Source organism: Herpetosiphon llansteffanensis (genome assembly GCF_003205875.1).
GTDB classification, from domain to species: Bacteria; Chloroflexota; Chloroflexia; order Chloroflexales; family Herpetosiphonaceae; genus Herpetosiphon; species Herpetosiphon llansteffanensis.
Genome location: NZ_PUBZ01000065.1, coordinates 57,672 through 115,342, shown reverse-complemented (window position 1 = coordinate 115,342; position 57,671 = coordinate 57,672). Strand labels below are relative to the sequence as shown.

Annotated in this window: 48 protein-coding genes and 1 tRNA gene (1 of these 49 only partly in view); 17 read left to right on the top strand and 32 right to left on the bottom strand. The window is 50.5% G+C overall.

The window, feature by feature from the left end; all coding sequences use genetic code 11:
* From C5S61_RS04390 to C5S61_RS04375, 4 genes are all read right to left on the bottom strand, one after another.
* Nucleotides 1-453 carry the 5' portion of an alpha/beta hydrolase gene (locus C5S61_RS04390; protein ID WP_110513879.1) on the bottom strand. Its footprint begins 357 nt before the window's first position, so only the first 453 of its 810 coding nucleotides appear in the window; its start codon is at nucleotides 451-453; its stop codon lies beyond the left edge, outside the window.
* A gap of 12 nt (nucleotides 454-465) precedes the next feature.
* On the bottom strand, nucleotides 466-1,410 hold the full coding sequence (locus tag C5S61_RS04385; protein WP_110513878.1) for a hypothetical protein: 945 nt from the start codon (nucleotides 1,408-1,410) through the stop codon (nucleotides 466-468).
* 412 nt (nucleotides 1,411-1,822) lie between these two features.
* Nucleotides 1,823-3,982 (bottom strand): peptidase domain-containing ABC transporter, encoded by a 2,160-nt coding sequence (locus C5S61_RS04380; RefSeq protein WP_110513877.1) that lies wholly within the window; start codon nucleotides 3,980-3,982, stop codon nucleotides 1,823-1,825.
* Between the two features lie 40 nt (nucleotides 3,983-4,022).
* On the bottom strand, nucleotides 4,023-4,223 hold the full coding sequence (locus C5S61_RS04375; protein WP_110513876.1) for a hypothetical protein: 201 nt from the start codon (nucleotides 4,221-4,223) through the stop codon (nucleotides 4,023-4,025).
* 193 nt (nucleotides 4,224-4,416) lie between these two features.
* Between C5S61_RS04375 and C5S61_RS04370 the strand changes: the two genes are divergently transcribed.
* From C5S61_RS04370 to C5S61_RS04330, 9 genes are all read left to right on the top strand, one after another.
* Nucleotides 4,417-4,647 (top strand): mersacidin/lichenicidin family type 2 lantibiotic, encoded by a 231-nt coding sequence (locus tag C5S61_RS04370; protein ID WP_110513875.1) that lies wholly within the window; start codon nucleotides 4,417-4,419, stop codon nucleotides 4,645-4,647.
* A gap of 67 nt (nucleotides 4,648-4,714) precedes the next feature.
* Nucleotides 4,715-7,447, top strand: a complete 2,733-nt coding sequence (locus tag C5S61_RS04365; protein ID WP_110513874.1) for a tetratricopeptide repeat protein — start codon at nucleotides 4,715-4,717, stop codon at nucleotides 7,445-7,447.
* Entirely contained in the window at nucleotides 7,444-9,276 is a 1,833-nt protein-coding gene (locus C5S61_RS04360) for a type 2 lanthipeptide synthetase LanM family protein (RefSeq protein ID WP_110513873.1), read from the top strand. The genes C5S61_RS04365 and C5S61_RS04360 overlap by 4 nt, the downstream gene beginning before the upstream one ends.
* A 107-nt stretch (nucleotides 9,277-9,383) precedes the next feature.
* Nucleotides 9,384-10,784, top strand: coding sequence for a DUF7133 domain-containing protein (locus tag C5S61_RS04355; RefSeq protein ID WP_110513872.1), 1,401 nt, complete (start codon nucleotides 9,384-9,386; stop codon nucleotides 10,782-10,784).
* A complete protein-coding gene (locus tag C5S61_RS04350; RefSeq protein ID WP_110513871.1) occupies nucleotides 10,784-11,194 on the top strand; it encodes a c-type cytochrome in 411 nt (136 codons plus the stop codon). Before C5S61_RS04355 ends, C5S61_RS04350 begins: the two co-directional genes overlap by 1 nt.
* Nucleotides 11,195-11,224: 30 nt before the next feature.
* Nucleotides 11,225-12,292, top strand: coding sequence for a glycosyltransferase family 4 protein (locus C5S61_RS04345; RefSeq protein ID WP_110513870.1), 1,068 nt, complete (start codon nucleotides 11,225-11,227; stop codon nucleotides 12,290-12,292).
* 96 nt (nucleotides 12,293-12,388) lie between these two features.
* Nucleotides 12,389-13,093 (top strand): hypothetical protein, encoded by a 705-nt coding sequence (locus C5S61_RS04340; protein ID WP_110513869.1) that lies wholly within the window; start codon nucleotides 12,389-12,391, stop codon nucleotides 13,091-13,093.
* 109 nt (nucleotides 13,094-13,202) lie between these two features.
* Nucleotides 13,203-14,231 (top strand): WD40 domain-containing protein, encoded by a 1,029-nt coding sequence (locus C5S61_RS04335; RefSeq protein ID WP_110513868.1) that lies wholly within the window; start codon nucleotides 13,203-13,205, stop codon nucleotides 14,229-14,231.
* Between the two features lie 21 nt (nucleotides 14,232-14,252).
* Nucleotides 14,253-14,783 (top strand): GNAT family N-acetyltransferase, encoded by a 531-nt coding sequence (locus tag C5S61_RS04330; protein WP_110513867.1) that lies wholly within the window; start codon nucleotides 14,253-14,255, stop codon nucleotides 14,781-14,783.
* Between the two features lie 343 nt (nucleotides 14,784-15,126).
* Here C5S61_RS04330 and C5S61_RS04325 read toward each other — a convergent pair whose 3' ends face one another.
* The 3 genes from C5S61_RS04325 to C5S61_RS04315 all read right to left on the bottom strand — a co-directional run bounded on the left by C5S61_RS04325 (nucleotide 15,127) and on the right by C5S61_RS04315 (nucleotide 17,931).
* The gene (locus C5S61_RS04325) at nucleotides 15,127-15,786 is read right to left on the bottom strand and encodes an MOSC domain-containing protein (protein WP_110513866.1); all 660 of its coding nucleotides are present in this window, start codon (nucleotides 15,784-15,786) and stop codon (nucleotides 15,127-15,129) included.
* A 9-nt stretch (nucleotides 15,787-15,795) separates the two neighbouring features.
* Complete coding sequence (locus tag C5S61_RS04320) at nucleotides 15,796-17,580, bottom strand: AMP-dependent synthetase/ligase (protein WP_110513865.1); 1,785 nt, start codon at nucleotides 17,578-17,580, stop codon at nucleotides 15,796-15,798.
* Between the two features lie 150 nt (nucleotides 17,581-17,730).
* Nucleotides 17,731-17,931 (bottom strand): hypothetical protein, encoded by a 201-nt coding sequence (locus C5S61_RS04315; RefSeq protein WP_110513864.1) that lies wholly within the window; start codon nucleotides 17,929-17,931, stop codon nucleotides 17,731-17,733.
* A 158-nt stretch (nucleotides 17,932-18,089) separates the two neighbouring features.
* Here C5S61_RS04315 and C5S61_RS04310 point away from each other — a divergent pair, with 158 nt between their 5' ends.
* Both C5S61_RS04310 and C5S61_RS04305 read left to right on the top strand, forming a co-directional pair.
* Nucleotides 18,090-18,605 carry a hypothetical protein gene (locus tag C5S61_RS04310; protein ID WP_110513863.1) on the top strand — a complete coding sequence of 172 codons (516 nt, stop codon included), beginning with the start codon at nucleotides 18,090-18,092 and terminating at the stop codon, nucleotides 18,603-18,605.
* Nucleotides 18,602-19,546, top strand: a complete 945-nt coding sequence (locus C5S61_RS04305; RefSeq protein ID WP_110513862.1) for a wax synthase family protein — start codon at nucleotides 18,602-18,604, stop codon at nucleotides 19,544-19,546. Before C5S61_RS04310 ends, C5S61_RS04305 begins: the two co-directional genes overlap by 4 nt.
* Here C5S61_RS04305 and C5S61_RS04300 read toward each other — a convergent pair.
* Nucleotides 19,543-20,427, bottom strand: coding sequence for a laccase domain-containing protein (locus C5S61_RS04300; protein ID WP_110513861.1), 885 nt, complete (start codon nucleotides 20,425-20,427; stop codon nucleotides 19,543-19,545). The genes C5S61_RS04305 and C5S61_RS04300 overlap by 4 nt on opposite strands.
* 217 nt (nucleotides 20,428-20,644) lie before the next feature.
* Here C5S61_RS04300 and C5S61_RS04295 point away from each other — a divergent pair, with 217 nt between their 5' ends.
* Nucleotides 20,645-21,013 (top strand): hypothetical protein, encoded by a 369-nt coding sequence (locus tag C5S61_RS04295; RefSeq protein ID WP_124033380.1) that lies wholly within the window; start codon nucleotides 20,645-20,647, stop codon nucleotides 21,011-21,013.
* 16 nt (nucleotides 21,014-21,029) lie between these two features.
* On the opposite strand, the gene C5S61_RS04290 is transcribed toward C5S61_RS04295, so the two are convergent.
* Nucleotides 21,030-21,818 (bottom strand): serine hydrolase, encoded by a 789-nt coding sequence (locus C5S61_RS04290; protein WP_110513859.1) that lies wholly within the window; start codon nucleotides 21,816-21,818, stop codon nucleotides 21,030-21,032.
* A 102-nt stretch (nucleotides 21,819-21,920) separates the two neighbouring features.
* Between C5S61_RS04290 and recF the strand changes: the two genes are divergently transcribed.
* Complete coding sequence (gene recF, locus C5S61_RS04285; protein WP_110513858.1) at nucleotides 21,921-23,078, top strand: DNA replication/repair protein RecF; 1,158 nt, start codon at nucleotides 21,921-21,923, stop codon at nucleotides 23,076-23,078.
* Between the two features lie 212 nt (nucleotides 23,079-23,290).
* A complete protein-coding gene (locus tag C5S61_RS04280) occupies nucleotides 23,291-23,662 on the top strand; it encodes a hypothetical protein (RefSeq protein WP_110513857.1) in 372 nt (123 codons plus the stop codon).
* A 114-nt stretch (nucleotides 23,663-23,776) separates the two neighbouring features.
* Here C5S61_RS04280 and C5S61_RS04275 read toward each other — a convergent pair whose 3' ends face one another.
* The 6 genes from C5S61_RS04275 to C5S61_RS04250 form a co-directional block, all read right to left on the bottom strand.
* A complete protein-coding gene (locus C5S61_RS04275) occupies nucleotides 23,777-25,687 on the bottom strand; it encodes a serine/threonine-protein kinase (protein WP_164689221.1) in 1,911 nt (636 codons plus the stop codon).
* Nucleotides 25,688-26,139: 452 nt separating this feature from the next.
* Complete coding sequence (locus C5S61_RS04270; RefSeq protein WP_110513855.1) at nucleotides 26,140-26,499, bottom strand: hypothetical protein; 360 nt, start codon at nucleotides 26,497-26,499, stop codon at nucleotides 26,140-26,142.
* A gap of 229 nt (nucleotides 26,500-26,728) precedes the next feature.
* Nucleotides 26,729-27,133 carry a hypothetical protein gene (locus C5S61_RS04265; RefSeq protein WP_110513854.1) on the bottom strand — a complete coding sequence of 135 codons (405 nt, stop codon included), beginning with the start codon at nucleotides 27,131-27,133 and terminating at the stop codon, nucleotides 26,729-26,731.
* A 29-nt stretch (nucleotides 27,134-27,162) separates the two neighbouring features.
* Nucleotides 27,163-27,588 carry a DUF8617 domain-containing protein gene (locus C5S61_RS04260; RefSeq protein WP_110513853.1) on the bottom strand — a complete coding sequence of 142 codons (426 nt, stop codon included), beginning with the start codon at nucleotides 27,586-27,588 and terminating at the stop codon, nucleotides 27,163-27,165.
* A gap of 142 nt (nucleotides 27,589-27,730) precedes the next feature.
* The gene (locus tag C5S61_RS04255; protein WP_110513852.1) at nucleotides 27,731-28,168 is read right to left on the bottom strand and encodes a hypothetical protein; all 438 of its coding nucleotides are present in this window, start codon (nucleotides 28,166-28,168) and stop codon (nucleotides 27,731-27,733) included.
* Between the two features lie 123 nt (nucleotides 28,169-28,291).
* A complete protein-coding gene (locus C5S61_RS04250; protein WP_124033379.1) occupies nucleotides 28,292-28,675 on the bottom strand; it encodes a DUF6086 family protein in 384 nt (127 codons plus the stop codon).
* Between the two features lie 375 nt (nucleotides 28,676-29,050).
* Here C5S61_RS04250 and C5S61_RS04245 point away from each other — a divergent pair, with 375 nt between their 5' ends.
* Nucleotides 29,051-30,490, top strand: coding sequence for a DUF8814 domain-containing protein (locus C5S61_RS04245; RefSeq protein ID WP_110513850.1), 1,440 nt, complete (start codon nucleotides 29,051-29,053; stop codon nucleotides 30,488-30,490).
* 71 nt (nucleotides 30,491-30,561) lie between these two features.
* On the opposite strand, the gene C5S61_RS04240 is transcribed toward C5S61_RS04245, so the two are convergent.
* From C5S61_RS04240 to C5S61_RS04210, 7 genes are all read right to left on the bottom strand, one after another.
* Nucleotides 30,562-32,955, bottom strand: a complete 2,394-nt coding sequence (locus tag C5S61_RS04240; protein WP_110513849.1) for a Kelch repeat-containing protein — start codon at nucleotides 32,953-32,955, stop codon at nucleotides 30,562-30,564.
* A gap of 85 nt (nucleotides 32,956-33,040) precedes the next feature.
* A complete protein-coding gene (locus tag C5S61_RS04235; protein WP_110513848.1) occupies nucleotides 33,041-35,551 on the bottom strand; it encodes a VWA domain-containing protein in 2,511 nt (836 codons plus the stop codon).
* Between the two features lie 53 nt (nucleotides 35,552-35,604).
* Nucleotides 35,605-36,147 carry a TadE/TadG family type IV pilus assembly protein gene (locus C5S61_RS04230; RefSeq protein WP_110513847.1) on the bottom strand — a complete coding sequence of 181 codons (543 nt, stop codon included), beginning with the start codon at nucleotides 36,145-36,147 and terminating at the stop codon, nucleotides 35,605-35,607.
* Between the two features lie 19 nt (nucleotides 36,148-36,166).
* Nucleotides 36,167-36,670 carry a TadE family protein gene (locus C5S61_RS04225; protein ID WP_110513846.1) on the bottom strand — a complete coding sequence of 168 codons (504 nt, stop codon included), beginning with the start codon at nucleotides 36,668-36,670 and terminating at the stop codon, nucleotides 36,167-36,169.
* 127 nt (nucleotides 36,671-36,797) lie between these two features.
* On the bottom strand, nucleotides 36,798-39,614 hold the full coding sequence (locus C5S61_RS04220; RefSeq protein WP_110513845.1) for a hypothetical protein: 2,817 nt from the start codon (nucleotides 39,612-39,614) through the stop codon (nucleotides 36,798-36,800).
* 123 nt (nucleotides 39,615-39,737) lie between these two features.
* Complete coding sequence (locus C5S61_RS27380) at nucleotides 39,738-41,549, bottom strand: protein kinase domain-containing protein (protein WP_164689220.1); 1,812 nt, start codon at nucleotides 41,547-41,549, stop codon at nucleotides 39,738-39,740.
* Nucleotides 41,550-41,647: 98 nt separating this feature from the next.
* The gene (locus C5S61_RS04210) at nucleotides 41,648-43,540 is read right to left on the bottom strand and encodes a serine/threonine protein kinase (protein WP_110513843.1); all 1,893 of its coding nucleotides are present in this window, start codon (nucleotides 43,538-43,540) and stop codon (nucleotides 41,648-41,650) included.
* Between the two features lie 157 nt (nucleotides 43,541-43,697).
* On the opposite strand from C5S61_RS04210, the gene C5S61_RS04205 reads away from it, so the two are divergent.
* A tRNA-Gly gene (locus C5S61_RS04205) sits at nucleotides 43,698-43,773 on the top strand.
* 791 nt (nucleotides 43,774-44,564) lie between these two features.
* Nucleotides 44,565-46,409, top strand: a complete 1,845-nt coding sequence (glmS, locus tag C5S61_RS04200; protein WP_110513842.1) for a glutamine--fructose-6-phosphate transaminase (isomerizing) — start codon at nucleotides 44,565-44,567, stop codon at nucleotides 46,407-46,409.
* Nucleotides 46,410-46,647: 238 nt separating this feature from the next.
* Here the strand turns inward: glmS and C5S61_RS27050 are convergent, their stop codons facing one another.
* The 10 genes from C5S61_RS27050 to C5S61_RS04145 form a co-directional block, all read right to left on the bottom strand.
* Nucleotides 46,648-47,271: a zinc ribbon domain-containing protein gene (locus tag C5S61_RS27050; protein ID WP_205701359.1), complete on the bottom strand. Its 624-nt coding sequence runs from the start codon at nucleotides 47,269-47,271 to the stop codon at nucleotides 46,648-46,650.
* Between the two features lie 328 nt (nucleotides 47,272-47,599).
* The gene (locus C5S61_RS04185) at nucleotides 47,600-48,223 is read right to left on the bottom strand and encodes an L-threonylcarbamoyladenylate synthase (RefSeq protein WP_110513839.1); all 624 of its coding nucleotides are present in this window, start codon (nucleotides 48,221-48,223) and stop codon (nucleotides 47,600-47,602) included.
* Nucleotides 48,220-49,077: a DUF5656 family protein gene (locus tag C5S61_RS04180; RefSeq protein WP_110513838.1), complete on the bottom strand. Its 858-nt coding sequence runs from the start codon at nucleotides 49,075-49,077 to the stop codon at nucleotides 48,220-48,222. The genes C5S61_RS04185 and C5S61_RS04180 overlap by 4 nt, the downstream gene beginning before the upstream one ends.
* A 58-nt stretch (nucleotides 49,078-49,135) precedes the next feature.
* Nucleotides 49,136-50,452 carry an LCP family protein gene (locus tag C5S61_RS04175; RefSeq protein WP_110513837.1) on the bottom strand — a complete coding sequence of 439 codons (1,317 nt, stop codon included), beginning with the start codon at nucleotides 50,450-50,452 and terminating at the stop codon, nucleotides 49,136-49,138.
* A 116-nt stretch (nucleotides 50,453-50,568) separates the two neighbouring features.
* Nucleotides 50,569-53,223 (bottom strand): GAF domain-containing protein, encoded by a 2,655-nt coding sequence (locus tag C5S61_RS04170; protein ID WP_110513836.1) that lies wholly within the window; start codon nucleotides 53,221-53,223, stop codon nucleotides 50,569-50,571.
* 33 nt (nucleotides 53,224-53,256) lie between these two features.
* The gene (locus C5S61_RS04165; protein WP_110513835.1) at nucleotides 53,257-53,838 is read right to left on the bottom strand and encodes a SpoIIE family protein phosphatase; all 582 of its coding nucleotides are present in this window, start codon (nucleotides 53,836-53,838) and stop codon (nucleotides 53,257-53,259) included.
* Nucleotides 53,835-54,266 carry an anti-sigma regulatory factor gene (locus tag C5S61_RS04160; protein ID WP_110513834.1) on the bottom strand — a complete coding sequence of 144 codons (432 nt, stop codon included), beginning with the start codon at nucleotides 54,264-54,266 and terminating at the stop codon, nucleotides 53,835-53,837. The genes C5S61_RS04165 and C5S61_RS04160 overlap by 4 nt, the downstream gene beginning before the upstream one ends.
* Before the next feature lie 114 nt (nucleotides 54,267-54,380).
* The gene (gene purM / locus C5S61_RS04155) at nucleotides 54,381-55,409 is read right to left on the bottom strand and encodes a phosphoribosylformylglycinamidine cyclo-ligase (protein WP_110513833.1); all 1,029 of its coding nucleotides are present in this window, start codon (nucleotides 55,407-55,409) and stop codon (nucleotides 54,381-54,383) included.
* 671 nt (nucleotides 55,410-56,080) lie between these two features.
* Entirely contained in the window at nucleotides 56,081-57,133 is a 1,053-nt protein-coding gene (locus C5S61_RS04150; protein WP_110513832.1) for a dipeptidase, read from the bottom strand.
* A gap of 6 nt (nucleotides 57,134-57,139) precedes the next feature.
* Nucleotides 57,140-57,625 carry a DinB family protein gene (locus C5S61_RS04145; protein ID WP_110513831.1) on the bottom strand — a complete coding sequence of 162 codons (486 nt, stop codon included), beginning with the start codon at nucleotides 57,623-57,625 and terminating at the stop codon, nucleotides 57,140-57,142.
* Nucleotides 57,626-57,671: the final 46 nt, after the last annotated feature.

The window sequence follows — 57,671 nt, the reverse complement described above, 5'->3', positions numbered from 1 at the left end:
CGCAACCACCGCTTGCACATTGCTTGGTTGGTCGGCGCTGCCATTGTTGCCCGCTAAATCGGCAACATGCCCCGTTACGCCCAACAAACTTGCCAAATGACCACCTGCATCGTGGCCCCAAATCCCAATTCTGGCTGGATCAATCCCGAATTTTTGAGCATTGGCCCGCAACCAACGCACGGCAGCTTTGGCATCGTGCAGCTGGGCCGGAAAAATCGCCTGATCACTGCGGCGATAATTAATGCTGGCGACAATGTAGCGGCCAGTTTGGGCCAAAAACGGATCGCTGCTCAAGGCTTTATCGCCACGTCGCCACATACCGCCATGCAGATACACAATCACCGGCAAAGGCTGCGCTGGCAGTGGCTCAGGTCGATACAGATCGAGAAACAGCAAATAGCCAGCTGCGTTGCCATAGGGCAAATCGGTTAATGTTTCTACCTCGTGGGTCATCGCATCCTCAGTTTATTTGGCAATCGGCTGCCGCACGATGCTTGGCCCAACCTCGGGCGGCGTGTAGATCAAGGCCATTGCGCCAGGAATATAGCGCTCAAAGGTTGGCAGCACATTCGCCAATTGCCCATTGCTGGTAATATGGCCGGGGCTAACCACACCCTGATTGTGCCATGCCACAAAGGTCATCCAATTGACGGTAACCCAATCGTGTTCGGCGCGATAGCTGGCAATCTCAAAGTTGGCCGCCAAATATTCGACCGCCAAAAATGGATCGCTAATTTCATTGGCAACTTCGGTTTCGCTTGGTTGCCAATCGCTATAACGCTGCATTTGAGCTTGGAGCTTGCTACCATAAATCGTCAGTGCAACTGGGCGGCTGGTTGGCTGATTGAGCGAATTTACATAGGGCAACTCGCCGTTGAGCAAACTTTTGCCAACCGAAGGCCGCAAATTGGCGGGCCAAACGCTAAAATTGCCCAAACCCAACGAATTGGCAACCCCCTGCGCCTCTTGATAGACCGGAGTTACTGCCCGCCCAAACGTACCGCGCGTCGCCAAAGCCCCGTTATATTCAAAGTAAAGTTGGGCCGCAATAATTACGGCAAATTGATCATCTGTAAGGTTGGTAATGGCTTGGCGATTATGGCGTTTGGCGCTGGCAATAATGCTTGAACGCAACCGTAACATGGTCAAATTAAAGCTTGGGTCGTAATAGGCCGCTGGAATATCCGTTGGGTAAGGCCGCCCTGCTGCATAAAATAACGCAGCTGCACTTGGCCAACCGACGATCGCTGGGGCATTTGGCACATAATAGCTGTGAGTTTGGGGCGGTGCATATTGGTCAAAAACCATTGGCGCTGCCGCAACAATCACTTGCCTACGCTGTAAACCATGAACTCCCAATACTGCTACTAAAAGCAGACAAAAAAATAATCGCACCTTACGACGCGACATACAGGCTCCTTTGCTTCGTCTACACACAGCCGCGGTATTCAAATCTTCAATGCCGCACTGCACGGTGCAGCATAGCATATGGCCTGGATTTTGGGAATACACCAAAGGGTTTATTTTGGGTTGGGTTTAACCGCTTTGGCGAGCAAGTTCTAGGCCAAAAGATTTAGTCTATAGACGTTGTTGGGAAGCAAAACGTTGCATTGATCAGCAGGGCAAAGGTGTTCCCTCACCCCCCAGCCCCCTCTCCCACTAGACGCGAGCGAGGGGGAGCAAAAGAATTGAAGTCCTATCATCCACTGGACGAGGGCGAGGGGGAGTCAATCATCGTTTAGCGATACATTTCGCCAAAACCATGGCGTTAAAGTCCCTCGCCCATCGGATGGGAGAGGGGTTGGGGTGAGGGAACTTACTGCTAGCTTGCTTGTTGATTGGCAACCATTTTGGCATACACGCCATCGGAGTTTAATAACTCGGCGTGCGTGCCTTGCTCGGCAATTTGGCCGCGATCAAGCACAATGATCAAATCGGCATTTTTGACCGTGCTCAGGCGATGGGCAATTACAATCCGCGTGCAATTTAATGTGTTGAGTTGCTGCTCAACAATTTGTTCAGTCAGCGTATCGAGCTGGCTAGTGGCTTCATCCAAAATTAAAATTGCTGGCTGGCGCAACAAGGCCCGTGCTAGGGCAATCCGTTGGCGTTGCCCACCTGAGATGCCGCCCGCCGCCTCTCCAACTCGCGTTTCGTAGCCCATTGGCATGCTCACAATATCGTTGTGCAAGCCTGCTCGTTGGCTGGCAGCAAGCAATTGAGCTGCTGGCAAAGTTGCACGCTGAAGGTTGATATTTTGGCGAATTGAGCCGCTAAATAAAAATGCATCTTGCAAAACAACCCCAAATTGTTGGCGCAACGCTTGGCGGTCGTAGTGTTCAATTGGTTGCTCATCGATCCAAATTTGGCCGCTGGTCGGTTGATACAGGCCCAACAATAATTTGGCCAAGGTGCTTTTGCCCGAGCCAGTGCGTCCAACCAAGGCCACTTTTTGGCCTGGTTGAATCTGCAACGAAATATCGCGCAAAATTGGTGCTGCATGCGGGTTGTAGCCAAAACTAACTTGGTCTAGCCGAATTGCGCCTTGTAAACGTTGGTCGGGCGCAAAGCTGCCATCTGGCTCAGGCTGCGCCATCAACACATCATTTAAACGTTCAAGGTAGCTGGTTAATAATTGTAGGCGTTGGCCTTGGCTAATTAATGTGACCAACGGCGCGAGTGCCAATGTGCCAATGGCGTTTAATGCCAGCATCGTGCTTAAATCCATGCTGCCTTGATGCACTTCGCGCAAGCCAACCCAGAGCAAAATCAGCGGCGTGGCAGTTTGCAACGTGCCCAAAAGACTATCGACGACCGCGCTCAGGCGTTGGCGGCGCAGGCTGGTGTTGCGCTGACGACGAGCCAGATTTTGCCAATAGCTAAAACTATACTGCTCAACACCCATGGCTTTGATCGTGGTAATGCCACTCAGCAACTCGATCAAATAGCTCTGGGCTTCGCCTTGCTCCAACAAATCGGTCTCGACAAGCGGGCGCAAACGGCCTTGGGTGAGCCAAATAATCGCCACTTGCAGCAGCGCAATAATGGTGACGGTTAGGCCAAAGCTGCCGCTTTGCCAAAATAGCAAGCCACCATAGATCAGCATCAACCCGCCATCGAGCACTACCGAAAGCACTTGGTTGGTAATTAATTCGCGAATTGTGCTATTGCTGGTCAGGCGCAGCAATAAATCGCCGCTACTGCGTTGTTCGAAAAATGCCAGCGGCAAGCGCAACAAGTGGCTCAGAAAATGCTCGCTCAGATCAGTATCAAAACGCAGTTGCAATTGAATCAACAACAGGCTGCGCATATATTGCATCAAAAAACGAATGCTAATAATCAAGCCCAAGCCAATCAGCACCCGCCCAAGCAGCACCTCAAAACTGGGCAGCGTTACTTGCTGCACCAAACTTTTCGTCAGCAATGGCAGCGCCAGCCCGACCAATTGCAACAAGCCAGAAGCCACAATAATCTGCATTAATAAACTCGGTTTGGCCAAGAGGGTTGTGCGAATTAAGCGCCATTGATCGGTGTTGGTGCGTTGGCGTTGCTCAAAATTCGGGCCAGGTTGGCAACTAAGCACAATCCCCGTGAAGCGTTGATCAAGCTCGCTTAACTGCACAAAGCGTCGGCCCAAAGCGGGATCGACGATCGTCGCGCCGCGTGGCGACCAGCGCTCAAGCACCACAAAATGATTAAAATTCCAATGCAAAATTGCCGGAAGTTGTAGTGAGCCAAAATCGAGGTTTTGCAGGGCAAACGCCCGCACAACGAGGCCATAGTGGCGGCCAGCAGCAGCAATCGTTTGGGCACTCAAGCCATCACGCGATGGCCGACAGACCTCGCGAGCTTCGGCAACGCTGGTTGCTCTGCCCCAATACGAGAGCAGCATGGCCAAACAGGCAGCACCACATTCAATTGCACTTAATTGGAGTAAAACCGGAACTTTACGCCGTTTGAGGCGGGCAAACCAACGTTTCAATCGCGCCAAACCTTGCTAGTTGCGCAAGGTTATCCGTGGGCTAAAGGCTGACGAGCGGCGCGCCAATCACAACTAAACTGACTGAAAGTAGCGCAACCAGCAACCACAAACTTCGCAGCAACAACGGCGAAATTCGCTCTTGGACAACCTGCTCTTGATGATGAGCAACATATGACGTTAGCGCAGCCGAGCGAAATAATGAGGTGTTTGGAATCAGAGCGGTTTGGCTGTGGTCATTCATTGGGTGTCCTCCTGAAAAGCTGGCCCCATTTAACCATACTTGGCGCTTGCCAACTAGCCAAAAACCGATATAAAAACCGATATAGCGCTATCGCTCAAACTACGCTTGCCAATAACCGTATTTTAACCGTATACTAGGGCATCTAACAACCTCCCAAAATTAAACCCACCCAAACAATCAAAGGAGACCCAGCATGTCGCATGAAGAAACGATCAACGCGTGGAATAATGCTGAAAATGATCCTGAGAGCGAACCCACGAAACCACGGCCTGCGCCAGCCAATCCCGCTGGAATGACCGAGTTGAGCGACGAAGAATTGCGCCAAATTCAAGGCGGTCTTTTGGATTGCAGCATCATTCCAACCATGACTTCAGTCACCAGTCTCGTTCCCTGCGTGGTCAATACCAACGACGATCAACAGTAAGTCGGCAACCAATTCACCCTAATGTCCTTGCTTAACTGACCCTCTCCACAGCACATTGGACAGCGTTATGACTAAGGTTGATGCCTCTTTTGGAATGTGGCTTAAACAACGCCGAAAAACCCTCGATCTCACCCAAGACGAGTTGGCTCATTTGGTTGGCTGTGCCACGGTTACCATTCGTAAAATTGAAGCGAATACGCTTAAGCCATCGAGTCAGATTGCTCAGCGCTTAGCCCAATGTTGTAATGTTCCCGAAGCTGAACATACTGCATTCGTGCATTTTGCTCGTTCGGAAACAACCACTGGGCCGATCTGGGCAGATCAAACCCCAGGCGCTGCGCGAGTCAATTTTGTGGTCGATCAAGCACCACATAATTTAGTTGATCTGCCAAATCCATTAATTGGCCGCGAGCTTGATGTTGCGGCGATCAACGAACGTTTAGCCAGTGAGCATGTGCGCTTGTTGACGCTCGTTGGCCCGCCTGGCGTTGGCAAAACCCGTTTATCGTTGCAGGTTGCGGCCCAGCAGCTTGAACGCTTTCGCCATGGCGTGTTTGTGGTGGCATTGGCTCCGGTTAGCAATCCCCAAGATGTACTTAGCACTATCGCCCAAACGCTTGGCATTAAAGAAACTGGCATGCGGCGCAGCTTTGAAGATTTGAAGCAGTTTTTGTATGACCGCGAAATCCTATTGGTGCTCGATAATTTTGAGCAAGTTTTGCCTGCCGCTAGCTCAATCGATCAGCTCATTCAAGCGTGTTATGGCTTAAAAGTTTTGGTCACCAGCCGCGAGGCCTTGCGCTTACGCCGTGAACGTCGTTTTGCGGTCGCACCTTTGGCATTGGCCACGCCTGCTGATGAGGCTACTCCGACCACCCACTCGCCAGCAGTAGCCTTGTTTATCGAGCGTGCCCAAGCGGTCAATCCCGATTTTGAGATTAATCAAACTACTCTTGGCGATATTAGCGCCGTCTGTCGTCAGCTCGATGGCTTGCCGTTGAGTATCGAGTTGATTGCTGCGCGCAGTATGTTGCTCTCACCCAAAGCGATGCTGCGTCATCTTGAGCATCAATTAACTGTCTTGACCAGCCGCTCAGCCGATCATCCGCAACGTCAACGCACGCTGCGCGAGGCAATTCGCTGGAGCGTCGATCTGCTTGAGCCAAGCGATCAGCAGCTATTTATGCATGTTGGGGTCTTTCCGCAAAGTTGTACCCTCGATGGCTTGGCCGCAGTTGGGGCCGAACTGCCTTGGGCGCTCGATTTACTTGACGGCCTCAATACCTTGGCCGATAAAAGTTTGCTCTACACCAAAGCCGAGCAACAGGATGAAACTCGTTTTGAGATGTTGAATGTCTTGCGCGAATATGCCCGTGAGATGTTGCAACAAGCTGGTTTGTTCATTCAAGCAGCGCAACGCCACGCCAATTATTATTTGCAATTGGCCCAAATATTGCAGGCTGATCTCAGCCAACACAACCATCATGTGGCCGCTGGCGATCGCTTTGAGCGCGATTTGTTCAATTTTCGCGCAGCCTTGGAGTTTTTCTTTGGCCAGAAGCAGGTCGAGCAACTGGTGCAAATGGCCACCAATTTGGCCGACCTCTGGTATTTGCGTGGCTATACTGGCGAAGGGCGGCGTTGGCTAGCCCAAGCCATCGATCAAGCCCAAACCAGCCAAACCACGCTTGAGCCAACCCTCTGGATCGAAACGCTCAACGCAGCGGGCTATTTGGCCTATCATCAAGGCGATTATGGCGCTGCGGCTCAAAGCTTCTCGCAAAGTCGCCAACTGATCGAAACCGCCAACGATCAAGTGGGCATGGCCCGCGTCTACAATAATTTGGGCTTAATTGCCCATTGGCAAGGCCAATATGCTCAATCGCAAGCCTTGCTCAACGATAGCCTCGAAATCTGGCGCACGCTCGATCTGCCAATGGCAATTAGCAGTCTCATTTGTAATTTAGGCGCATTGCAGCTTGATCGTGGTGAATTAAGCCAAGCTACCGAGTTGCTTGAGCAAAGCAAGGCACTCTGTCAGCAACATCAATACGAAAATCGCATTTCAATGGTCTTGCAACATCAAGGCAAATTGGCGCTTTATCGCGGCGATTACCCAACCGCTCAGCGCTGTTTTAGCGAAAGCTATAGCATTGCCGAGCAGATGAGCAACAAAACCGTGATTGGCTTTGCCCTGATGTACCAAGGCTATACGGCGCTGGCAGCAGGCGAATTGGAGCAAGCAAGCTGCTATCTCAGCAAAGCAGCCCAAATGAGCCAAGATCTTGGCAGCAAGCATATGTTGTGTATGGTGTTGGCGGTGCAAGCGCAATTGGCGGTTGAGCAGGCCCAATATCTGATTGCCCGCCAATTATTTACCCAAGCGCTCGAATTGGGCCGCAGCATGCAATTTGGCGTGGGCATTGCCAATGCTTTGCGTGGTTTGGCCTTGGTTGATTGCATTCAAGGCCATTATGCACCGGCGATCGAGCAAATCAACCAAGCAATTCATGGCTATCGCACAATTGGCAACCCAGAAGGCCTGACCCAAGCCCTCGAAAGCTTGGCTTTTTGCTTGGCAACCATGGGCTATGGCAGCGCAATCGGCCCAGTTGTGGAAACTGTCGAACAATTACGCCGCGAATATGGCCTGCGCCGTTGGCTCAACCAACAAGCTCGTTGGCAATTTGTGCAGCAAGCCCTCAAGCAAGCAGACCAACTGCCCGAGCAAACCGAGCCAATCGTCGAACAGCTGCTCGCCCAAATGCCAGCCCTACGATTGCACGAGCTACGCACATGAATTGGTTGGCAAGCCTGAATTTGCGCCAACGCCAACAACTTGGCTTGAGCGAAATCGGCCCGCGTGCAGCCCAACGCGCGCAACGTTGGCGCAAACAAGCTCCCTTCGAGCAAACGTTGTGGTGGCAGGCACGGCTGGCGCTTGATGGATTAAGCGAGCAGCAATTTCAAGCCCTGCTTGACCCCGCCATGCCACTTGCGCCCCCAGCTTGGGCGGCGATGCTCGCAACTTGGCGGGAATGGCAGGCCAATCCACATCCGCGCTGGCTCAATCAGCTCAATTTGGGCTATCCGCTTTGGCCGCTGGTCGATTATTGCCTTGTTCAGATTGAACAAGCTTTGAACAAAGCCCAAGTTAAGCACAATTGGCCAACATTACATGCGGCGATTGGCAAGGCCCTAGCCCAAAGGCTAGCCCAATTAACTGCCCAAACCATGGTTTTAGAGCTGAATGTGGCGCGTTTGCGCGGTGAGTTGCACGGCGCAACCAGCCAAGATCGCTTTGAATATTTCATTAAACGCTATAGCAACATCAACGATTTGCTCGATCTTTTAGCCAATTATCCCGTTTTGCTGCATAGTTTGGTTCACGAATGCCAAACGATTATTCATTTTGTCAGCCAAATTGCCCAGCATCTGGCCCACGATTGGCAGCAATTGCAACGCCATTTTGCGCTTGAATTAGGCGAATGGACGGGCTTGGAGAGCTTAGGCGATCGTCACGCAGGCCAAAGCGTTTGCCGCCTCGATTTTGCCAGCGGCACGCATTTGGCCTACAAACCACGCTCGCTCAGCACCGAAGCTGCCTTCAATCAGGTTTTGGCTTGGCACAACCAACAACCAGCCACAATTAAGCTGCGCGGCTTGCAGGTGCTCGATTGTGGCAGCTACGGCTGGACAGAATGGCTCCAAGCTGCGCCATGTGCCGATTCGGCAGCAGTGCAGCGTTTTTATCAACGCCACGGAGCCTTGTTGGCCTTGCTCTTGGTGTTGCAAGCTTGCGATTTACACTATGAAAATGTAATTGCCGTGGGTGAAGATCCCGTTTTGATTGACCTCGAAGGCTTGTGCCACCCGTTATTAAGCAATAGCAACGATTTAATTGAAGCAGAGCAAGTTGGCTTGTTGCCGCGCCTACACTTCGCCACCAACGAGCATCCAGGCGTTGATCTCAGTGGCATCGCTGGCAACGCCGAACAAACCTTGCCATTGCCCCAACCAGTTTGGGATGAGACGAATACTGATCACATGGCCTTGCGCTACGCCCCCATTCCCGTGCAGCCAGCCCACAATTTGCCAACCTGTAGCAAACTCAAGATCGATCCCTTGGCCTATGCAGCCGAGGTCGAGCAAGGCTTTCGCAGCACCTATGGCGCGTTACTTGGCGCAAAAGCCGAGTTATTAAGCGTTGGCTTGGCCGCCTGCGCCGATACCACGATTCGGGTGATTGTGCGACCATCGAATAGCTACGCCATTTTGCTGCGCCACGCCAGCCATCCCAATCGGCTACGCGATGCGCTCGATCGCGATTGTTTGTTTGATCATTTGTGGCTAAGCATTCCTGATCGCCCGCAGCTCAAGCATTTTTTGCAAAGCGAGCAAGCAGCGCTTTGGCAAGGCGATATTCCCTGGTTTGGCACAACTCCGCGTTCCCAAACAATTTGGGATGCTAAGCGCCAAGTTTTGCCCTTTGAACTTGCCCAAAGCAGTTGGCAACGGGTTGAACAAGCGGTCGCGGGCTTGAGCAACGAGCATTGCGAGCGCCAAATCGCCCAAATTCGCCACGCTTTTGGGACTAATGCTTCACCAAAACCGCCCCAGCAGCCATGATATACTGAGCCTAGTAGTGCGTGCTACGACTGAACAACTGAAACTACCTAGGTTGGCCTGCATTGCAGGTCAATGTTTTATGTAAACACACTCAAAGGATTATCATAATGCTGCTCAATATTGCGAGCTTAGTGCTGCTAGCCCTGTGGGTTGGGGCGATTGTCGGTGGATTAGTGCTGATGCGCCAAAAAGGCCGCTGGCGCTGGATTGGCCTCACCATCGCAATCCAAGGCTTGATTTTGCTGGTTTTTCAAGGCTTGCTCAGCACCTACCCAATTGGCATTGGTGACCCATTAATTCGGGTGAAATTTTGGGATTTGCTCAGCCAAGCGGCGGTGGTGCTGGGTGCACTGGCAATCGTTGCAGGCGGCTTATGGTCGCTGGCACGGCAGATTCGATATAGCATCGACCAGCAATTGCGCCGCCGTGGCTTAGCGCTCTTTTTGCTCTTGGCCATGCCCTTAATCGCCACACTAGCGTTTTATACGATGTGGCAAACCAGCATTCCTGAGCGCGAACGCCAACGCGACCCCAAACTGCGCGCAATCAATCTGCCCGAAGGCTTCGAGTGGAGCATCTACGCCAGTGGCACGATGGATAATCCGACCGCCATCGCCTTTGGCCCAGAAAACGAACTCTACATCGCCGATATTGCTGGCGATCTCTGGATTGGCCGCGACCAAAACAACGACCACCAGATCGATAGCTTGAGCAAATGGGCTGGCGATTTTGAATTATTGGTTGGCTTGGTCTGGCGCGATGGCGAATTGTATTGTGCCAGTTCGGGCAAAATCGAAGCTCTGCGCGATAGCGATGGCGATGGCGTGGCCGATAGCCGCCGAATTGTCGTTGATAATTTGCCCTCGATGGTGTTGCAGCCGCACTCCAATAATGGCTTGGCCTTTGGCCCCGATGGCCGCTTATATTTTGGGGTTGGCAGCACAACCGACGGCAAATTTGAGGACAATGAATTAGCCGCCAGCATTTTATCGGTCAACCCCGATGGCACCGATTTGCGCCCCTATGCCCGTGGCTTGGGCAACGTGTTTGATGTGGCCTTCAACGCCGATGGTGCCTTGTTTGGTGGCGATAATGGCCCTAGCTCGGTTGAAGGTGACGATCCACCAGATGAATTTAATTATCTGGTCGAAGGCCAGCACTATGGCTACCCCTATTATTTTGGCGATCCGCCCAGCGATGGCGGCACACGCGGCGCATTGATTAGCTTTCCTGCCCACTCGGTACCAACTGGCGTGACCTTCTATAGCGGCAACCAATACCCGCAAATTTACAGCGATAGCGCCTTTTTGACGCTCTGGCAGACAGGCGAGGTTGTACATATTGAGGTTGGCAAAACGAGCAACGGCGATTATCTAGCCAAATCCACCACCTTCGCCGATGGCATGCTTTACCCAATCGATGTAATTACCGGCCCCGATGGCAACATGTATATCGCCGATTTTGGCACAAGTGCAATCTACCGAATCACCTATAATGGAGCGCGTTAATGCGAACATTGTGCTATCTAGCGCTGGGTTTGGTGTTGCTCGGCTGTGGTGCTGCCAACGATAGCACCAGCGTCGGCAATGCAGAGCGTGGCAAACGCATTTTCCAAGGAGCCGAGGTGCTGACGCTCGATCAACTCGAAGCATGCATCGATTGCCATAGTGATGTTGCGGGCGAAGCGGGTCAGGGCATTGGCCAAAATCTCTCGAATATTGGCAATCGCACTGCCCAACGCCCAGATGGCACCAGCGCCATCGATTATCTGCGGCTCTCGCTGACCGAGCCAGATAAAGAATTGGTTGGCGGATTTCAAGAAGGCATTATGCCGCGCGATTATGCCCAAAAATTATCAACCCAAGATATTAATGATCTGATTGGTTATATGCTAACGCTGAAAAGTGGCATTGATTAAGCGCGTTGGCCTTGAATAGATGTAGGTGCTATGCAGCAATTGCGAATTGCATTCTTAGATTCGTGGTTACAAACGGTGGTTGATGGCAGTGGCACGGCGGCAGCAATCGGCGGATTAGCGCGTACGTTGCAAGCCCGTGGCCACATCGTTGATCGCATCGTGCCAACTGGCAATTGGCCGCGCAATTTGACCCTGCGCCGTTTATATTACAACTGGCAACTGCCCCGCCGCCTTGCCAACCATCAATACGATTTAGTGGTTGGCTTCGATATTGATGGCGTGCTGGTTGCCCAACGTTTAAATGTGCCCTATATCTGTAGCATCAAGGGCGTAATTGCCGAGGAGCAACGCCATGAACAAGGCTTTATTCGCGCCTTGCTGTGGTCGCTCTCTCGCATCGAAATGCTCAATGCGCGGCGTGCGCCCAAGGTTATTTCAACCAGCGAATATTGCCGCCAGATGATTCACGCCCATTATGGTGTGCCAACCAGCAGCATTGGCATTGTGCCCGAAGGCATCGATTTGGGTTTGTGGCAGGAGCAGGCCCAGAGCAAACAGCGCGATCCATGGACGGTTTTGTGTGTTGCCCGCCAATATCCGCGCAAACATGTGATCGATTTGATTCGGGCCTTTGCCAGCGTCGTTGAGCATGTGCCGCAAGCCCAATTGGTAATTATTGGCGACGGCCCCGATCACGACATGCTGCGCGGCGTGGTGCGCGCCTACAATCTCGAAGCCTCAGTGCGCATGCTTGGCGCACTTGCCGACGATGCTGAAGTGCGAGCGTGGTATGGGCGCAGCAGCATTTTTTGCTTGCCCAGCGTTCAAGAAGGCTTTGGCATTGTCTTTTTAGAAGCCATGGCTAGTGGTTTGCCGATTGTCAGCACCAACGTAGCGGCGATTCCCGAAGTTGTGCCGCATGGCCAAGCAGGCACCTTGGTTGGCCCAAGCGACGTAGCGGCCATCGCCAAGGCAATTATCGAACTATTGCAAAACCCTGAGCTACAACAGCGCTATCGTGACTATGGCTTGCAGCATGTTCAACAATACAGCTGGGAGCCTGTGACCGACCGCTTTTTAGCTGAAGTTTTAGCCTAAGCGATTTACAATCTCCTACGAGCGGCAAATGTTGCGCCATGATTGAGAGTGCTATAATGACCATGGACACAACAAGCCTCGCTGAAAGGAGCGAAGATGTTAACATATGAAGCAGTGGTTACGGTATTAATTAGCGAGGCGGAGCGAGCAGGGTTAGCGATTCAATTTTCGCAAGAACAGCTAGATCCGCATTCGTTGGCGCGGACGTTGAGCATCAGTTGCCAACCAGCCAAGCAGCGCGACACGCAGATGGAGCATGTAGTTGCGACCATTAGCTTTACCTGGGATGCAGCGCTGACTGCGATTTCAGTGATGGGCAGCGATGCAATCTGCGCCTTGTATCACGATACTGATGAGCCATGTTTGCACGCGATTGAAGGCTGCGCCTACAACGTTGATCTCGATTTTGATTTGAATTATGCAATTCCTCTGACCGAGGAACAGCGCTTTAATGTGGTCAATATTCCACAATTGACCCAAGCGATTCAAGCAGCGACCAAAGATAAAACTTTCGATTATCAACCGCTGGATATTGACGTGCAATTGCATTTTACTGGCGAATATATGGCCTTTGTTGGCACGGTAACTGGTCGTCAGTCGTGGCCATTTGGCGAAGCGCTGCACGAAGAACACGAGCTACGCCAAGAAATTCGCGATCTGATGCAGAACGTCAGCAAAGTGCTCGATGCGCTACACAGTTTTCAAGCCCCAATGCCCGAGCTTGACGACGACGATGAAACTGAAGAAACCGAACTAGCCAACTTGCAAGACCGCACCTATCTCCGCCCGCCAACCGCCTAGCATTTGAACAAACTACAACTCCTTTGGTATTTCAGCCAAAGGAGTTTTGTTTATGGTTCGATAAATCTTGGATAATGAGAGTACAACAACAGCTTGAGTAGGAGAGACTATGCAGAGCCTTAAGTCGCGTTGGCAAACCCTATTGAGTTTTGGCATTTTGCTGGCCTTGCTGGTTAGTGCCGCTGGTTATTTCTATTGGGCCAATCGGCCATTTACGCTTGAGCAACTTGCGCCTGTCGATACCCCAACGCTCGTCCATACGATTACGACTGATCAACGCAAACCATTTGCCGAGATTGTGCAATGGAATTCACGTGGCGATCTGTTGGCTGTCTCAAGTGATAAGCAAAATATCCTTATCTATTCAATCGCTGGTGAGCTTGTCGCTGATTTTCGCTCACATTTATTTATGGGGCCGTTTATTCGCGACATCAAATGGCATCCGAGCAAAGATATTGTGGCGGTGTCATATGGCAACCGGCTCGTTTTATGGTCAGCTGATGGCACAATTATCAAACAAATTAATAGTAATATAGAATATTCATTTCGCGATATAAGTTGGAATATCAGCACAAATCAATTAGCTGTCAATCAATATTATGCCTTTGATCGTCAGTATTATCATCAAATTGTCTTATTTGATGACAATGGTACGATGATTAAGCAATTATCGCCAATCATTGATTTTACCTGGAATATTGAATGGTTAGATCCAACAAAAATTGTTATTAATAGCGTAAATGCTGAAATTATTATCCTTGATACTGAAAATGAAACATTAGCAACATTAATTGAAGGCAGTTATTCAGAAATGGCTGTCAACCCACACCAAAACCTCATTATTGCCATTCGAAATCCACCAACATCGATTATCCAATGGAAAGATAATCATCTGGCCGAGCTTGCTGATAAAAATATAAGTGATGATATTCTTGCAATTAGCCCGTATAGCAAGCATAGCATTATCTATCAACCATCATACCAATTGCGAACATTGAACCATCAAAGCCATACGTTTGAGAACTATCCTACGATTAAATTCAATGAAACGATTAAATATGCTTCATGGCATCCACATAAGCCAATTTTAGCCATTTTGGTTGATAATGAGATTCAATTGTGGCAGCTTCCAGAGTAAACGGAGCTTTGAGGAATAGCAATGCAACTAAATTATACGATTCGGCGGCCAACGCAGGCTGAATTAAGCTTGTTGCCAGCAATCGAGGTAGCAGCAGCCCAGCTGTTTGTGCCAACTCAGCACGCCTTTATTGCTGCATGGCCGCCAGCAAGCCTCGACGATTTACAGGCTTATTTCGCTTGGGATGGGGTTTGGGTTGCCGCCGATGCCCACAATACACCAGTTGGCTTTGCCTTGGCCAACATTATCGATCATGAAGTCTATCTCAGTGAACTTGATGTGCATCCAGAGCATGGCCAGCGTGGCTTGGGCCGACGATTAATCGCGGCAGTGGCGGCGTGGGGCAAGGCGCAGGGCTATCGCAGCATGAGCTTGCTCACCTTCAACGATATTGCCTGGAATGCTAAATTGTATGCGCGCTTGGGCTTTCGGGCCTTGACTGAGGCTGAATATGGCCATGAATTAACGACAATTGCCCAAGGCCATATCGCCGCTGGCTTGCCAGCAAGCGCCCGCGTGGCTATGCGCGCCGAGCTTGAGCAACTACTATAGAACATAGAAGGGATGAAGGATGAAGGATGAGGGATGAAGCCCTTAGCCAAAAGCCAATAGCTATTTCTCATTCGTGCAATTCGTGCAATTCGTGGCTAAAAATATTGTAGTTTTCAACGCAGAGGCGCAGAGCAACCGAGGGATGAAGGAGCTGATTCGTGGCAACCATAGATAGGCATGGGAATCAGGTTACGGCAACCGCGAAGATCACGAAGATCGCGAAGGCCGATTGCCACGTTCATCAAGGAATATGGTTTGGTCGCGGATTATGCTTGAGCAACTGCTATAGATTTGCGTTCCCTCAAACCCCTCTGAGAAAGGGGCTGAGGGAACGCGGGAATGCTTATTCAGCCAAGCTAGGAATAATCATTTGAATAATCCGCTTCCAGCTGGCGGCGAGTTCGGGCACGGCCAATAGCTCACGCCCAAAGGCTTCATCGCGCTCATGGTGCAGATGTTGGTTAACTTTATGCACCGTAATTTCAGGATGCGGACGCTCGATTAATGCCAATTGATCGCCAACTTGCACCTCACCAGGCTGTAAGACCCGCAGATAAAAGCCGCTGCGTAGCGTTTCGACTGTGCGTTTTTGCAAGCCATCCAGCCCAAGTTTGCGATCTTGTTTGGTGCACGGGTAGCGTGGCGCACAGACCTGCACCAATGCGCTGCCAACCTTGAACACATCGCCAATACAAACATCATGCTCGGTGGCGTTGCTCAGCGTCCAATTTTCGCCGATGCCGCTTGGTTGCAACATCGGATGATCAGCTGCAAGCCCATATTCTGCTTGCCACAACGGATAATGGCTGGCTGGCTGGCAACACACAGCTTTATCTGGCCCGCCATGGTTTTTGGTGTCGGCAACCGCATCGCCAACATGGCCCAAGCTTTCGAGGCGCACTGGTGTAGCAACGGCGTGACGGCTAATCGCCGACGACCAAGCGCCTTTGGCATCGTGGTAGGTTTGGGGCTGGCCGATGGCCAAGGTTTGAATCGTAATCACAACAATCCTCTAGCGTTTGTACAATTGCTCAAAAGTCTTGGCAAAACGATCATAGATTTGGCGGCGACGAATTTTGAGCGTTGGCGTGAGTAAATCGTTTTCAATTGTAAAATCTTCGGCCAAAATTTCATAGGCCTTAATTTGCTCGAACGAGGGCAAGCTAGGGTTGATCGTTTGGACTTCGTGCTCAATCGCCGCCACTAATTTAGGATGCTTATGTAAATTGGCATCAACCGGCACATGCTCGCGATTCGCCCAAGCGGTCACTGCTTCTAGATCAAGCGTGAAGAGCGCCACCAAATAGGGTCGGCGGTCGCCGAACACTGCACATTGCGAGATGTAGGGGCTATTTTTGAAGGCGGCTTCAACTGCTTGCGGCGCAATGTTTTTGCCCGATGCAGTAATCAGCAGATCTTTTTTGCGATCAACGATGCTCAAAAAGCCGTCAGCATCGATGTTGCCGATGTCGCCAGTATGAAACCAGCCATCAATCAGCGCTTCGTCGGTTTTTTGCTGATTATTGTAGTAGCCGCTCATTACCAGATTGCCGCGCACCAGCACCTCGCCATCGGCGGCAATTTTAAGTTCGTTGCCAGGAAACACCTTGCCAACAGTGCCAAGCCGATAATCGTCTGGGCGATTGGCAGTTACCGCAGCAGAGGTTTCGGTCAAGCCCCAGCCTTCGAGCAACAACACCCCTGCGCCATTGAAAAATTCCAAAATTTCGATGTCGAGCGGTGCGCCGCCAGTAATTGCATAGCGAATGTTGCCGCCAAGCAAGGTGCGGACTTTTTTAAACACCAAGCGATCAGCCAAGCCATATTTGAGCTTGAAGCTTGCAGGAGCAGCAGCTTTTTTGGCTTTGTAGTTACTTTGCTGGCGCGCGATCTTGATTGCCCAAGCAAAAATTCGTTTGCGAATTGGGCTGGCTTCGGCCCGCGCTTGGGCTGTGCTAAAAATCTTCTCGTACATGCGGGGAACGCTGAAGAAGAAGGTTGGTTTGATCGTTTGCACATCGTCGAGCACTTGTTTAATCGATTCGATGATTGCTGTGTTGAGGCCGTTATCGACCCCGCACATATGCTGCAAGCGGCCAAAAATATGCGCTGCTGGCAAAAACAACACATCATCTTCGCCCATCTTCATGCCCATCGTGCTGCGAATCGCGTTTAATTCGCCCAGTAAGGCCCGATGCGCCAACATTGCACCTTTGGGATTACCAGTCGTGCCCGAGGTATAAACGATCGTCGCCAGATCTTCTGGCTCGATCTGTTTGGCGCAGTTGGTGGCAAACACCTCTTGCGCAGTTGAATCGTTGGTTGCCATGCGGCGTAAACTGGTGAGCGATAAAATCCACGGGTCGTCGCTGGGCAAGTCGCGGCCATCAAAAATAATGACCCGCTCGATATGCTCAAGTTGCGAGCGCACGGCCTGCAATTTATCGTATTGTTCGCGATTTTCAATCAGCAGAAACTTAAGTTCTGCATCTTGGGCAATAAAAGCCACGGTATCGGCCATCAATGAGGGATAAATCGAAACTGGCACGGCTCCAGAACAAACGAGCGCCCAATCAGCTTCAAGCCAATCGACACTCGTGTTGGCCATAATTCCCACCCGATCGCCTTTTTGCAGCCCCAACGCTTGAAAACCAGCCATGAGTTGATAGACATGGCGTTGATGTTCTGCATTAGTGCAGGTCAACCATTCGCCATTGCGGCGGGTTCGCCAGCGGTTGAGGTGGGCAAAGGCTTGGGAACGCTCGCGAAACAACTCACCAAGGTTACGAAACGACATGGGCTACCTCCATAGACCTTTGCAACAATTCAACGGCGAACGACAACACGTCTGTGGTTAGCAAGTGTATTGGGGCTATACAGCTGATGTTAAATAATTGCCAGCTGGCAACGGCCATTGACGATCGGTAGATAGCAGGATCAGCGTGGATTACTGATCTTCTGGTGCTTGATCGAGATCATGAGCTAATTCGGCGAGTAATTCTTTGGCGGCGCGTTCACTGACTTTGGTGCGCCCAACCTCGGCTTCAGGCGTGATGCCTTCCATCTCCAAAAAATCAACGATATGGCGTTGATGTCGTTGAAGCAAGGCTGGCGTTAATAATTCATCGAGGTGGACAAAAACCTGCATGAAGGCTCCCATAAATGTACTGTAGTGGAATCTAGGCGTATGATACAGTTTTTTAGGTTGCGCGGCAAGTAGGTTGGCAATCCAATCCGCTACCAGATAGCAACTCTTTGCTATACTTAGCAGTGCATGTCTATTGCCAATTAAGGGGATATTTGATCATGGCACATTCCGATGTTTACGATCCATTTCATAACGAATTATGGGCTTTATCAGTTATGGCCAGCACGCTCGATAATGTGCGGTTGCGGGTTTTTGGCTTGCAGCCTGATGTTCAACAAGAGCGCCCCCAAGGTTTTGCTCGTTCGTTAGCCCAAGTCCTTTCCAGCCTGCGCCGCGGTGAAGTCGAATTAATCGCCGTGGTTGAGCAAGCCTTGAAAACTGAAAACCCTAGCCTGAATACGATTTTCAACCGCTACCCCAAAGCGTTTGTGCTCAACCCCGCCGAGGAGCTTGGCAGCTTTATGGATATTCGTGAAACCAGCTTGGGCTTGTTGCGCGGCCTGACCAGCGCCCAATGGGAGCGCAAAGTCAACGATCCTGAGCGCGGCTTGGTGAGCTTGAGCCAATTGGCGGTCGAACGCGCCAACCTCGACCTTGAAGAAATGGATTATATGGCCCAATTGCGCCATGCCATCGTTCAGCTTGAGCCGCTGCAAGGCAACGACGCTCGATGAGGGTTGTATGGTTAATTAGCCTTCTGATTAGCACTGGTTTGGCACTTTTGAGCCTGCCCCAGTATCTCCGAGATGCTCAGCAACGACGCTGGGCAGCTTGGTTTTTAGCCCTTTTGGCCATTGGCAATGGGCTTTGGCTCAGCCAGCCTTGGCCGATTTGGGGTCGAATTATCGCAATCTGGGTTCCGACCTATCTGGCGTTTAAGGGCTGGCGCTTGCTCTACAGCCCTCATGCGCAAACCAAGCAACTCGGCTTTTGGCGCAAGGTGGGGTTTATTTTTTGGCTGGGTATGCAGCTTGAACCATGGCTCTTGCCACTCCAGCCTGATCTCGCTTGGCGCAAAAATGTAGCTCATGGCGCGCTGTGGTTGGGTTTTGGCGGGGTGATTGGGCTGGTTGCATGGTTTTGGCCAACGCCAACAGTTGGGTTATGGCTGTTATGGCGCTGTTGGCTGGCCTTGGTTGGGGTCGTGATCAGTGTATTTTTTGGGGTTACGCGGCTCTATTTGGCCATTTGGCAAGCCTTTGGTTGGCAAGTTCAGCCCTTATTTTTAGCCCCAATCTATTCACGCTCGGTAAGCGAATGGTGGGGCAAACGCTGGAATATGGCAGTCCACGAGGTGCTGAGTGTGGTGGTTTGGCAGCCATTGAAGCCAATTATTGGCTCGCGCTGGGCAGCAGCTATGGTTTTTATTGTTTCGGGCTTATTGCATGAATTGCTGTTGAGCTATCCAGCGGCTGGTGGTTGGGGCTGGCCGACTGGTTATTTTGTAGTCCAAATTGCGGCTACCAGTTTGGAGCGCCAGCGTAGCTTGCGGGCTTGGTTGCGCCGTTCCAGCTATCGCCAAATCGTCTGGACGCTGAGTTGGACGATTATTCCGGCCCCATTGCTCTTTCGACCTGAACTCGTTTTAGGTTTGTTTGCCACCTATTTGCCCTAACGCAAAGCAACTAAGGCTCCAAAGCGCCCAGCTACACCAGCATAATGGCCAAAAAAAGCAGTATCAGGGCAGGCAGTGCAACGATCAATTGAGTGAATATTGGCGCTTTGCACGCCCTCTTGTTCGAGCAAAAAGCTGATCATGCGTGGCAAATCGAAGAAATATTGCTCATCGCGGATGATAATGCCTGGGGCGTTGGGGCCGTGCTGTTGGAAAAAGGCTGGCGAAACAACTTGGGCCCATGTGAGCGATTGGGCCAACGCATAGCAACAAGGACCGACGGTGGGGCCGATGCCTACAATTAAATCGCTTGGCTGACAAGCCACCAAATGGCACAACGCCTCAATCGTATGGGCCAAAATATTGTTGACAGTGCCAACCAAACCCACGTTGACCAGCGCCACCGCTTTGCCTTGGCGCGTGGTAATAATCACCGGTGCTGCATCGCCAACCACCATAAACAAGGCCAGATTGCGCGTCGTCGTAATCAGGCTATCGACCCCTTGTTGATTGGGAATCCCCTGCGCATTGATAAAACTAAGGTCACGCGGCGAGGCATCGGCCAACAAACCGCGCACCGAGATTCGATGCGGCGTGCTATCGATCGCCATGCAATCGGGATCGCTGACTAAGCCAACCCGCGAGCTATGGGTTAGGGCAAAGTGGGCCACCCGACTGGCATCAACCCCAGCAACTCGCGCAAACGTCCGCCGCGCTGCCCCAACTTCTGCAGGCGGGCCATAACGAGTTGCCAGATTGCCACAGGTTCTGGTTGAAAAACCATGCTGTAAAAAAGGCAGCCCAACTAAACCGGGCACGCGAACAATCGGTGGAGAAACTTCAGGATCAAGTGATGATGCAACAGACGGCGCATTCAGCATGGAATAGTCCCTGCGCAGGTATACGATTCTGATTAGTATACCGTATTGCTAAAATCAATGTAAAGAGCATCAGTCAAACCTTACAAGCGACAACCATTCGCCTGCGACTTTGGCGATCGTTAAGCATCCAATAGCTAGCTAGCTGCGACATTTTTAATCTTTAGTGCGTACACAACGGTACTGGTCTTGTTAGTACTTTTTGTCTACGGAGGTATGTATGCAGAATCTAGTTAGTGACATCATGAGTTCGAGTATGCTTTGGATCATTGGTAGTTTCGTTTTTGCCTTTGTGTTAATGATTATCCTCCCGCGGGCATTCGGCCCAAATAAAAAATTATTACAACAAGGATTGCCTGGCCAAGCAAGGATTATTAATGTCTATGAAACTGGTCTGCGAATCAATAACAAACCCCAAATTGGCTTAGTCTTGGAAGTCAGTGGGCCTTTAGGCCAATATCAAACCGAAACCAAGACCGTTATTCCCATGATTTCGATTCCTCAATTTCAACCTGGCGCAATCTTGCCAGTCAAAATTGATCCCAACAATCGAAATAATATTGCGCTTGATATTTACGGCCCACAATAGACCAATCGCCATGCGATCACCTATCCATCCTACCTGCCTCACCTCTTGGGTGGAGCAGGTTTTTATTGTGCCATAACTCGCTGGTAAGTTGGCGAATCTGTTGCCGAGCTAGGCTTGGGTCGGGCACGGCTGCGGCCATAATCACCAAACTATCCCATGTGTCAGCGCTATAGATTAAGGCTGCATCGTGTTCAACATCGTCAAGCTCGCCCGATTTGTGGGCACATACGACAGTAGGTGGTAGGCCTGCTACTATTTTATCGTCACTTGCTGAGTTAACGAGGCTCTTTACGAGGGTACTAGCCATTAATCCCCCTTTGCTCACCGTAGTGGTCATGGTATGCAACAGCCGAGTTACCTCTGCGGCACTAGTATAATTTTCAAAGCCATGTTGGCGCGCGTGAAAATCGAGCATTACGCGGCCCCAGCTGGTTGCCTGATAGCCCTGTTGCTGCAACCACATGTTTGCAACGTCAATTCCACCAAGCTGCGCCAAGATGAAATTGGTAGCGTTATTTTCTGATTGATTGAGCATGCGCTGGATAAGCTGATCGCTGGCAAGCATTATGCCAAGATCATGGGCCAGCGACCCATCCCAATCAACAATCATTGGCTCACTAATCAATACGTTGCAAACAGGCTGATTGGTTGTATACCATTGCCAGGCTAAGAACAGTTTAATCAAACTAGCCGCAGGCAGTTGCAGCGCTGCGTGATAGTGATAATACACCGCGCCTGTGCTGCTGCGAAAATCAACCGCCCAGCGCCCAGCAAAGCCAGCAATTAAGTGATTAACCGAATCCATTGCGCATCCTTGCAGCACAAAGCCCAGATTTGACTTTTTATTAATCAGGTTTGGGTTTAAAATAGCTCTATTGTTTGCATTTTAGCGTTTGAGTGACCGTGTATGTATGTTTCACGCCTGCAGCTTCAAGACTTTCGCATTTATCGCAACCTCATTTTAGCTTTGCCACCTGGCGTATGCTTATTTTATGGGGCCAATGCAGCGGGCAAAACCACAATTCTCGAAGCATTATACTATTTGGCCACAACTCGCTCACTCCGCGCCTCCGCCGAACGCGAATTGATTGCGCTTGAAGCAACCGGCGACCTTGGTTTAGCGCCATTTGCTCGTTTGGCAGCTAGCTTGCAGCCCCAACCAGAGGCCGAAATGCAAACAATTGAGATTGTGCTGCAACGCAAGTTTGGCGCAGATGGCGATTTATTGCCAACTACCAGCAAAACCATTCGGATCAACAAAATTGCCCGCCGCGCGCTTGATTTAATTGGTCAATTGCGGGTGGTGATGTTCGCACCCCAAGATTTAGAGCTAGTTACTGGTGCGCCTGCAGAACGGCGGCGTTACCTTGATGTAACGCTTTCGCAGATTGATGGACGCTATGTGCGTGCGCTTTCGCGCTACAACCAAGTGCTGACCCAGCGCAATGGCTTGTTACGTTCGAGCCGCGAGCGTGGCCGCGCTGCCAGCGAACAAGATTTGGCATTTTGGGATGAAGAGCTGGCCAAAGCAGGCGTGTATGTGTTACGCGAACGCCGCCGTGCCGTTACCGAGCTTGATAACTTGGCGAAACGCTTGTATGCAGACATTAGCGGCAGCGATTTGGCTTTACGCTTGAGCTATTTGGATACCACGCCAGCCCACGATGTACCGAGTTTTCTGGCAGCCTTGAAGGAATTACGCCGCGAGGAGCGCGAGCGAGGCGTGACCTTGATCGGCCCGCATCGTGATGATCTCTCGATTCAATTGGCTGAGCGCGAAGTTGGCAGTTTTGGCTCGCGTGGCCAGCAACGAGCCTCAACCTTGGCCTTACGCCTAGCCGAAGCCGAGCTGATGCATGCCCGAACTGGCGATCGACCAGTGCTACTGCTTGACGATTTGCTTTCGGAGCTTGATCAAAAACGGCGCGAGCATTTATTAACTACCATTGTTCGACCTCAGCAACAAATCTTGATCACAGCAACCGATCTTGATGATTTTTCACCGAGCTTTTTGAGCCAAATCACCCGCATGAACGTCGATCAAGGCCAAATTTTCCCTGCCTAATTGGAGGTTTGCCACGAAGAACGCGAAGACCACGAAGATGAGGCTTTTGGCTATAGGCTTTTTTGCCTTCATCCCTCATAACTCATACTTCATAATTTCGCTTCCTTCATCCCTCATAATTCATCCTTCATCCTTACACTATTGTGACACTCATTGACACAAGCTTACGCTATACTTTAGATCGTCACGCAAATTGTGTTGAAGGATGTGTTATGAGTACGAACTGTGTCGCAGTGACCACCCACCTACTAGGCTTTGGCAATGAACTTCGCACCCCGCCAAGCCTAATTTCCCTGCCCCAAGGCCAAATTTCAGCGCGCCAATTGTTGCAAGAGCATGTGCACAATGAACTCAGCCAAAGCCACCAAGCGAATCTCCCGAGCCTTGCACTTAATTATTTGATTGCCAAACCAAGCCATAGCAGCATGATTGCCGCCGAACAAGTGCGCAGCCAAGCTGAAGCAGCATTTCGTGCTGGCGATTGTTGGCTGATGCTCGATGGCGTAGCAGTACATAATTTAGATACACCATTACAGCTCCAACCGCAAAGTCGGGTTGGTTTTATGCGTTTATATCAACGCTAAAGGAACACCATAATGATCCAAACACCAGTAGACGCAACGCTTGTGGGATTGAAAGATTGAGCAGAGGGTCAGCCGTCCTCAATTAGGAGGAAGAAATTGAGGACGGCACGTTTCCTAGAAGATCAAGACTCCGACGACCGCAATCAACAGCAACACCCCAATCACGCTATACAGCATAATCCGCTCGCGATCAAACAGCGTAAAGTTGCCGCGCACAATCGTTGGCTCAAAGCCAATCATATACAAGGTATGGGCTTGATTGCGCTCGCTATAATCGACCTCAGTAACCGGCGTACCATGAATCGTCAATTCGGCGTGCAGCAGGCGGGTTTGTTGCTCTGCATCAACATTCTCGGCAGCTTGCAATAGCTCGTGCAATGGCGCAATCGCATGCCATTTGGTATCACGCACGTCAATGTGGGCAGTATAGACTTGCTGGGCTTTTTCGCGAATATCGGCCAACGGCAAGCCCGCCTCATCATCGGTATTTTCCCAAAGCTTGCCCCAACGCGACCAATAAAAGACATCTTCGGTCAGCACTTGGCCCGAACCTTGGCAACGCCCACAATCCGATTGGCCTTCGCCTTCGCATTCTGGACAATCGACGGTGATCGTGCGCCGCTCTTTGCTGCCATCAGGATTGGTCTGCACCCGTTTGGTTTCGAGCAAGCCACGGCCATGGCATTTGGTACAATGCAAATCGCCCTTGCCGCCACAATAAATACACATCTCAACTCGCTCGGAGTTGGGAATAACCATCTCGGTTGGGCGAACCTCATCGAATGGCTGGGGATCGGGCAAAATCACTTGCCACACGCCAGGCGGATTTTGGCTGGTGCTGATGCGGCTGCCTTGATAGGGCTTTTCGCGTGGCTCTGGCGTTGTGCGGGTTTCGTAATAAGCGCGCAATTCGTAGGTATAAAAATTGTAGCTGACCACGCGTTCAGGCATAATTGCATTGCCCAAATCGCGCCGCCGCACCATATTTTGGCTGCTCCAGCGATTGAGCACCGACCGCAAATTGCTTGGCTCGTGCAACTGCCGACCCCAATCGCGACCTCGCTGCACAAAATCGCCATCGAGAATGCCAACCAACACGGTTTCAACCGGATTTTCTAGCCATTCGCTCTCAACGTTGCTGGCGGCAACTGGCGCTAAACTGGTGCTGGATTCAGCAGGCAAGGCTTCGCGCAACGCTTGACGCAAGGCCGCCGCCGCTTGATTGGCCGAGCTATAACGCACCGAAGCTTGGGGCGAGAGCAAGCGCCGCAACACCCGATCAGCAGGCGCAAGCGCTTCATTGAAATCGGCCAACGATTTGGGGGTTTGGCCCGGGGCTGGTGGCACTTCGCCAGTCAGCATATGGTAGAGCACCGCACCCAAAGCATAAATATCAAGGCTTGGCTCGGTGGCATTTTGCTTAAAATCTTGCTCAGGCGCAGCATAGGCCGTCAGATAATCGGCCTCTTCCAGCTGCGAGAGATCGGGGCCGTCGCTGCTCCACGCCAAGCTAAAGTTGGTTAAAAAGCCATGGCGGCTCACGGTTTGATCATGCACAGCTTCGGTGACGACAATCGTGCCCGGCTGAATATCGCGATGCACAATTTTTTCGGCATGGATGGTATCGAGGGCTTTAGCAATATCGCTGAAAATCCGCACTGCATCGCTGACCGAGAGCGCGCCATCTTCGAGCACTTCTTGCAACAAGCGCCCACCAAGCGGCGGCGTAACCAAATAGTAGCCAAAGCGATCATCGTGGCCAGCGTCGACGACCGGCACAATCGTTGGATGTTTGAGTCGCGCAGCCAAACGGGCGGCCTGCCCAAACCGACTGACCGAAACCCAATCCGAACGGCGTAACACATGCACCTCAACCGGGCGATCAAGGGTTAGGTGGCGAGCGCGATAGATCGTCGTCAATTCTTCCTGACCAATTCGCTCTTCCAAGCGATAATTGCGCAGTTCATGATCATCTTCGCGGCGCGGTGTCGCATTTGTTTTAGCCCGAGATGCAGGGGCAGTCATTGCGGTCGCTCCTCTAGTTGCACGTTTCATCGGCAGTATAGCACATCGGCTCCCCTGCGATGACGCGAATTAATCCATTTTAGCACATTTGTTTCGAAATTGTAAGTATTGGGGATCGGGGATCGGGAATTGGTTGTTGGGGGCAGTAGTATTAAGGATGAGGGATGAAGGTACAAGTCAAACGTCAAAAATCAGCAGGATGAAAAGCCACTAGCCAATAGCTATACTGATTCATTGGATTGGCAACGAGGAGCATGCCCTCACCCCAGCCCCGCTCCCACTGAACGCGGGCGAGGGGAGCACCCGCGCTTTCCCCCGACGCATTGCGCAGAACCAGCGGGTTAACGCCCCTCGCCCGCGCACGGGAGAGGGGTTGGGGTGAGGGGATCAAACCGTTGTTAACCTGATGTGCCAGTACAGGTATCTAAAAACTTAAGCTTTGCCAGCAGCTTTTATACATTTCGGAGCGTTGTCCATTCCATCCAGCGCTGAAGGTATTCCATCCCAAATTCAAGCGCCTCATCCAGTGAATCAAATGGTTTGCGAAAGTCGTTTGGGCCAAAATAAGGAATATGATAAGCTCTGGTAATAAACCATATGCCATCTTCTTGATCAATTTCAAGATCTGTAGTTATAGAAAAGTTGTGTCCGCCAATACCCCATTTAGGTGGACACAAAATTTTTGATTCTTCATCAGCAGTAAGTTTCCGCATAAAGGAATATCTATATTTTCTCCCTTCATATACTACTGACTTTATCCATAAAAATCCATGTTCTTCGAGCTTATTGATGATATATTCATCAAAATTCATATAATCAACCCTTCTTGCTTTAGAAAATCACGGATTACATATAAGCCATTTATTTGTTCTGCAGCAGAATATTTATCAATTTAATACCACCAATCTATCAAATAGAATTGATTATGCTTCATCATGCATCAAGATCATTTTTTCAAGCGAATAGGCGGCCCTTGCCAATTCATTTGATGCTCAACAATGCAAGCAAACGTCGCTTCCAGCTTAATCTCCTCAGATTGATTTAAGGCTCAAAGCCAAACCAGCAATGAATCGTTGGCTTTGCTTGGAGATAACAATTCAGCGGTTTTTCCCATAATTGAGTTGTTGAAAGACCTCCAGCGCTATCATACATCCAAAAACGCCTTGATGTCATCATACAATCATGAAAGCAAAGCAAGGAGTTTTTACCTTGACGGATTAATCGAATTGATTGGCGAATATACAGACCAAACTTGATAATTTGGTTGGCCGAATCAGTTTGTTGGAGTTCAATTAACGCCGTTGCTTCCAAGGGCCAAAGATCGAGCATTGCAGTCAGGCCTAAGCGCTCAAAGGTAAAACGATAATGGGTTTGATAATCGTCTTCTTCGGGCAAGACCTCTAGGGCATCGATCAAATCGATCACATCCCATTTCAAGTCTGACATCAATCTCCCGTCTTTGGATTCAAATCCAATTAACGCTCTTCATTATCTGCTGGTGTAGATTGATCAGCATCAGCATGTGGTTCACGCAAAAAATCGCGGGGCGTAGTTTCGGGAAACTCTGGTTTAAATGAAAAATAGCCTTCAGCATGCGGATGACTAATCCACAAACGCTGACATTGCGAGCATTCATAGATATGAGGCATTGGATCGACATTCCAAGCAATCTGCCTCACCATATCTTCCATCGATAATTCCATCGTAGAAAGCCGCTGCTCTTTAATCCATGCAGTACCGCGCCCTTGTTCAACAGCTTCGACATAGCGGGTAAACAGCGGTAGATAGATTTCATTCAGGGCATAATATGCATAGTAAGGCAAAAGCCAGCCTTTTGTATCAAACGAATCTTCATCACTCATATCATAAATAACATTATCGCAAAAGCAGCGAAATTTCATAATTTAAGTCCTTTTTGTTTCATTCACCAAATCTGCTCAAGCGTGCTCCTAGCCAGTCATTGCTTCTGCAACCTGTTCAATCGTAGCCATCAGCGCTGCTGGCGCTGGCAACCACTCGCCCCGCTTTGGATTCAAATCCAAATTAACGCTCTTCATTATCTGCTGGTGTAGATTGATCAGCGTCAGCTTTAAGCCGCGGATCACGCAAGAAATCGCGCGGAGTTTGATCAGGCAAATCCGGTTTGAAACTATAAATCTGCTTGCTTACAGGATGATACATCCATAAGCGGGCGCAGTTGGGGCATTGATACATAAATAATGCTTGATCATCATTCCAAGCAGCATAAGTAACGAGCACTTCACGGTGTGAGATAGGCAGATGTTCAGGCGGATAGTGTGCGGCTATCCATTCTGTTTTGCGGCCTTGGTCTACAGCCTCAACATAATCGACTGCTACCGGCATGTAATCTTCATCAAACTCCAATGCCGAATAATATGGTAGCACCCAACCCTTGTTATAAAATAAATCGGTCGTGCTGCTATCGACCAAGGAAGTATCACATAAACACAAAAATCGCATCACTACTCCTCAATGTAGCTCAATGGCTATAAATTAAACAAATAGTTGAGCAAAAAATCCTAGCTGCAATCCAGATCGCACAAAGCTTAGCGTTCCATTCACCAAATCTGCTCAAGCGTGCTCTCAGCCAGTCATTACGGCTTCAACCTCTTCAATTGTCGCCATCAGCGCTGCTGGTGCTGGCAACCACTCGCCGATAGCCCGTTGATACAACACCAATAAAATCTGAATTGACGAATCAAATAAGATAGGCCGCAATGGATGACTAGTTGCGTTGTAATAACCAAGCATGGCTTCAATCAAAGCTTTTAGTTGGGCTGGTTGATTGAGAATAACATCACCCGATAAATAGGTATAAAAGCCGCTGGGCTGACGAAAAATCTTTTCAAACGCTTGAATCTGGGCAAAGAAAAGTTGACCAGCATTCAGCCCGACTTCCCAAAGTAGAATGTTGCGGCCTTCTTCGAGTGTTTCAGATAAAAACCAAGGATCATATTCATAGTCCATTCCCATCATCTGTTCCTTAATGTGGTGATTTGTTATGAGGATGTGTAGCTCTCGCGCCTATGTTACCCGATGTTTGGGTCGAAACCACTCCATCAATAGTTGGATTTTAGCGCCAAATCGCAAGCTGACAGCAACCTGATAAATTGCTGATTTACATCTGAAAAAGCTATGATATAATCCTGACGCTGTGTTAAATGCTGGAAACTCAGCTTTAGCGTAGTCCTCACGCCACGAAGGCGGGTTGTATCAAGAGAGTCGGTGTGGAATGCCGATGCCGCCGTTGTGGCATCTCTCCCTGAATCGTAGCAGTGTTGCTACCATCAAGCTGCATTCCTGATGCCATGTTTTGCATCCACCGCGTACCTCCGGAGGTTTGTGTTGCGACACATTGCCCGTTTATTGGCGCTTGGCTGTCTGCTGACTGTCAGCATGACCCCACTCCGAGCGCAGGCTACCCCAACCGCATCTTTGTGGGCTGCTGCTGCATCAACCGATACCCTCATTCTCGATTCTGGTCAACTGACCCTCGCCCCGACTGCAAGCCAAGCGGCAGCTGTGTATGGTTCGTTTGCGCGCTTTGGTATGTTCGATAGCGCACCACAAGATATTGCTCCCGCCAATCAAGTTACCGTCAATTGGGCTGCAAGTGTGCCCGCTGCTGCGAGCGTACGGCTTGATCTGCGTGGCTTCAATGGCGAGCGCTGGAGCGATTGGACGCTCGATGTGCAAGCTGGTCAAACCGTAGCCTTTGCAACAATTGCCCGCCAAATTCAATATCGCTTGGTGTTGCTGGCCAATGATGCAGCACCAGTCGTCGATTTTGTGCAACTTGCGCCCAACACACTTGCAGAAAGCGAAGCAATCAGCATTATGGATGCTGAGCCGCTTGCCCCAACCTATCACATTCGGGCTACGCGCATGGGCTTGGTCGGTGATCGTACCGCCAACGGCCATATTATTCAGCCCAATGATTGGTTTGTTTCATTGCCATCGTTCCGCTCGCTTTCATCACGTGGCGGCGGCGAATATATGGCGCGCTTATCCTACAAAGGCACATCGATTGTCGTGCCAGTGTGGGAAGTGGGGCCATGGAATATTCACGATGATTATTGGAACGTTGAGCGTGAGAAGTTTAGCGATCTGCCTGTTGGCTGGCCGCAAGACCATGCTGCCTATTTCGATGGCTACAACGGTGGCTGGGCCGAAAAAGGCCGCGTGCGCTTCCCAACCGCTGCCGATGTTGGCGATGGGGCGTGGACTGCCTTGGGCATTCCATTTAATGATGAACAAGAAGAATTAGATATTACCTTCCTGTGGCTAGGCCGTGATCCAGGCGATAATCCTGCGCCAATGCCAGTTGGCAGCATCACCCCAGAGCCAGCCCCAGTTGAAGAACTGCCAGCAGGCACAGTTCAGGTTGATAACCAAGGCGAACAATTCAGCCGCTCAGATGTACCCTGGTATGAATTTTCGTGTGGCAAAAACCGCCATTCCTTCTGGACATTCTCGACCAATGATCCAGCCAAAGCTGTCAACAATGCGCGCTGGACAACCCCGCTAGAAGCTGGCGAATATAGCGTCAGCGTGTTTGTGCCCTATTGCCCCAACGGCAAGAGCGACACAACCTCAGCTCGCTATGTTGTGCAGCACGCCGATGGCGAAAGCTTGGTTGTGATCAATCAAGCAGAGCACGCTGGCAATTGGGCTGAACTTGGGCGCTATCGCTTTGATGGCACAGGCTCGGTTAGCCTCTCCGATTTAGCCGACGATAGCATGAAGGCGATTTGGTTTGATAGCGTGCGCTGGACCAAATAAACTCAAGCACTAGCTAAACAAAAAAGCAGGGATTGGGCTAAGCCCAATCCCTGCTTTTAGCGTTAAGTGACTTATGGTGTGGGCGTATTCGCGAAGTTGACCCCAACAACTGGTAAGCGAATCGTGCCGCCAACGACAGTTGAGGTAACATTGAACGAATAGATATTATCAAACTCGCGGCTGCCAGCAGGCGTTTCTGCTTCGGTAACATTATTACCGCTATCAACAACCAGATAGACCTTCCATACGCCAGCCTGGTTGAACAGCGATTGCCAAACGACTAATGGACAATCAATGGTTGCTAGCGAACAGGTTCTGCGCCAAAGCGTATTATCAGAAAAGCCATCAAGCGTAAAGCTACCGTCCTGCGGCAAGTTTGCTCGATTGACCTCGGTAAATGCCACCCCATATGGATAAACACCATCAGCATTGCGGCTTGGTGGTGCATCAACTGAGCCAGGCGGCAAGATGTACATATCCACATAGAACGTGCCCTCGCTTTCAATATCAGCATCGAGCACATTTTCGGTATCGTTTGAGCCAGGCTTAATCCCATTTTTTACGGTCATGCTAAATGCGCTAATGCCTGCTGGGGTAACCGTAGACATTGAAGCGTTATCAACATATAAGCTTGGGTGACCATCAACTTTATATTTGATTCGCACATGGCGTAAAATCGGGGTAGCTTTCACCAAATTAGGGTCTTGGGTTGTCATCAAGGCCTGGTATTGGAACCATTGGCCTTGCACGACCGCTGAGCCAGTTGCCGTATTTGGCCCATTAGCTGAATATTTATCAGTGCCTGGTGAGCCATCGACAATTTGCCATGGAGCCGACTCTAAACCTGCGCGGGTGGTAGCAAGCCGATATTGCATTTGAATATCGGTATTAATCGCTGGTTCTGGCAGCACTGTTTCAAGCGTTGCATCCCAGAGCATTTGTTCAATAATTGCAGGTGCGCGTAATTGAACCGCTGGTGAGCGATAGATCCCAGGTGAAGGATAGCCACCAGTACTAAAATCAAAGTCGTCTGGAGTACCAACCCTACCAAAAATTACGTCATCCTGATAGGTCGTTCCAACCCGAATACCACCATACATATAGGCAAGTGGCCGATTGTCAATTCTAATTAATTCAAGCCCATGCGAAGCCCGCGCTTGTTCAGCTTCAAGCGCATTTTCCGAAACCCGGAAGTTGCTCTGGCCGAATACTGGAAGGCTAAAGGAGTTAACATTAATGTAGGAGGTATAGATCCGATTCGTTGGATTACCAATCGTACCTTGCCGACCGCCAATGACATAGATTTTTTGGTTAACCCCAATGACCCGTGGGCCTGAAAGTGGCTCGGGCAAAAGATAGCGCTGCGATTCCCAAGTCAGCATACCAGTGTTGCGATCAAGCCGCCCAAGGAAGGCTTGCGCCGAGCCTTCGCGGGTAATCGAACAACCATTGGCTTGGTCGCCGCTACCTAATTCGAAGGTGCCACCAACAACTATTAAGGCCCGATAGGTGCTCTCGACCGTTTGCGTGATATTTCCAGTTTGCGTAATACCTTGCGTTGTGACTGCATCAAAGGTGGTGGCATCAGTTGTGTGCAGGCCAACTTTGCTATCACAGCCATTGGTAGGAGTAAACATATCGGACGTAATGGGCAGGTCTGGCATCGATTGCCATGGCCCAAGCACCCCATTTGGCCCTACCAAGGTTCGACGCACCGTGCGCCGAGCAAAAACTGGCGCAAATAAAATTGAGGTATCGATGGTTCGACCACCAATAAGGTAAATATAGGTCTGACCATTATCGGTGGTGAAGGCAGTTGCGGTTGTATTAATCAATTTTTCACCAACAGTCAGGGCTTGGGTTTGCCATGCACCTAGGTTTCCGTTGGCATCAATCACGCTCGAGTAAATCGTATCAACATACTGGCTATCCAGATCCGATGCGTTTTGACCGCCAAAGGTATAGATAATGCCTTTGGTCGGGTCACTCGTGTGCGTGATAGCCACGGTGCTCATGCGGGCAAGAGCGAGCGGCAAGGGTTGGGAGCTTTGGGTCCAAGGGGTCGTTTCACCACCAAGGCTCAAAACTGATGTTTGACAAACATCTCGCACTGGAGCAAGTACGCCTGATGAAGAAGTGATGCCACCGATGGTATAGAGATGATTTTTAAAGCTGGCAGTTCCCATATCAGCTAGCCGACGGCAGATGGTATTATTTGCCTCATTCCACTGTGCCAATGCACCTTGCGGAATCAGCTGAACCCCGCCATAGGTAACCCCACCAATAACGGTATCCTGTTGGGTTAGACCAGTCAAGCCAAAATAGCCGCTCGCAAAATCGCCAGCATTCAGTGAAATGGTGGTACTTAGCGAGATTGCCGAAACTGAAGAAACCAAAGTAACTACGAGGGTAAGTATAATGAGCAATGAGGATAGTACTCGTTTACGCTGCCTATTGCGACCCATAGTAAACTCCTTAGTATTGAATACGCACAGCCATTGGCTGTGCGTATTCCATGACCTCTCGATAATTGTACTAGAACTTAGCCTATTATGGACAGACACCTTTGAAGGCTTCGTTCTCAGCGATAATCATAGTATATTTGCCCAAATCAATCGTGCCTTCAGCATCTTCAGGAATACTGAATGGGATTGCATTGCGATATACAATATCCTCTGCTGCTTGCAGGCGATTGTACAGTTGGGGCAAGTAGGTTGTGCCAGCTAAGCGTGGGTCGCGTGGAGCCTTATACAGGTTTGGATCAATTACTTCGCCTGCACCCAAGGGGAATTCACTCCAAGCCGTTACCCTGCGCTCAGCGATGAAACTATAGTTGCCTGGCTCGGGTATGGTAAAGATCAAAGTACCATCAGTTGCAGCCTGCATATTGCCCATCCCAGCAACAACTGCGCCTGTGCTATCGCGAACGGTAACCTTGGCCGAAGCTGCCGGAATCAGTGCATCACGCGGATAACACGGTATGGCTAAGCTTGCAATAATTGCCCGCAGTGCATTGTTAAACGAATTTGGATCTTTGGCGTAGAATGCCCCACCACTTGAAGCAATCCGATCGATCCGTAAGTCTGCAAGCCCAAATCGCTCTTGGTCACCCACCAAGATGGCAAGAATGGTAATTGGTCGCTTGGGTGCTGCGCGATTACGTGCGCGATCAGCAACTTGGATCAGCGAGGCAATCGGAGCACGAGCATACCCAGCACTTGAACCCTCACCATTCCATGGACAGTTAGCTTGCACATCAGGCAAGTCGGTAACTGGAAAATCAGGATGGCCTTTTGTGCCCGGATTACTAGCGCCTGGATCGCGCGGATCTTTACAATACTTAGGTGACGTGTTACTAGAAGTTCGGTGCTCTATTAGCTGGGTATTTTGGCTAAACTTTTTGTTGCCTTCGAACATCACGTTGGTCAAACCGTCGGTCAACATCATTATAACCAGTTTGATTGGGCGACCCAGTTCATCCTTGCGTGTATCAGCAGCGACATTATCAAAGTAGCGAATACCGCCATCCAACCCTGCTGCGCCAGCAGTACTACCACCCATGTTACCAGAGGTGATCCAGTCAATAAAGGTGGTCATCTTGGGTTTCATCAGGTCGGTACGAGCTTTAACACTAAGTGGATCAGTGCCAGTCGGTGAATTGACGAAGCCAAATGAAGGGCTATCAGCGTTAACATTGTCGCTGAAGCGGATAACCGAAATCCGGTTATCGCCACCTTGACCGGTTAATTCTTCGCCTGGGAATAATGTTGGATTGTTCATGTTTGTGCCTGCTGGGGCATTCCAAACATTAAGCATCTTATACGAGAACTTGCGTAAGAACTCTTTAACCAAATACCAGCGAGCGTTGGAGTTCGTGCCACAGGTTGTTTTCGTGTTCCAGCACCATTTCATCGAACCAGAAACGTCAACCACCAAGGCAATATCATAGCTCGTCGTATTAACAGTTGGCAGATACCAGATTAGTTTTTGATCAAGCGCTAGCTTGACTTCTGATGGTGTTGGTTGTGGTACATCGACACATGGACAGTTGGCATTCGCATCAACATAGCGCAGCGTAATAGTGTTTGTACCAAATCCTGTCAAGATCACCCGTACAAAGCCACCTGAACGGAAGCTTGTATATTTGGGGTTTGTGCTGCCTGTATAGTTGAGTTTGCTAAAGGTTGGCAGCAAAATTGGCTTGCCAGTCTTTAGCGCAGTCATCAATGAGTTTAAATCGCCTGGCAGGAGCGTACTATCCGAAATCTTAACCCAGTCCTCGTTGTTGACGAGCCCATTATTGCTAGCATTGCTATAACCAGCTGGAGGGTTAGTTTCGGTAAACCCTTTGATCAAATCACCGCTACCGCCCAAGGATTCCTTCAAGCGCTGATTGACATCGGTACCAGCCGTCCATTCAGCCCAAACAAAGTGGTTCTTTTCGTCAACAGCATTAAGAACTTTGTTTTTTGTCCATGTCAGGGTAACGCTTTGGCCTGGCAAGGTTCCCAGCATTCTGTCGGTCGAAACCGCAATTGGGAAGACATACGTTGAACATTGGCACCAAGTTGCTTTATTATCGGCTGAAACTTCGAGAGTCTCAACGCCTAAAGCTTGGGCAAAAATCGTGTTCCGCGCCGAACGAACTTCTACCCGAATGCCATTGAATTCAGGTGGGACACTACCGCTGAACGTGCCAACCGGATATTCAACCCGTGAACCACGTTGGGTATAGAAAGCCCGATAGTAATTTAAATCGGGGTCGAGGACTGGCCAATCACCGACGACTGGTTCGGCATTGGTAATCCCATTCGCAGCCAAGGCGGCTTTGATTGCAGCCACAACGGCGTTATCGTCGCCACCAACACCCAACGCTTCCAAACCACTGATGGTAGCAGCAGTCGAAGCTGCTTGTTGTTGGCGTTGGCGACTAAACGCCTCGCCTGTATCAATGGCTAGTGCAGCAAAACCAATCAAGACGAAGAACAAAATAGCAGAGAATACTAATGATTGTCCTGCGACTGGTTGGGCTACACGTCGCATGATGCGACTTAAGTTCATAGCCAATCCTCCGTAAAATAAAGCTCAATACCACTGTCGTGATAGGTAATTAACTAGGGTAAGGTATGTTGTTGGGTCGCGGTCAAACTGATTGTGTCTGAGCCCAACAACCAAGCAAAGGAAAAAAATGGACGGTAGGTGTAGGTTACCGAAACCCGAATATCGCAAAACTGGCGCATCATCGTTGCTGGGTTAGCACAATTGATCGGTACAGAATTTGGAACTGGGCTTCTGACGAAGGTAATTCTAATCCGGTCTGCTTGAACACTTTCTGGATCATCACCATTCTTATTATCAAGATCAAATAAATTGACAAAACGTAAGCCATTGCCGCCTGAAAGATCGTTGAGCGCGCCACTTTCATAGCGAAGGCGGTCGCGAATTTCTTGGGTATTGATCGTTCCATCGCTGCGCAGTGGGAACAATGACCCATACGAAACGGCCTCGTAGGCTGCACCCTTCAAACCCTGATGGGCAAAAAAGGCTAAACCAAAATCAATAATTGCTGAAAGAAAGAAGAATAAGACTGTTATGGTTAGCGCAAATTCAACTAAGGCTTGGCCTGCTTGTTTGCGCTTTGATTTAAGCTTGAGCATCGTCAGGTATCCTTATTGATTAGCGGCAAACCGAAAGCGGGTCAATACTCGAAAAATCGTAGCGGACAATCGTGCGGCGCGAGGTTGCATCAATCCGCCGTCCAGATAAGAATAAATCACCAACTGGGGTAAGAGGCCGATAGTCATACATCACCTGCACCTGCATAATATTGCCAGCTTTGCGATGAATCGTTGGATTACTTAAATCAGTAATAATCCGAGTATCATTGGCTTGAAGCTTATAGCCTATCCTAACATCTGAAGCTTGGATGCCAATTGTGGTGCGGATGGCAGCTGCCCGAATCAAGCGTACACATTCATCAGGCTCTGTATGATAATCAGCAAGTGCTCTTATTGGTGGCCCTGATGAAGCTTGTTCAGCTCCTCGGCGCGCAGCGTAGTTGGCTTGCGACCAGGAATAAACGTAAAAACCCATCTCAATTGATGCGAATAAGAACGTCATAATAAGGGGGAAAACCAAGGCAAACTCAACAAGGGCTTGCCCTCGCGACTTTCGTTTCATACATACCTCCCGTGTTGGTTATGCGCATACGTTCCACGTTTGGAGCTAAGGTCAGTATACACAGGTCAATACCGATTCGCCTATAGTGCGATAGTACCAATTTTTGTTTAAGAATTCGCTTGCGCTATTATTGATCAATCTGCCAGACTGTGCCACTCCATTGAATCCCAAGGCTGCGGGCATCATTCGGCGGGCTTGGGTATTCAGCAGCATAATCGTTGGGACTCCAGGTGCGGCTTAGGCTGAGTTGCAATAACCAATCGTGCTCTGGCAGCGCAGGCAGCTTCCAGGTTAGCGTGGTTGGCTCACTGCTGCTTAAGCTTTGGCAACCCAATGCTTGGCTAATCGGCTGCTTAATCAAATAGCTCGCACTTAAACAAAGCTCAACTGGTTGGTTTACGAGGCTTGGTGGTACTAACCCTAATCCTACACTAAAGCTGAGATTTGAGCTAGTCTTGATTGCGGGCATAATCCACCGTGCAGTCCCCTCTGTCCATGTAAAGCGCTGGCCAGTTTTGGGATTGGTTTCGACCGGGTTAATCCCGCTATGCTGCCAGCGATAATCATCAATTGCAATCGTTTGCTGGCCGCTAATCGGCTGAGCATCAGGTACCAGCCGATAGATGCGGTAGGTAAAGCGAATATCGCCAGCAGTAAAGGGCTTTTGCAATTGCAATTGTTGCCACTCTTTTAATGGCAAATCAAAAATCTCGACGGTTTCATAACGAAAGCCTGGCAAATTGAGCATGCCACCACGCGAGCCAAGCATCAGATAGACCGGGCGGCCTTGGGCTTGCCAATTGCGCACTTGTTGGGCCAATAAATCGCGGTAGGGCGTGGGATCGTCGCTGTAGGCCACCAAATAATCACGATCAAACAAGTAGTGCATTGGCGTGGCAATATTGGTCGAGGAATCGCGATCGCCGCCGCGCATGAGCACAATTGCATTTGGCTCGGTTTTGCTAGCCAGTTCAGTTAGGGCAGCCAAAGCGCCTTTATATTCAATATGGGCAATCGTGCGCCAACCAGTTGCAATAAAAAACAGCAGCATTGCCGCCGCCGCCAGCCCGCTGGTTAGGCGCAAAAGCTTGTTTGATCGGACAATGCCTTTGGCCAAAAGCCACGCCATCCCCAAACTAAGCATTGGCACGGCCCCGGGCAAAAAGCGCCGCGCAATATAGATATAGGCTTGTTCAGCAGTACCATACGAATCATTAACACTAAACGCGCCATACAAAATCCCAAGCAGCAAAATCATCCATGAGCGCCGATTCATGTCGCGCCAAATCCAGAGTGCCAAGCCAGCAATGCCCAAGCCAATGCCCAAAGGCGAGAAATACCAGCCCAAGCGCACCATATTGCCATAAGCAATCGCCGTTTGGCGAGGCTTAACATCAGGAATCGGCAAAATGCCACCAATATAGCTATTCCAAGTGCTGGCATGCTCAATTGGGTGCAAAAGGGCGGCGCTTGAAAGATGCTGTGGCCGGATAAAATAGGCATAGCTTGCAAACAACACAAGGCCAATTGCCACCACACCCAATAACCAGTGTTGCCAACGTTGGGCTTGGGCTTCAACCCAATTCAACAAGCGCGGAAAACGCCACAAAGCCCAAAGCGCCAGCAAACCAATTCCTACGATCGCTAACTCAAGCGCTAAACGGCTGTTGCTCTCTAAAATCCAAGCTTTAGCGTTGTTACCACGTCGATCTTGCAAAATTGGCGGATAAAACGGGTGCGCCAAGCGCGAGATAATCGCAAAATCTTGAAACTTGCCCCAGGTATTGTTCATAAAATAGAGCCAACCAATGGTGCTGATGTGGATTGCAGCGTGCACCAACATCGTGCCCAAGCCCAAGGCCATTGCTGTTTCGCCCCGCCCCCAACGTCGCCGAATCAGGGCCGCGCCCAAATATAAGACAACAGGAAAAACCCCGAAATAGAATTCGAGCCGCATCAAGGCCAATTGACCAAGCGCGATGCCACAGATGGCTGCATACCAAAGGCCACGGCGGCTACTGCGCTGGTTTGGCTCGATGTGGCTATAGGCTGCCCACATTGCCAAGCCGCTCCAAACCGTCCATTGTGCGCCTGCTTCGGCAGTTGAATAGCGGCTAAACCAAATTTGCAAGCTGTTGAGACTGATGAGGGCCAGCGCTAACACAGCCATCCAAGCACTGGCCTTGCCCCGCACCACCCGCCGCCCAACCATGGCCACGCTCCATGCGCCCAACCAGCCCAAATAGCCAGTTGCCAACAAACCGCCATACACGCCAAATAAGCTCGTCCAAATGGCGATCCAGGTTGGGTAAAGGTGAAAGTTATTGGGGTACGATTTGCCAGCAGCCGCCGATTCCTCGGTCATAAAAAAGCTCGGTTGATGAAAGCGCGTGCTCAGAAAACGCGCTGGATCTTGCTTACCAAGCAGGTTGGTATAGGCTTGTTTGGCTGGCTCAGAAATCGTGCGATCAGTGGAATTCATGGCTTGCACAATCTCAGCAACCAAGGCTTCATGTTGCACAATGCTGCCCGTGCGCTCGATCGCAAAGCCAGTAACTGTGTAAATGCCTGCATCACGCCCACCCAAGACGGTTTCAAAAGGTCGGGCGACAATTGCGGCAAAAATTGCCAATATGATGATAAAAACCCAACGCTCCCAGCGTGGGCGGGCTTTAATAAGTTCTAGTGGAGCAAGGCCAAATTTGTGGCTAAGCCACCAACCAAGCCCGCAAAATAGGGCAGTGCCAAGCACTAAATGCAGCAAACTATACCAACCAAGGCTTGCCAAAACCAAGCCCCACCAGCCAGTCCACAGCGCGCTGACCAGCATGCGCTCAAATTGGCGATCAAGCCAATCGCTCGTGCGATGGCCAAAGCGCGCCCAAACGAGGCCAGGCAGATAAAGCAAAACTGGGGCTAACAGCAAACCAAGAATCAACTGCATAGTGCTTCCTTCACAACCGATCGAGCCACATGGCATCGTAAACAGCAGCGATTATACTTGATTCTGCGCCTTGAATGCAGCAATAAGCCCAGCAACCCATTTGAATTACTGGGCTTATGTCAATTATGGTCGAACGGTTGGTGGCTGCGGTGGTGGTTTCGTCGCTTCTGGAACAACAGTTGGTGGAACTCTCGTAGGTTGCACTGGTGCATCTGTTGGACGTGGTGGAATGGTTGGCTGCTCAGCTGGCTTCGGGCAGCCATTGCGTGATGGATCACCAGGCTCATTCGGGCAGGCATCGCGATCATCGGGAATCGTATCGCCATCACGATCAAGTACTGCTGGCGGTTGGGTTGGCTCAATCGGAGCTGGGCAGCCATTATTTGGCCCAGCCACATCGGGACAGCCATCAACATCATCATTAAATCCATCGCCATCGCGATCGCTTGGCGCTGGCTGGTTGGTTGGCTGCACAATCGGCTCGTTGGTTGGCTGCACAACAACTGGTGGATTGGTTGGTTGAAATGCTGGCGGATTGGTTGGCGCAGGGCGAGCAGTAGCAGGTCGATTGGTTGGCTGCACTGCAGGACGGGCCGTTGCTGGCTGAGCGCTTGGCTGTACCGCAGCAGTGGTTGGCTGATCAGGCTGAGCGGTCGTGGTTGCCACATCTTCGGCAATGCTCGTTGGCGCGCTTGTAGCCACACCCAAGGTGATGGTTGGCTTATCAACAGCATTTATTCCGGTTGTGGTTGATAGACTTTGGCTTGGTTGAGCAGCCACAAGCGTGTTGGTAGCCTGACTAAGCGTGACGATTGGCGTTTGCTCATCACGGCTCAGCCACCAACCACCGCCAGCCGCCACCAATAGTAAGCCCAACAAGCCTGGCAGAAAGCGTTTGAAGCTGGGTTTTGGCTGCGCTTGCACGCTTGGTTCAGGTGTTGCTTGGGCCGGATAGTTGCTTTTTGGCGTGCTAATTGGCGATTGAGGCTGGCTACTTTCGCGAATTGACGCTTGTTTGGGCGGCCCAGTGATTGCCCGTGAGCGAATTGTAGTTGGCAAAATTTGGGTTTGGGCAGGGTTAATTGGCGTATAGGGTTGGGCTAAGATCTGGCGAAATTCCTCTGCAGAAGCAAAGCGCTCATCAGCATCAATTTCCAGCGAACGCATAATTGCCTGATTGACATGCTCAGGAATTGCAGGATTAAGCAATTTTGGCGCAATAATTGGGTCGGGCTTACGTTTGGCAAGTGCCAAAGTTCGCGCTAAAGCATCGGCAGTTTTGCCATCGCCATCGGTTGGTGTGCGCCCAGTTAATAAATGATAGAGCGTTGCGCCCAGCGAATATAAATCGCTGCGTGGGTCGGTTCCTTCTTGATTAATCTGCTCAGGCGGCGCGTAGGTCAAGGTATAGCCATGAACGCTATGCATGGCGCTGCGCATATTGGTGAAAATTTCGGCCTTTGCCAAGCCAAAATCCAACAATTTCAATTCGCCACGAGTCGTAATTTTAATATTGGCTGGCTTAATATCACGGTGCACAATCGGCTGGCGATAGTATGTATGCAGATAGGTCAAAACACTCAACAGTTGATCGGCCCAACCAAGCACTTGCTCGACTGGCAGCGGGCCGCCTTGGCGTTCAAGCAAGGTGCTCAAATCGTCGCCATCGATCAAATCCATCACCAAAAATTGGCCATCGTTGGTGCTAAAGTGCAAAAAGACCTTGGGCAAGCTAGGGTGATGCAAATTGGCCAATAAACTGGCTTCGTGGCCAAACGCCTTGATTGCATGGTCGCCCTCAAGGTGCAGATATTTAATTGCCACCAATTTGCGCAACTTAATATCATAGGCGGCATAGACCGCGCCACCGCCGCCATGGCCAATCCGCTCACGAATTTCATAGGTTTCATTTAGGATCATGCCATTTGGAAACATAGCGTGCCTCAACTGTTTCATTGATTTAGGCGCGTAGCATGAGGGATGCTTGAAGCTGTGAAAGGCTACGCGCTCGATTATAGCCTATTTTGCTTTTACTATGGGCCAGGTGTAGGAGGAACATTTGGCTTCGGGGTTGGTGGGATCTCCTTGGTTGGTGCCACTGTTGGTTGCGGTACATCTGTTGGCTCTGGTCGTGGCGTATTAGTTGGCGGTGGATTGGTTGGTTGATCTTTAGGTTTCGGGCAGCCACGGCGTGATGGATCGCCTGGCTCATTCGGGCAGTCGTCACGATCATCGGGAATTGTATCGCCATCACGGTCGGCAACTTCGACTGGCGCAGGGCAACCATTATTCGGGCCAGCCACATCTGGGCAAGGGTCATTGACATCGACCACGCCATCGCCATCACGATCTGGTGGTGGCGGCGCAGGGCAGCCATTGTTCGGGCCATTGGTGTCTGGGCAAGGGTCGTTGGCATCGACCACGCCATCGCCATCGCGATCGGATGGTGGCGGTGGTGGATTGGTTGGCTGTGGCGCAGGCCGTTGAGTTGGTTGCAAAACAGGCCGAGCGGTTGCTGGACGGGCAGTTGGCTGCACAACAACTGCAATTGTCGGCTCCAAGGTTGCAGTTGCACTTGGCTCCAAGGTTGCAGTTGCGTTAGGCGCTAAGGTGGCAGTTGCTTGGCCTAAGGTTGTGGTTGGTTGCGCAGCACTGCCACTGCTGCTAGAAGGCATTGTTGCCGCTGAATTTGGCGCTGCATTATATACATTGAGTTGATTATTTTGGTTGGGCGAGGGTGTTGGGTTGATGCTAGGATTGGCCTTAACCCACCACCAGCCACCGCCACCCATGCCCAGCAAAAGCAAGGCCAGCAATGGAACGAAGCGCTTGATCGATTTGGGCTTTGGGTTGGGCAGAGGCGCAATTGGTGGTTCGAAATGATCGCTTGCTGGGCGCGAAATTTGCGGGGTTGAAATTGGCTGAACTGGTTGGCTGCGTTGGCTGGTTGAGTTTGCAGTTTGCTTACGTTGGCTGGTTGATGCTTGGCTTGATTTGCTAGCCGCAGGCTGTGATTTAGGCCGCGCACTCAGCAAACCAGCAAAACTTGAGCCAAATTTAGCAACCGGCGAAGGATTTAATGCCTGGCGAAATTCTGCTGCTGAGCCAAAACGATCAGCCTTATTGATCGTAATCGCCTGCATAATAGCCGCATCAACATAGTCAGGAATGGTCGGATTCAGCTGTTTTGGGCGCAGAATTGGGTCGGGCTTGGACTGGATGACCATTGCATAGCGATTGGTCGCATCAATTTGCTTTTTGTTAGCATCGATTGGCACGCTACCAGTCAGCAAATGATAGAGCGTTACGCCAAAGGCATACAAGTCGCTACGCTGATCGGTGCGCTCATCATCTTTGGGCACCAGTTGCTCTAAGGGCGCGTAGGTCGAGGTATAGCCACGAACACTCATATACACATTATTGATTTGGGTTGATAAATCACTTTTTGCCAAGCCAAAATCAATCAATTTCAATTGGCCAGTTGTGCTCAATTTAATATTTGCTGGCTTGATGTCGCGGTGAATAACTGGCTCTTTCGGGGTAGTATGCAGATACTCAAGCAATTTGAGCAGATCATCGGCCCAAGCTAAAACTGTGGCTAAGGCCAAAGGGCCAGCGTGATCGCGCAGATATTGATCAAGGTCAGTGCCTTCGATATATTCCATGACCAAAAAATGGCCTGGGCCTTCCTCGAACTGATTATAGACCTGCGGCAAATTCTGGTGTTCAAGGCTGGCTAATAAACGCGCTTCTTTTTTAAAATGCTTGATCGCATCATTGCTTGGCAGAATTAAATGCTTGACCGCAACTCGGCGACCTAAATTTTGGTCAAGGGCTTCGTAAACATTTCCGCCTCCACCACCACCAATTTTTTTAATAATTTCGTATTGGTGGTTGAGCAAAACACCTGATTGAAGAACACTCATCGTTGCCCTCTCACGAAGAAAAATAGCCTGATGGCGCTAGTGTACCATATTTAGTTCGATACATTTAACGGTATCTGCTTGTTGGGCAGTGCTTTTTAATAATTAGCCTATGGTTGACAGCTTGGCTGCTTTTGAGTATACTCACAGAGCTTGATGAGCGGGAATGGCGCAATTGGCAGCGCATCTGTTTCCCAAACAGAAGGTTGCGGGTTCGAACCCCGTTTCCCGCTCCATCCACAAACATCCCATTCCAATGGGGTGTTTTTTTGTTTAGAATATAGAACATAGAACATAGAGCAAACCAAAAGTCAGAAATCAAAAATTGAAAATAAGAACAAAAAGCATAGAACATAAGGCTATAGGCTATAGGAATAATCAATCTGAGCAAATCTGTGTCAATCTGTGGCTAAAAAATACTCATTCGTGGAATTCGTGCAATTCGTGGCTAAAAAACAATCTTCGGATGCTTCTTCGTAGATCAAAAGCCAAAAACCTTCAGCCTATAGCCCTTACTGCCCTTCGTGCTCTTCGTGTCCTTCGTAGATCAACGGCCCAGCACACTTTGCAAAATAGCAATATGCAGTATAATGCCCCAAGCGTGGCAGATGGCCAAGCATTGGATAAGGAGCAATCACAGCTACCCAATTTAAGCGCAACGGTCTGAATCAAGGTGCGCTGCGATTCAGAAAACGAGGTAGAGGTTCCTCGCCGCAGGGCGAGTGCTAACCTACAAACTCCAAGTTGGTGCGTGAGGCTGGCGGCTCGAATAGCCTTCCCGCTGCTGCCCACGGAAACAGGCTTGGCTCGGTTGGTAGGGAAAAGCGAATAATCAGCGGATGCCTCTTGGGTACACCACAGCCCAAAAGGGTGTTGCAAAACTTGCTGGCAACAGCAAGCACAATCAACACCTTGTGGCCAGTTACATAGCAGCATGCCCCACCCCCGTTCATTGACGACACGGGTTGGTGCGGTGTGGTGCTATGTTGTGTTTTAGCTTACTTTTAATTGTTGGAGTATAGATTTTATGTGTGGAATTGTTGGATACGTTGGCCCGCGCGAAGCAACCGATGTGATTGTGCGCGGCTTGGAGTTGTTGGAATATCGCGGCTACGATTCTGCAGGCATCGCCATTTTAGAGGATGCTGAGTTTCAAATGCGGCGCTCGGTTGGCAAGCTGGTCAATTTGCGCCGCCGTTTGAATACAGAGCCAACCGCTGGCCATCAAGGGATTGGCCACACCCGCTGGGCAACTCACGGGGCAGTAACCGAAGCCAATGCCCACCCGCATCGCGATAATAGTGGCCGCGTGGTGGTGATTCAAAATGGGATTGTTGAGAATTATCTTGAACTCAAAAACCGTTTGATTGAGCAGGGCATTCGCTTTCATTCGCAAACCGATACCGAAGTCATTGCCCAGATGCTTGGCTTGTATACTGCCGAATATGGCGATTTTCAACGCGCCTTTGGCCAAGTAATGAGTGAATTACGCGGCGGCAATGCGGTGGTGGCAATGGATCAACATCAGCCCGATTTGATTTTGGCGGCACGCATTGGGAATGCTGGGGCAGTGGTGATTGGTCATGGCGATGATGAAAATTTTGTCGCCTCGGATTTGCCAGCGATTGTCGATTACACCCAACAAATGGTGTTTTTAGAAGATGGCGAGATGGCGTTGGTACGCTCCAGTGGCGTGGAATACATCAAGCTTGATGGCACGCCAATCAGCAAAACTACCACTACCGTTGCCTGGGACCCAGTTTCAGCAGCCAAAGGTGGCTACAAGCACTTTATGCATAAGGAAATTTTCGAGCAACCACGCACGACCGCTGATACCCTGCGCGGTCGCGTTGACATTGATACTGGGCGGATTGATTTGGACGGCCTGAGCTTGAGCGATGCAGAAATGCAAAAGCTTGATTGTATCTATGCAGTTGCCTGTGGTACTGCTTGGCATGCCTGTTTGATCAACAAATATTTTATCGAAACCTTGGCTCGGGTACGGGTTGAAGTCGATTATGGCTCAGAATTTCGCTATCGTAATCCAGTGATGAACGAACGCACCTTATTATTGGCCTTAACCCAATCGGGCGAAACCGTCGATACCTTGGCGGCAATGGCCGAAGCGCGTGAACAAGGCGTAAAAAGCGTAGCCATTTTGAATGCAATTGGCTCACAGGCTGGGCGTTTAGCCGATGGTGGCGCAATCTATATTCACTCAGGGCCAGAAATTTCGGTGGCCTCGACCAAAGTCTTTACCGGAATGTTGATGGCCGGCTATCTCTTTGCCTTACGTTTGGCCCAAGCCCGTGGCACGCTCACCAGCGCCGAAATTCGCGAGCACATCCAAGCGCTGATCGAAATTCCGGCCAAGATCGACACCATGCTCAAAGACACAACCCAGTATGATCAACTGGCCGATTTGTATCATCACTCAACCGATATGCTCTACCTTGGGCGTTGGGTCAATGCTCCGATTGCGCTCGAAGGTGCGCTAAAGATGAAGGAAATTAGCTATATTCATGCTGAAGGCTACCCAGCTGGCGAGATGAAGCATGGCCCAATTGCCTTGATCGATGAGCGCATGCCAGTGATTTGTATCGCAACCAAAGATCATGTTTATGAAAAGATGCTCTCGAATGTTGAGCAAGTGCTGGCGCGTGGTGGCAAGGTGATTGCGCTGGTTAATCCAGGCGATGAGCTTGTGCGATCCAAGGCCCATCATGTGATCGAAGTGCCAGAAACCACGCCATTACTGGCAGCGGTATTGAACGTGATTCCAATGCAACTCTTCTCGTATGCCATGGCCGTCCGTCGCGGCGCAGACGTGGATCAACCACGCAACCTCGCCAAATCGGTAACGGTTGAGTAGGGTTTAGCAAATACGATTGTTGTAGCATAAAACAGAAAACGCCTCCACATTCGAATAGATGTGGGGGCGTTTTAGTATCCAAATACAGAAATTTGCCTACTGAGTTAATCAAGTGCTCTTTTGAACATTATCCAGATTGTTTGCAATGGATAGTGCTGGCTGCTTAGGAGCAACTGGGTTTAGGCTATGGTTCGCCATATTCTTGTGGCGCACCATATATAGTTTAACAACCCGTAGTCTAGTAGCGATGGCCAATAATGATATGCTGATTATGTTGACTTGCTGCTACAGCTCCCCAGATCATGCAGACAGGCCAAGCAATGACTAGACCGGCTCCAAACGTTAGTGCAGATACGATGAATGTTATAACGATCATCGTCAAGGCTCCGCCAACGGTCGAGTAAAACATGCCTAATGGCCCGAACAAAAACGTCAAGACTAAGGATAAGCCTACGCTTTTTTGTGAGCCTACAATTATCGGCGCTACGGGCATTACAGGAACCATTGGTGCTTGCTGATTCGTATTATAGATATTGACATTAACTGGCTGCTGAGGATATGCCCCATATACCGCTTGCTGTGGGAGATAAGCTGGATGTTGTTGCGGTAACGGCGGTTGGGGATATGGTGCATATGAATGCTGTTGTTGGGGGGGATAGGTTGGGTATTGGTGCGCCATGGGCTGTGGTGTGTATTGAACGGGCGAAGTCATCGTTTGTTGTGCCATCGGAGCAGGATAAGCAGCTATTGGTGGTGGTAATACCCGTGTTTCAACAGCCATCTGCTGAGCAAATGGAGCACCACAGTCAGGACAGAAACGAGCACCAGTAACCACCGATCCGCCGCATTCATAACATTTCATACACAGCCCTTCCCTGATAGGGTTAAATAAATGCCATCTCGTAGGTAATAGTATAGCATCACATGCATAACAATCCAATGTAACGACAATATGCTGAGTACCTAACCAAATTGATTACGAACCTTCAGCGGTGCATTGAATCTTGATCCTTATATTTGGTGATTTAAGCTCGTTGGAAAGGGAAAATGAGGATTTGGTGGAGACGTTGGGACTTGCACCCAAAGGACATCATGGCGCGTTGGCTTTAACTGATGGACTGCCTATGCCGCCCCCATTACCCAATGATTTTAGCACCTATGCTGGTGGATTGGCTCAGCCCTTGAGCGGTTTAGGCTTCCAACCAAGGGCTGAGTTGGGCCGCAGAAATTACGCCATGGCGTAGAATGCTAGGTCGCTCGTCACTCAAATCAACAATCGTTGAAGGCTGGTCGCCGGTCGCAATGCCACCATCGAGCACCAACGACACTCGTCCAGCTAGTTGATTGGCAACTGCTTGGGCGGTGCTTGGCGTTGGCTGGCCATGCAAATTGGCGCTGGTTCCGGCAATTGGCGTGCCAAATTGGCAAATCAACTTGCGCAATTGAGCATGGTTCGGCACGCGCACTGCAATGGTGGCTTTGCCAGCAGTCAATATGTTGGGTAGATTGGCGATCGCTGGCAGCACAAGCGTCAAGCCACCTGGCCACCACGCTTCAGCCAAACGCCACGCCAAATCGGGAATAGTGTGCGCTACTTTGGTCAGATCGCCAATATCAGCCAGCAAGACTGGCAAGGCTACCGTCGCCGGACGCGCTTTGGCCGCAAAAACTTGGCCAAGCGCCGTAGCATCCAAGGCCGAGCCACCAATGCCATAAACGGTATCGGTGGGAAAGCACAGAATTTGGCCTTGCTGCAAGCGCTCTAAAGCCAAAGCCAGCCCATGATCATCAAAGGCTACAAGCTCGGTCATCATAAGGTTGTCGCGGTCAAAATCACAAATACAACTGCGCCAACAATCCCCAATTCCCAGCCAATGCGCCGATTGAGCGTGCCAGCTTGGGCATGATGCAACAGATTCATCATCACATAAAAGAGCGCGGTCAGCAGCGTGCCAACAATCAAAAATGGCGCTGGCCAGAAGCTAAGCATCGCCGCAGCCTCAGCGATAACTACCCCAACCACAGTTAGGGCCAATGATAAAGGCCGCTGATGATCGTTGACGTTGCGCGCTAAAAGCCGATAGGCTAAGGGCACGCTGGCGCTAAATGCCAAAATACCAGTGAAAATCATGCGATAGTGGGCATTGGCAATCGCGCTGAACATGCCAAATGCCACCAGATAGGCCACCGCTTGCAGGCCAATCCGCGCTTTGTCGCGCACTTCAGTATCGCGATCAAGCACATAGTGTTGCGCAACCAATGTACCAAGCAGCAAGCCGCCACAAACGATCAACACCAAAATAAAGGCTGTGCCTTGCAGAGTTTCTTGAAACAGCCGAAAGAAGGCAAACGAGCCAACCACAACCGCCGATGGCAAGACCCAAAACAAGGGCACAATTTCGATTTTGCTGAGCGGGCCTGGCAAACGCAAGAGTTCGCGATGCTCCAACGCAGGATGGGCTTTGGCCAATAAATCGGCCCCAGTGCTAATGATGATCACCAGCAAGGCGATAATAAACCACGCCACCGAAATCACTGGTAGGTCGTTGCTGATGCGCGCAACCAAGGGATAATCGGGGTTGGATTCGAGCAGGAAGACCACCATCAAGCCCAAAACCACCAAACTGATGAGTGGCAAGATGCGGTCAAAACGCGGTGTTAGTTTCATATGCTATCAAGATAGCCTAGCTCGGCTAGCCTATCGCTAGGATTATGCTTGGCATAATCTACTTGAATAATTCGGCAATGCGAGCCTGAATGGCGGGCAAATCAGGCTGAATAATGTAAGCACCATCGCTGGTGCTGGTTTCATAGCCATAGTTTAAGTCAATCGATTCGCGCTGAATCGTGCTTGGCTGGAAATTCTGGAGCGCCAACACCAAACGTAAAATCGTTGGCAAATCGATGCTCGTATATTCTAAGGTATTGTACAACGAGCTAACCAATTCGATGCTAGCCACACTATCATTGGTTTGAATTAGGTGTTGCAACCGGGCAAAAATTGCCAGCAATACCTGTTGTTGGCGTTTGCCACGCTCAAAATCGTTATCAGCATGGCGGGTGCGGCTATAGATTAAGGCAGTTGCCCCATCCATATGCTGCACGCCTGGCAAAAAGTGCGCTTCCATATAGCCATAATCAAAGGTTGGGTAGCGCGAATCGTAAATTTCCTTGGCAACATCAACCTCAATCCCACCAATCAAATCGACCATCGTGATCATTTCTTCAAAGGTGGTAACTATGACCGCATCGATGGGCTGGCCAATCGTGGTGCTCAAGGTTTGGCGGGCCAATTCAGCCCCAGCTTGGGCATCGTTGTTATCGCCCTCGCCATACATATAGGCAGCATTGAGTTTGACCGAGAAGCCATATTCTGGCGGCAAGGCTACCCACAAATCGCGCGGCAAGGAAACCAAGGCCGCTGTTTGGCTATTTGGGTTGAGATGCAAAATTAATAGGGCATCCGCCCGAGCTGGCTCCGTCTCACCAGGCCGGCGATCTAAACCCAAAATCGCAATCGTCATTTGCTCTAAAGGCTGCGGGGTGGCGGTTGGGCGTGGAGTGTTGGTTGGTTTAGCAGTTGCACTTGGCTGAATGGTTGCGCTTGCTTGGGGCAGCACTGTTGCTTCCAGCGTGGCGCTTGGCTGAATCACGGGCAGGCTATTTGGCTCGCCCAGCCCGCCAGCAACCACTGGTTGCGGGGTTGTGCTTGGCTCTGCTTGCACCCCAACCACTTGCTCAGGCGTGCTCCACCACCACCAACCGCCGCCCAAACCCAGCAGCAAAAGCATAGCAACCACCGCCAATGGCCAGCGCCGCTTGCTTGATTTGACATGTGCTTGGTTAGGTGTTGGCGTAGCAACAACCGGTTCGGCCAGCAGGCTCGTTAATAATTGCCGCTGCTCTTCGACTTTGAATACTTCGAGCAGCGCAAAGCAATCGGCACAATTGGCAATGTGGAAACCGAGTTGAGCGCGTTCTGGCGGACGTACCGCCGGACGAATTCCTGCCGCAAGTTGGAGGCGCACGTCTTGACATTCCATGCAAGGTCCTTGAGGATGCTTGTTCGTCGCTTGATTATAGGTTGCTCGCCCAGAAGATGCAAAAAACGTAGCCTACGCAGCAGCTACGTTTTTCAATCAAGCGCATTCAACAACGATTAATCAACGGCCACTGGCATAATAAACGTAAATGTTGTGCCTTGATTAACCGCACTTTCGAGCCAAATTCGCCCGCCCATCAATTGAATTAATGGTCGTACCAGCGAAAGCCCCAAGCCAGTACCACCAGCCTCAATCTTCAAGGGATTCTCGGTGCGATAGAAGCGCTCAAACACTTTTTCGTGCTCGCTGGCATCGATGCCCACGCCGCTATCTTTCACGGCCAAGGCCACGTAGCGCCGCCCAGCTGGCAAGCCATCGCGTTGCTTGGCTGGAATATCGTTGAAGTTGATTTCGTAGGCACGCACGCTAATTTTGCCGCCATTCGGCGTATATTTGATCGCGTTCGAAAGCACATTCGAGGCCACTTGGCGAATGCGCTCCATATCGCTCCATATTGTTGGCAAGTTGGGCGCGAGGCTCAGCGAGAATTCTTGCTGGCGTTGGCTAATTTCAGCTCGGGCATTGCCAACCACGCTGCTCATCACATCGGCAATCATCAAACGCGCCAGTTGCAATTCAACGCTGCCAGTTTCAATCTTGGTAATATCCAGCAAATCGTTGATGATCGCGATCATGCGCTCTGAGTTGTGAGCAATTGTGTTGAGAAATTCCTTCTGAGTTGGGTTAACTTCGCCCAACGAACCCATGGCCAGCAATTGGGTATAGCCTTTGATTGAGGTCATCGGCGTGCGCAACTCGTGCGAAACCGTGCCAATAAACTCAGTTTTCAGCCGATCTGATTCGACTTCGCGGGTAATATCGCGGCCAATCAAACAAGCCCCAAGCAATTCGCCGCGCTCAGTCATCACCGGAACCAAGGTCACGCTAATCGATTGCGTCCCGCGCTTGATGATAATATCTTGGGTTTGGGCTGAATCGGGGTTGCTCAACACCATGCCCAGCGGATCGCCTAGCAATTTGATCTGCAACGATTCAAGCAACTCGTCAAAACTTTGGGTCACCAACTCATCAAGTGGCCGATCAAGAATCGATTCGGCGGCAGCGTTGGCCAAAATAATATTGCGATCAAGATTAAACACAATTACTGCATCGTTGAGCGATTGCAAAATAGCGTTGTTCTGGCTCGAAACTTCTTCTTGATGGCGCAACATAGTCGAAAGCTTAATTGTGCGTTCGGCCAGATATTCGTATAGCTGCGCGTTATAAATTGCGATGGCAATTTCGCCAGCAATCGCTTTGAGCAAGCGCATATGGCTTTGATTGAAAAAGTGCGGAGTTGGATGCGAGAGCATCAGCACGCCCACAATATCGTCGCCAGCGATCAGCGGCATGCCGACCAAAGAGCCAGTATTTTTGCCAACTTCTTGACCAAAGGCATCAACTTGAACCCAACGATCATCATTGGTCACATCGTTAACCAAGGCTGGCTGGCGATGTTGGGCGATCCAGCCGACCAAGCCTTCGCCAATTTGGAAGCGCCGCGAGCCAAGCACATGCGAAATCCCAGCCAAGGTTGCGCGATCAACCAACAAGCCAGTTGCCGCATCGATCAGCATGACCGAGCCATGATGTACGCCAGTCAAATTGGCGAGGGCCTGCAAAATCCGATTCAGCAGCACATCAATTTCGAGAGTCGAAATATCGCGGGCAATATCAGCAATCGCTTCGAGGCGATCGCGTTCTTCGCTCAATTCGGCGGTGCGTTCGTCAACCTTACGTTCGAGGTCGGCGTTCAATTGCTGCACCGTGCTATACAACCGAATATTTTGCAGCGTAACCACAACTTGGTTGGCGACGGTACGCCAAAGATTCATCATCACATCGTCGATACGTTCGATGAGGGTTGAGCCTTGAGCCACCAAACAACCAAGCACATGCTTTTCTTGGCGCAGCGGCACAAACAACGCGCCTTGGCCAGCAATCATCCACGAGGTGCTGGCAGGCTCAATGACTGGTTGCAGTTGCACCATGCCTTGGGCCGTCGCCAATTTGAGGGCATCAGGCAAGTTTTGCGGATCAAGTGGCTGGCCAGTTAACCCAGCCCAATCATCACCCCAAGCATGTTCAATTAGCCACGTATCGTCGTCGATGCGCAAGACAATCGCACAGCGTTCTACCGTGAATGCCGAAAGAATCCGCGGGCCAATATCTTCGAGAATTTCGCGATCGAGCGAGGCGCTCATGGCTTGCGAAAGCTCATACAGCGTTGACATTTGCAAGGCAAAATAATCGGATTCGGAAGCCATTTGCGCTTGATGATCGAGCAAATATTCTGCTTGGGCAACTTGTTCGCGCAATTCGGCTTGCACTGTGGTGTTGTGGTGGTTAGTCAGCAAAATCGTACAGCGCTCAACCAATTGATCAAGCTCGTTTGACGATTGCCAGCGCGTAAGTTTGTGGGTTTGCAGCACATCGACAATTGCTGGGCGCAATTGAAAACTCAGCTGAATCAAGGTAGTTAATTCAAAGGCTTGCCAATCGATGCCCAACTCGACCAAAGCCACTTCGATGTCGGTTTGCTCTGTAGGTAACGTCAGCAGCAACTCATATAAACGTCGCACATGCACCGAGGGAAATTGACTGCCGTGGTTGGGCACAACGCTACTGAGTCGTTGCACCCAACGCGCAATCACTTGCTCAGCATTATCAATCAGAAATTGACGCAATTGAGGCGTAGACGTTTTCTGCATAGCGCATCCTTTTGGGCACGGCCTGAGGCAAGATTACTGGGTTTGGGCAATTAAAATCGTTACATCATCGGTGGTTTTGCCATAGCGTTCCATCAAGCCAAGCGCCAAGGATTCTGGGTTTTCGATCGCGTGGTGTAGCGCCGAATCGGTAATCATGCGCGTCGAAATCCCGTCGCTATACAAAACAAAAATATCACCAATGTTAAAGGTATAGGTCATTTCCAACAGGGTTGGTAATTGATTATGCCCGAGGATGCCATTTTTGGAAATAGGCTTAATCACCCGATCGCTAATGACATGAATACCAATATTACCTACGCCAATATAGCTGGCGCGCAGGTGGTCGAATTCGAGGCGCAATAGCCCGATGACTGCGCCGCGAGTGCCATGCAGCGCTTTATGACAACGCTCGATCAATTCTTTAAGTGGGCGAGTGGAATGTTGATGCAATTCTTCTAAGGCTAATTTGGTTGGCTTCGCTGCTTCAGCGCCCCCACCAAGACCATCGATCACCGCAATTAGGATGCTATTTTGGTTTTCGATTACCGCATAGCCATCGCCAGAGACCGATTGACCATATTTGCTGCGCGTTTGGGCGCTCCAGTTTAATCTCATTTTCGTCCTCCGCGTTCACGCCGACGAGGAAGCCATCGTCGTGCTCGAACGACCGTACCAACACCAACTTGGGATTCAATTTCGAATTCGTCCATCAACCGTTTAACCCCAGGCAATCCCGTGCCAAGGGTTTGCTTGGTGCTATAGCCATCACGTAAGGCAAGGGTTGTATCTGCAATGCCGGGTCCAATGTCGCTTGCCTCGATTTCAATACCAAATTGCTCGTTGGCTTCAATTTCGCGAACTGTGAGGCTGCCGCGCTCGGCGTGGGCCAAAATATTCCGAGTCAATTCTAGAATCGCAATTTCAATTCGCGTCCGATCAACATCGTCAAAGCCTAAGGCGCGCGATAATTCGCGTCCACGACTGACAGCGATGTAGACATCAACCTCACGAGCAATCGTCTGGGTCTGAGGTTCACGACTCATTATAGCGTTTCCGTTTTGGCTGCGATAGTGATGAAGATGACAACTAGCTTTCGTTTGCCAACCATAATTTAAGACCACGCTTGGCAAACTATGGTTGGCAGTATAGCACAGTTACTAGCGATCTACTAGCACTACTCGCGCCTGATTGGTTTGCTCAACAACCCGACCGACCAGTTGGGCATCGCTGATGGTTGCCAGCGCTTGCTCAGCCTGCTCGGCGGCAATAAACAAAATCATGCCCAAGCCCATGTTGAGCACATGATGGGCTTCGTGCTCGTCCATCGCTGCTTGTTCAACAATTAATTGAAAGATGGCAGGCACATGCCATGAGCCACGTACCAATTCAACCGTGACATCGGCGGGCAAAACACGGGGAATATTATCCCAAATGCCGCCACCAGTAATATGCGCCAAACCATGAATTGCTACGCCAGCTTGGCGTAAGGCCTGAACTTCGTGCAAGTAAGCCCGATGCGGAGCCAACAAGGCCTCGCCAATGCTCTGCCCAGCCAAGATTGCTGGTTGGCTAGCATAGCCCAATGGAGCACACACTTTGCGCGCCAACGAATAGCCATTGGTGTGCAAGCCAGTCGAAGGCAACGCAATTGCTACATCGCCAGGCTTGATTGCGCTGCCATCGAGCATATTGGCCCGATCAACCACGCCAACAATGGTGCCTGCTACATCAAAGGCCCCATCGTGATAAACTCCTGGCATTTCGGCAGTTTCGCCGCCAAGCAAGGCAATACCTGCATCGCGACATGCAGCGGCAAGCCCTTCAACCGCCGCAACAATCATGACTGGCTCAAGTTTTGAGGCCGCAATATAATCGAGAAAAAAGAGTGGCGTTGCACCTTGGCACAAAATATCATTAATACAATGGTTAACTAAATCGGCACCAATCGTGCGTACATCGCCAACGGCGGCGGCAACCGCTGTTTTGGTGCCAACGCCATCGGTCGAGGCCACCAACACCGGTTGGGCATGCTTGGTCGTGACCTCGGCTAGGTCAAAACAGCCGCCGAACGCGCCTAAACCGGCCAACACTGCTGGAGTATGGGTGGCCTTTACGGCGGCACCCATCTGTTGGATCGCATCCATCTTGGTTGCAATATCAACGCCAGCATCCTTATAGGTGGTCATGGTTGTCTACTCCAGTTCCGTATTGATTGGTTGTTGGCCTATTATAGAACATAGATAAGGATGAAGGATGAAGAACAAATCAAATATAGAACATAGAGCATAGAACATAGAACATAGATAAGGATGAAGGATGAGGGATGAAGAACAAGTCAGAAGGCAAAAGTCAAAAATCAAAAGTCAGAAGGTCAAAGGGGAAGAGAGGTCATGGATCAGGTGATTGGAAGAGAACAATAATCACACGAATCTGTGCAATCTGTGGCTAAAAATGTTCTATTTTTCAACCCAGAGGCGCAGAGAGGAGTTGAGGATCACTTTCAAGGATAGGTTTTAAGATCCCCTCACCCCAACCCCTCTCCCGCCCGCAGGCGAGGGGCTTTAGACGGTGGTTTTTGCGCCATTTTTTGGTACACAAGGGTCGGCTCCCCTCGCCCGCGTTCAGTGGGAGAGGGGCTGGGGGTGAGGGCATGATGCTGATTGCCAATCCAATGTATCATTACACATAGCCGATAGCCTAGAGCTACATTTCGCGATCTTCGCGCCCTTCGCGGTTTCGTCCTTCGTGTCCTTCGTGTCCTTCGTGGATCGAAACACTCCGATAGCCAAACGCCAATAGCCTATAGCCTTCGTGCTCTTCGTGCGCTTCGTGGATCGAAACAAACGATCCCCAAGCCTTACAAAATTTTTTGGAACCAGCGCAGCCAATTTTGACCCATGAGATTGGCAATATCGGTTTCCTGCCAGCCACGTGCCGCCAAGGCTTGGCCAATTTTGGGCAAATCGCTCCAGCGATCGATTTCCGCTGGAATCATTTCAACACCAAAGCCGCCGTCGAGGTCTGAGCCAAGTGCTACGTGGCGGCTATTGCCTGCAAGCTGGCAGACATGCTCAATCTGTGCCACCACATGCGCCAAATTAACGTGGTTTTTGCTGCCATCCCAATCGGCGCGCAGCATGCGGTTATACAGCGCAATCCCAATGACACCATCGCGCTCGATAATTGCTTTGATCATGGCATCGCTTAAGTAGCGATCTTGGTGCTCGGAGCCAGCCAACAAGCTGCGGCAATTGGAGTGCGAGGCTGCAATTAGCCCATTAAAATGCTCAATTGCTTGCCAAAAACTTTCCTCAGCCAGATGACTCGCATCGAGCGCCACCCCAAGCTCTTGCATCAAACCAAGTAGTTCAAAGCCAGCAGCAGTGAAGGGGCCAGGCTGCCCCGTGCCGCCAGCATAGCGGGTTGCTTGCCAAGCAGGCCCAAGCCAACGCAGGCCAGCAGCATGCCACTCGACCAACTCAGCAGGCGTGCGCAAGCCATCGGCTCCTTCCATCAAAAAGACCAAACCAGGCAGCGAGCCAGCGCCAGCTTGAATGGCCTCAAGCGCCTGTTGGTTGTCGATAAAGTGTAAGTGGCCAGCGGCACACTGCTGCTTGTACCAATTCAGTTGCTCCCATGCTTGATCGTGGGCTTCGTCGGGGGTTGCGTAGGCCACACCGTCAAGCGTGGTTTGGGCATCGGCGGGCAAAATAAAAATCGTGCCACACACAATGCTTGGCTGGTGCAAGCCAATTTCAGGCAAGGTTGTGGTCAGCGTGCCAGCCTCGGCAATCCATTCGGGCGTATGTTCGGCAGCGCGTTGGCGACCAACATCGACCGTTTGAGTCAAATCGCGGCCAAGGTTAATTGCGTTATAGGCCAAATCGAGGTGTGCATCAACGAGAATCATGAAACCTCATTCTAGCGAGCTAAGGCCCGTTTCTATTTCGGTGCGATGTAAGCGAATATGCAGTGCAATTCTATTTAATAGTTCATCAAGCGTCATGTGCTGCTTTTTGACAAACTCAACCGGCAATGCCAAATCGTTTGCTTGCAAGCTAGCGCAATAATCGGCCAATTGGCTGCCAGTTTTATCCCAATGCTGGCGAATTTCGGCAAAGCTTTTGCCGCGCCACGCCTCAACCTGCTCAATATTCATGCGATCAACATCAAAATCGGGGGCAAAGATTGGAGTTGTATTGCCTGTTTGGGATTGCTGCTGTTGTTTTTGGCCCAAGCGCAGCATTTGGCGCGAGGTTATGGCAATATGGGCCACAATGTCCCACGTGCTCCAGCCATCGTTGCGAATTGGCTTATGCAAATCGGCCTCTGCATGCTCGCCAACCAACGTCCAGACCCGCTCGGTTTCTTTGGCGTAATACTCGGCGGCTTTACTCGTCATTGAGATTTCTCCTTTGCACAGATTGATCTATCATAGCATATTCTGT

What these genes read in the sequence shown, in the direction of transcription:
- C5S61_RS04385 (WP_110513878.1), bottom strand. Translation starts at nt 1,410, where the DNA reads ATGTCGCGTCGTAAGGTGCGATTATTTTTTTGTCTGCTTTTAGTAGCA.
- C5S61_RS04375 (WP_110513876.1), bottom strand. Translation starts at nt 4,223, where the DNA reads ATGAATGACCACAGCCAAACCGCTCTGATTCCAAACACCTCATTATTT.
- C5S61_RS04370 (WP_110513875.1), top strand. Translation starts at nt 4,417, where the DNA reads ATGTCGCATGAAGAAACGATCAACGCGTGGAATAATGCTGAAAATGAT.
- C5S61_RS04365 (WP_110513874.1), top strand. Translation starts at nt 4,715, where the DNA reads ATGACTAAGGTTGATGCCTCTTTTGGAATGTGGCTTAAACAACGCCGA.
- C5S61_RS04360 (WP_110513873.1), top strand. Translation starts at nt 7,444, where the DNA reads ATGAATTGGTTGGCAAGCCTGAATTTGCGCCAACGCCAACAACTTGGC.
- C5S61_RS04355 (WP_110513872.1), top strand. Translation starts at nt 9,384, where the DNA reads ATGCTGCTCAATATTGCGAGCTTAGTGCTGCTAGCCCTGTGGGTTGGG.
- C5S61_RS04350 (WP_110513871.1), top strand. Translation starts at nt 10,784, where the DNA reads ATGCGAACATTGTGCTATCTAGCGCTGGGTTTGGTGTTGCTCGGCTGT.
- C5S61_RS04345 (WP_110513870.1), top strand. Translation starts at nt 11,225, where the DNA reads ATGCAGCAATTGCGAATTGCATTCTTAGATTCGTGGTTACAAACGGTG.
- C5S61_RS04340 (WP_110513869.1), top strand. Translation starts at nt 12,389, where the DNA reads ATGTTAACATATGAAGCAGTGGTTACGGTATTAATTAGCGAGGCGGAG.
- C5S61_RS04335 (WP_110513868.1), top strand. Translation starts at nt 13,203, where the DNA reads ATGCAGAGCCTTAAGTCGCGTTGGCAAACCCTATTGAGTTTTGGCATT.
- C5S61_RS04330 (WP_110513867.1), top strand. Translation starts at nt 14,253, where the DNA reads ATGCAACTAAATTATACGATTCGGCGGCCAACGCAGGCTGAATTAAGC.
- C5S61_RS04320 (WP_110513865.1), bottom strand. Translation starts at nt 17,580, where the DNA reads ATGTCGTTTCGTAACCTTGGTGAGTTGTTTCGCGAGCGTTCCCAAGCC.
- C5S61_RS04315 (WP_110513864.1), bottom strand. Translation starts at nt 17,931, where the DNA reads ATGCAGGTTTTTGTCCACCTCGATGAATTATTAACGCCAGCCTTGCTT.
- C5S61_RS04310 (WP_110513863.1), top strand. Translation starts at nt 18,090, where the DNA reads ATGGCACATTCCGATGTTTACGATCCATTTCATAACGAATTATGGGCT.
- C5S61_RS04305 (WP_110513862.1), top strand. Translation starts at nt 18,602, where the DNA reads ATGAGGGTTGTATGGTTAATTAGCCTTCTGATTAGCACTGGTTTGGCA.
- C5S61_RS04300 (WP_110513861.1), bottom strand. Translation starts at nt 20,427, where the DNA reads ATGCTGAATGCGCCGTCTGTTGCATCATCACTTGATCCTGAAGTTTCT.
- C5S61_RS04295 (WP_124033380.1), top strand. Translation starts at nt 20,645, where the DNA reads ATGCAGAATCTAGTTAGTGACATCATGAGTTCGAGTATGCTTTGGATC.
- C5S61_RS04290 (WP_110513859.1), bottom strand. Translation starts at nt 21,818, where the DNA reads ATGGATTCGGTTAATCACTTAATTGCTGGCTTTGCTGGGCGCTGGGCG.
- recF (WP_110513858.1), top strand. Translation starts at nt 21,921, where the DNA reads ATGTATGTTTCACGCCTGCAGCTTCAAGACTTTCGCATTTATCGCAAC.
- C5S61_RS04280 (WP_110513857.1), top strand. Translation starts at nt 23,291, where the DNA reads ATGAGTACGAACTGTGTCGCAGTGACCACCCACCTACTAGGCTTTGGC.
- C5S61_RS04275 (WP_164689221.1), bottom strand. Translation starts at nt 25,687, where the DNA reads ATGACTGCCCCTGCATCTCGGGCTAAAACAAATGCGACACCGCGCCGC.
- C5S61_RS04270 (WP_110513855.1), bottom strand. Translation starts at nt 26,499, where the DNA reads ATGAATTTTGATGAATATATCATCAATAAGCTCGAAGAACATGGATTT.
- C5S61_RS04265 (WP_110513854.1), bottom strand. Translation starts at nt 27,133, where the DNA reads ATGTCAGACTTGAAATGGGATGTGATCGATTTGATCGATGCCCTAGAG.
- C5S61_RS04260 (WP_110513853.1), bottom strand. Translation starts at nt 27,588, where the DNA reads ATGAAATTTCGCTGCTTTTGCGATAATGTTATTTATGATATGAGTGAT.
- C5S61_RS04255 (WP_110513852.1), bottom strand. Translation starts at nt 28,168, where the DNA reads ATGCGATTTTTGTGTTTATGTGATACTTCCTTGGTCGATAGCAGCACG.
- C5S61_RS04250 (WP_124033379.1), bottom strand. Translation starts at nt 28,675, where the DNA reads ATGGACTATGAATATGATCCTTGGTTTTTATCTGAAACACTCGAAGAA.
- C5S61_RS04240 (WP_110513849.1), bottom strand. Translation starts at nt 32,955, where the DNA reads ATGGGTCGCAATAGGCAGCGTAAACGAGTACTATCCTCATTGCTCATT.
- C5S61_RS04235 (WP_110513848.1), bottom strand. Translation starts at nt 35,551, where the DNA reads ATGAACTTAAGTCGCATCATGCGACGTGTAGCCCAACCAGTCGCAGGA.
- C5S61_RS04230 (WP_110513847.1), bottom strand. Translation starts at nt 36,147, where the DNA reads ATGCTCAAGCTTAAATCAAAGCGCAAACAAGCAGGCCAAGCCTTAGTT.
- C5S61_RS04225 (WP_110513846.1), bottom strand. Translation starts at nt 36,670, where the DNA reads ATGAAACGAAAGTCGCGAGGGCAAGCCCTTGTTGAGTTTGCCTTGGTT.
- C5S61_RS04220 (WP_110513845.1), bottom strand. Translation starts at nt 39,614, where the DNA reads ATGCAGTTGATTCTTGGTTTGCTGTTAGCCCCAGTTTTGCTTTATCTG.
- C5S61_RS27380 (WP_164689220.1), bottom strand. Translation starts at nt 41,549, where the DNA reads ATGTTTCCAAATGGCATGATCCTAAATGAAACCTATGAAATTCGTGAG.
- C5S61_RS04210 (WP_110513843.1), bottom strand. Translation starts at nt 43,540, where the DNA reads ATGAGTGTTCTTCAATCAGGTGTTTTGCTCAACCACCAATACGAAATT.
- glmS (WP_110513842.1), top strand. Translation starts at nt 44,565, where the DNA reads ATGTGTGGAATTGTTGGATACGTTGGCCCGCGCGAAGCAACCGATGTG.
- C5S61_RS27050 (WP_205701359.1), bottom strand. Translation starts at nt 47,271, where the DNA reads ATGAAATGTTATGAATGCGGCGGATCGGTGGTTACTGGTGCTCGTTTC.
- C5S61_RS04185 (WP_110513839.1), bottom strand. Translation starts at nt 48,223, where the DNA reads ATGATGACCGAGCTTGTAGCCTTTGATGATCATGGGCTGGCTTTGGCT.
- C5S61_RS04180 (WP_110513838.1), bottom strand. Translation starts at nt 49,077, where the DNA reads ATGAAACTAACACCGCGTTTTGACCGCATCTTGCCACTCATCAGTTTG.
- C5S61_RS04175 (WP_110513837.1), bottom strand. Translation starts at nt 50,452, where the DNA reads ATGGAATGTCAAGACGTGCGCCTCCAACTTGCGGCAGGAATTCGTCCG.
- C5S61_RS04170 (WP_110513836.1), bottom strand. Translation starts at nt 53,223, where the DNA reads ATGCAGAAAACGTCTACGCCTCAATTGCGTCAATTTCTGATTGATAAT.
- C5S61_RS04165 (WP_110513835.1), bottom strand. Translation starts at nt 53,838, where the DNA reads ATGAGATTAAACTGGAGCGCCCAAACGCGCAGCAAATATGGTCAATCG.
- C5S61_RS04160 (WP_110513834.1), bottom strand. Translation starts at nt 54,266, where the DNA reads ATGAGTCGTGAACCTCAGACCCAGACGATTGCTCGTGAGGTTGATGTC.
- purM (WP_110513833.1), bottom strand. Translation starts at nt 55,409, where the DNA reads ATGACCACCTATAAGGATGCTGGCGTTGATATTGCAACCAAGATGGAT.
- C5S61_RS04150 (WP_110513832.1), bottom strand. Translation starts at nt 57,133, where the DNA reads ATGATTCTCGTTGATGCACACCTCGATTTGGCCTATAACGCAATTAAC.
- C5S61_RS04145 (WP_110513831.1), bottom strand. Translation starts at nt 57,625, where the DNA reads ATGACGAGTAAAGCCGCCGAGTATTACGCCAAAGAAACCGAGCGGGTC.